This window comes from Capnocytophaga ochracea DSM 7271, from assembly GCF_000023285.1.
In the GTDB taxonomy this organism is placed as follows: Bacteria; Bacteroidota; Bacteroidia; order Flavobacteriales; family Flavobacteriaceae; genus Capnocytophaga; species Capnocytophaga ochracea.
The window spans coordinates 1,645,242-1,700,000 of sequence record NC_013162.1 but is presented as its reverse complement, the minus strand read 5'-3'; the positions used below and the strand labels follow the sequence as shown (position 1 = coordinate 1,700,000).

Genomic DNA, 54,759 nt, shown 5'->3' with positions numbered 1-54,759 from the left:
AAACTGTGCCTATACGAGACTATCACTCTCTATGGTGTGTCTTTCCAAACACTTCTAATCCAGCTTTACAACCTATATCTGGGTCCTACTACCCCCACTCTGCCGTAACAAAGTGGGTTTGGGCTAATCCCATTTCGCTCGCCACTACTTTGGGAATCACTTTTGTTTTCTTCTCCTCCGCCTACTTAGATGTTTCAGTTCAGCGGGTTTGCCCATCTTTACGATGTAGTACATCTTCAATGTACTGGGTTGCCCCATTCGGATATTTGCGTATCATATCGTATGTGCCAATACACGCAACTTTTCGCAGCTTATCACGTCCTTCTTCGCCTCTGAGAGCCTAGGCATCCCCCATACGCCCTTACATAACTTTTCGCGCTTGTAGTCCTAGTCAATTGACAATTAACAATTGATAATTGACAATTATCTAGGTACCTCTCGTTCTCTTTGATTCTTTTTATTTTTTTTCGTTAGATTATCAATAAATCCTTATTGATCTCTTATGCTCTTTATCCCAATATGTCAATGTACTGCTTCCTCCCCCTTCCCCTCCCAAGGAGGGGTGTTTGTGGGGGAACTGTTGTGGAGAATAAGGGATTCGAACCCTTGACCCCCTGCGTGCAAGGCAGGTGCTCTAGCCAGCTGAGCTAATTCCCCGTGCTTAATGACGAGTTACGAATTACGAATTACGTTTCACGATATTCGCCTCTCTTCAGCTCCTAGAATTTCCTTCTTTAGCTTGTAGTCCCAGGCAGACTCGAACTGCCGACCTCTACATTATCAGTGTAGCGCTCTAACCAGCTGAGCTATGAGACTTTGTTCTTTTAGGTAAGAGGTAAGAGATAAGAGATTTCTTCCTCTCTATCAATTACTCTGTACCTTATTTTTTGTTGTCCAGCAAGATTTAAAGAATCAAATATACCATTAGTCCATTAATCGTTAATAATTAACTATTAATAATTAAATCGGTCGTCTCTAGAAAGGAGGTGTTCCAGCCGCACCTTCCGGTACGGCTACCTTGTTACGACTTAGCCCCAGTCACTAGTTTTACCCTAAACAGTTCCTCGCGGTGACCGTCTTCAGGTACCCCCAGCTTCCATGGCTTGACGGGCGGTGTGTACAAGGCCCGGGAACGTATTCACCGGATCATGGCTGATATCCGATTACTAGCGATTCCAGCTTCACGGAGTCGAGTTGCAGACTCCGATCCGAACTGTGACCGTCTTTATAGATTCGCGCCTGCTCACGCAGTGGCTGCTCTCTGTAACGGCCATTGTAGCACGTGTGTAGCCCAAGATGTAAGGGCCGTGATGATTTGACGTCATCCCCACCTTCCTCACGGTTTGCACCGGCAGTCCCACTAGAGGGCTCGACTCGACTCGTTAGCAACTAATGGCAGGGGTTGCGCTCGTTATAGGACTTAACCTGACACCTCACGGCACGAGCTGACGACAACCATGCAGCACCTTGAAAACTGTCCGAAGAAGGGCATATCTCTACGCCTGTCAGTCTCCATTTAAACCTTGGTAAGGTTCCTCGCGTATCATCGAATTAAACCACATGCTCCACCGCTTGTGCGGGCCCCCGTCAATTCCTTTGAGTTTCATTCTTGCGAACGTACTCCCCAGGTGGGATACTTATCACTTTCGCTTAGCCACTCAGATTACTCCAAACAGCTAGTATCCATCGTTTACAGCGTGGACTACCAGGGTATCTAATCCTGTTCGCTCCCCACGCTTTCGTCCATCAGCGTCAATTAATTGTTAGTAATATGCCTTCGCTATCGGTGTTCTGTGTAATATCTAAGCATTTCACCGCTACACTACACATTCCAACTACTTCACAACCATTCAAGACCAACAGTTTCAAAGGCAGTTGCTCAGTTGAGCTGAGCGCTTTCACCTCTGACTTACCAGCCCGCCTACAGACCCTTTAAACCCAATGATTCCGGATAACGCTCGCATCCTCCGTATTACCGCGGCTGCTGGCACGGAGTTAGCCGATGCTTATTCATAAGGTACCGTCATCAAACTACACGTAGTCCTTATTCTTCCCTTACAAAAGCAGTTTACAACCCATAAGGCCGTCATCCTGCACGCGGCATGGCTGGATCAGTCTTCCGACCATTGTCCAATATTCCTCACTGCTGCCTCCCGTAGGAGTCTGGTCCGTATCTCAGTACCAGTGTGGGGGACATCCCTCTCAGAACCCCTATCTATCATCGCCTTGGGGAGCCGTTACCTCTCCAACTAGCTAATAGAACGCATACTCATCTTTCACCACCTAAGCTTTAATAGTTGTGTGATGCCACACTACTATACTATGGGGTATTAATCCAAATTTCTTCGGGCTATCCCCCAGTGAAAGGCAGATTGTATACGCGTTACGCACCCGTACGCCGGTCTCAGTTACCCGAAAGTAACTTCCCCCTCGACTTGCATGTGTTAGGCCTGCCGCTAGCGTTCATCCTGAGCCAGGATCAAACTCTTCATCGTTAAATTCTTTTATATCTTCTAACCGATCTTCAAGTTATTGACTTCAGGTTTCACTCAATCCTTTAAATCTTTCTTTGTGCTGTACAACATTATGTCAAGGTACGTGTTGTTTTTCCCACTCCAGAGGCTTTACCTTCCTCTTTTGCGGGTGCAAAGGTATAACCTTTTTATTTTCCTACAAAATTTTTATACATTTTTTTTGAAAAAAGTTTTATGTGTTTTGGTAAGTGGTTGATTTTTAATACTAATTTTGTAATCATTTTTGGGCTTCTTAGTGTTTTCTAACACGCTTTTCTTCTCTTACAACTAACTACCAACAGTCAAACATACACTCGCATTTTTATCTCTAACCTCTATAAGTAGTTTCCAAACTATCCTAATCATAATAATTTTAGTACTCAAGTGTGATATAATACATAATCTGCTAATTTACCAAAAGACATATATTTTTTTGCATATTAGAAAAATATTGTATTTTTGTTCTCATAAGAACATTAAAATGAAGACACCTTACTTACTAATAGCCTTCCGTTTTTTATTAGCCCCTACCATACTGATCTTTTCTTATTACACTGAAGAATCAATAGCAAGGCTATGGATTATAGTTTTCATCATCCTTGGCTTACTCTCCGATATTTTCGATGGGATTATCGCAAGGCAAATGGGTATTAGTACAGTAAAAATGCGACGAATGGATAGCCAAACAGATTTAGTATTCTGGCTCTCTATAGGAATAGCGTGTTATCATCTTAACCCTGAACTCATAAAGACGTATCGGTATGAAGTAATCGCTATTTTTATAATGGAAGGGTTATGTTATACTATTAGTTTTCTGAAGTTTGGCAAAGAAACCTGTACTCACGCTTTTCTCTCCAAGTTGTGGGGCTTGTGCTTACTTACAGCATTTATCTCCCTCATAGGCTTTGGTCACGGAGGATTTCCCTTGCAATTAGCTATTTATTGGGGGCTCTTCTCACAATTAGATGTGATTCTTATCTTGCTTTTGTTGCCTAAATGGCAAAACGATATCCCTAGTGCCTATCACGCCTACTTAATAAGAAGAGGCAAAAACTTTAAGAAGAGCAAATGGCTTAATAGCTAAATACTCTTCTTTAATAAAAAATAAAGTTACCCTACTGACACTAATTCTACATCAAAAATAAGAGGTGCATTAGGTGGTATTACGCCTCCCGCACCACGACTGCCATAGGCGAGTTCTGATGGGATTACCAATCGGGCTTTATCTCCTTCGTGAAGAAGTAATATTCCTTCATCCCAACCTGCAATCACTTGTCCAACACCTACAGTAAACTGTAGTGGTTCCTTCCTGCGATAAGAACTATCAAACACGGTCTTGTCAAGCAACATACCTGTATAGTGCACAGCTACTTTTTGCCCTGCTTCTGCTTTTTTACCATTACCCTTGTGGGTAATTTGGTAATATAAACCACTATTCGTTTTCTCAAAGCCCACTACTTCTTTGGTAAAGGCTTCTTCAGCTTTGCGTTTCTCTTCAGCCAAACGAACTGCTTTGGCTTCATTAAAATCATTAAAAGCTTTTAAGGCGTCCCATTTTTCTGCCTCCTCTCCAACTCTCACTATTTCTACTTTTTCAATCTTATCACCTTGTGCAATCGCATCTACTACTTCTTGTCCTTCCACGACTTCACCAAACACCGTGTGCTTGTTGTCTAGCCAAGGGGTGGCTACGTGCGTAATGAAAAACTGACTCCCATTCGTGCCTGGTCCTGCATTCGCCATCGAAATGACTCCTGGTTTATTGTGTTTGAGCTCTGGGTGAAATTCATCGTCAAAACGATAACCTGGGTCTCCTGTGCCAGTTCCTAACGGACAGCCTCCTTGTATCATAAAGTTAGGAATCACTCGGTGAAAAGTAAGTCCATCGTAATAAGGCGTACCAAGTGGTTTTTGTGAGTTCTTCATTTTCCCTTCTGCAAGAGCTACAAAATTCCCTACCGTAGCAGGTGTTTTTTCATAAGTAAGACGAAGTAAAATAACTCCTTTCGTGGTAGTTATCTTTGCATAAATACCATTTTGCATTTTTTATCTTTTAATGTATTAGAGTGCAAAATTACACCAAAATTCCTAAATCACCAAATCACTATTACATTGCGTTCCTAATTCTTTCTAATAGTTAGCCAATGAATTTTTCTCTAATACTCAATAAAAAACAAGAAAGTAGAGACAAAAGATTCGTCCCTACTTTATGAGATTGTTATAGAAAAGATTTTATTCTTCCTCTGAAATAATATTGATATATGGTTTGAAACCTTCTGCTTTTTTATACACCTCTGCTCTTCCTTTAGGTACATAAATATGTCCTTTTACAATAGGTTCATAAGCTTGCTTTACATAATTGAGCTCTGAGCCAAAAATAATTGATATTGTTGGAGGAGTTTGTCCTTTAAAAGTTACACTACTTAACTTTTCACAAGAATTAAAAGCTGCACTTGCAACATTCAGTACGTTCTTAGGAATAGTAACTGAAGCAATTACTTTGTTAGAATCAAATGCGTTTCTTCCAATGGCTTGTAAGCTTTCAGGAAAGTTGAGAACAGGAATTTGGCACTCAGAAAACGCTTTATCATCAATGGTAATAAGTCCTTCTGAAAACTGAACAGAAGTAAGTGAAGTTTCAGCAAAAGCGTAACTACCAATTACTTGGACTCCTTTAGGAATAACAATACTTTTGAGTTTAGTTTTATAGAAAGCTATGTTATCAATACCTGTCAGTCCCTTAGGTAGTGTGATACTTCCTAAGTTTTTGTGTTGATAAAAAGCACCCTTATCAATGGTTTTTACATTTCTAAGTACCGCATCAGCTTGCATATTGAGCACTGCTGTGTTCTCGTTTTTCCACTTTACTAAGGTGAGTCCATCTGCACTCAATTCATAATCAGAAGCAGGAATAGTAACAACTTCTTCATCATTACCTTTGTCCTTTTTACAAGCAAAGAGGGCAAAAACTGAAAGGAGTAATAAAAATTTTTTCATTGTATTATTAGTTTTTAATTATTGGTGGCAAAGATACAAAACATTTTACAATATAGCAAATATTAGTCTTTAGTTTTATATCGCTACTCATTTTCTCATTTGCTAATTTGCTAATTCCTGCAATTTCTTCAGCTCATCTCTGTACTGTGCAGCTTTTACAAAATCCAGCTCTTTGGCAGCTACCTCCATCAGTTTGCGGGTTTCTTTGATTTTCTTTTCCAACTCCTTAGCCGATAAATATACCGATTGCGCTTCGGCAGCTGTGCGCTCTTTAAACGACGGATCGTAGTGAAATTCGGTTATAGGGCTCTTGCTGAGGCTATTCTCTATCTTCTTGTGCAAAGGCTGAGGCGTGATGTTGTGTGCCTTGTTGTAGTTCATTTGCTTTTCACGACGATAATTAGTATCATCGATAGTGCGCTGCATACTGTCAGTAATCTTATCGGCGTACATTATTGCCTTACCATTCACGTTGCGAGCAGCCCGCCCTACGGTTTGAGTGAGCGAACGAGTGGAACGCAAAAAGCCTTCTTTGTCGGCATCGAGGATAGCGACGAGCGACACTTCGGGCAGGTCTAAGCCCTCACGGAGGAGGTTTACCCCTATGAGCACATCAAAGAGTCCTTTGCGCAGGTCTTGCATAATCTCCACGCGTTCCAATGTATCCACATCACTGTGAATGTAACGACACCTAATACCAATGCGAGTGAGGTATTTGGTAAGTTCCTCTGCCATTCGCTTGGTGAGGGTGGTTACTAATATACGCTCGTCTTTTTCGGTGCGCAGTTGTATTTCCTCCACAAGGTCATCTATTTGATTGGCACTCGGACGCACTTCTATTTCGGGGTCGAGCAATCCTGTGGGGCGTATCACCTGCTCTACGTACACGCCTTGCGTTTGCTGGAGCTCATAATCGGCTGGGGTAGCACTCACGTAAATCACTTGGTTTTGAAGTGCTTCAAACTCCTCGAATTTCAACGGACGGTTGTCCATTGCAGCGGGCAATCGGAAACCGTATTCCACGAGATTCTCCTTCCTACTGCGGTCGCCACCATACATCGCGTGTACTTGTGAGACGGTTACGTGACTCTCGTCGATAACCATCAAGAAATCATCGGGGAAGTAATCTATGAGGCAAAACGGACGTGTGCCTGGTTCTCTACCGTCCAAATAGCGAGAGTAGTTCTCAATACCCGAACAGTACCCTAATTCCCGTATCATCTCAAGGTCGAACTCGGTGCGTTCTTTCAGCCGTTTGGCTTCTAAGGGTTTGCCTAAAGCCTCAAAGAACTCTACTTGCTTCACCAAATCTTGTTGAATGTTCCATATCGCTTTTTGGAGAATATCAGGGGAAGTAACGAACATATTAGCGGGGTAGATATTAAGGCTCTGGTAGTGGTCTAACACGTGATTAGTAGTAGGGTCAAACTGTTCTATCTCTTCAATTTCATCACCAAAAAAGTGAATGCGAAAGGCGTTGTCGTCATAACCTGGGAAGACATCAAGCACATCGCCTTTGATACGGAAGTTGCCGTGCCTAAATTCGGCGGTCGTTCGGGCATAGAGACTTTGCACAAGGCGATGCATCAGCTTGGTACGAGGGAGTACGTCACCCTGTTTGAGGGTAATCACGTTCTTTTGAAATTCCACAGGGTTACCAATACCATACAAACACGACACAGATGCCACAACCAATACATCGCGCCTGCCCGACAGCAAAGCAGAGGTCGTACTGAGACGCAGTTTTTCAATTTCATCGTTAATAGAGAGGTCTTTTTCGATATAAGTACCTGTGGAAGGTATATAAGCTTCCGGCTGATAGTAGTCGTAGTAAGAGACGAAGTATTCCACCGCGTTATTGGGGAAGAAAGCCTTAAATTCAGAATACAACTGGGCTGCCAGCGTCTTATTATGTGCCAACACAAGAGTAGGACGCTGAATGCGTTCCACCACATTAGCGATAGTAAAAGTCTTTCCAGAGCCCGTAACACCTAATAGTACTTGGTACTTATCGTTGCGCTCTATACCTTTTACCAATTGGTCGATAGCCTGAGGTTGGTCGCCCGTAGGGGCAAAGTCAGAAACTATATTGAATTTCATTTGTTTTAACCATAAATAAGAGTGCAAAGATAGTGAAGAAAACTGAAAAGTAAAAATTATTTCACGCACATAGCTTAGAGACTCTAAATACTAAAATCTGAATTCAAAATTTTATAGTCTTTTCTCCCCCATTTATTCACTTCATCTTTGCTTTTCTTTCGATTTATTACCCTCAAAACTACTTCCCTCTATTAACTCTTAACCTCTCACTATTAACTCTTTACACACTCTTTCTATACCAATCGTCCAAGATTCGTATAAGCTTCCTATAAGCTCTCTATAAGCTAACCCCACCCAATTTACAGCTCATTTTTTACTTTTTACCTCAACACACCCTTCCGTTTCTCTCCGATATCTTCCGTCTTCTCTTAACAACCCTAATACATCGCTTTTGCAGTACACACTTTGCCAAAGTTAATTGCCCGTCGTGCTACGACCTTTGGCAAAGTTAATTGCTATTATTTATTGCTATTATCGGTATTATTGGCATTTCTGGTATTATTGGCATTTCTGGTATTATTGGCATTTCTGGCATTATTGGCATTATTGGCTTTTACCTCATTTTCTAATTTCCTCATTTTCTAATTTCCTCATTTTCTAATTTGCTAATTTCAGTACCCATATCGCTCGCCCCATAATTTTTTAAGATAGTCGCGCAGGGCATTCTCACGTGGATTATCAGAAGGTTCATAGAAGGTTTCACCTTGCAATTCATCAGGGAGATAGTCCTGAAAGGCAAAATTGCTCTCATAATCGTGAGCATATTGGTAGTCTTTGCCATAGCCGAGCTCTTTCATCAGTTTGGTAGGGGCATTGCGCAAGTGGATAGGTACACTCAGGTCGCCTGTTTGCTTTACTACTTGTTGGGATTTGTTAATTGCCTTATAAGAAGCGTTGCTCTTAGGAGAAGAAGCGAGATATATAGCACACTGACTGAGGATAATACGCGCCTCGGGGTAACCAATGGTGGTTACTGCCTGAAAGGTGTTGTTAGCCAAAATCATTGCAGTAGGGTTAGCATTGCCTATATCTTCGGAAGCGAGAATGAGCATACGACGTGCGATAAACTTCACATCTTCACCGCCTTCAATCATTCGTGCCAACCAATAGACTGCGCCATTAGGGTCACTGCCTCGTATCGATTTGATAAAAGCCGAAATGATATCGTAATGCTGTTCACCCGTTTTGTCGTAGAGTACGGTGTTTTTCTGCACCAATCTGAGGACGCTGTCGTTCGTAATCACTACTGGTTCACCTTCAGGAGTCGCATTGACGATGAGCTCAAAAGTGTTCAACAATTTGCGTCCGTCGCCACCTGAGAGTCGCAAAAGAGCTTCAGTTTCTTGCAGTTCAATAGTTTTAGTTTTAAGAATAGCATCTTGGGTAATGGCATTGTGAAGCAGTTGTTCTAAATCTTTGCGCTCAAAGGCGTTCAGTATGTACACTTGGCAACGAGAAAGCAAGGCGGGAATCACCTCAAAACTGGGGTTCTCGGTAGTTGCTCCAATGAGGGTAATCCAACCTTTTTCAACAGCCTGCAAAAGGGAATCTTGTTGGGTTTTGTTAAATCGATGAATTTCGTCGATGAAAACAATAGGGTTTTGGGTAGTGAAGAGTCCACCACTTTGTTTGCTTTGGTCAATTACTTCGCGCACTTCTTTAATCCCCGAACTAATGGCACTCAAGGTATAGAAAGCGCGATTGCTTTGGTGCGCAATGATATTAGCCAGCGTAGTTTTACCCGTACCTGGGGGACCCCAAAAGATAAGCGATGGCAAAAGACCGCGTTCTATCTGTTGGCGCAAAGCCCCTTGAGCTCCTACTAAGTGCTCTTGTCCCACATATTGCGCTAAGGAAGTGGGGCGCATACGTTCTGCTAAAGGAGAAGACATTGATATAATGATTAATGTTTAATGATTAATGAAATCAACTTTGCCAAAGTGTGAAACTTTGGTAAAGTGTAGCAATGTATAAAAGCCTGTCGTACTACGACCTATTTTGTGATATTGGTACTAGAAGCAGAGCCGATGCCTACCACCTCGTCGTAGAGAGCCCCAGGAGCGCGGTAGTACACGAGCACGAGGTAAGTGTTTTCAGTTTGTTGAAAATTACCACTTATTTCGTTGAAATCAACTGCGTTGCCTGCTTTGGTAGCAAACTTATAGTTGTAAAATCCCTGTTTAAGGAGTACTTTCCCCTTGAAAAGACCGTCTTTTTCGTCATAAGTGAGTTTGTATTCCTCACGGAGTTCGTAGTTGCTAAACTTGCCGTATACATAGACTTCTTTACCCCAAAAAGTAGATTTCCCTTCTAAGGCAAAATGCACTTGGGTGTAATCGGCTTCGTTGCTGGGATTCATTCCGTTGATAGTAGTTACCAAGAAATCACCATTGATATCGGGATAATAAGTATAGACATTGGTCGCACGGCTTACATTGGTAAACAAGTAACTATTTACCCATTTGTTTCTATCCAAACGATAGACTCCCGATGCAGGCACGTGTATATCCTTGCTATCGAAATAGAAGTATTCATTACCTCCCCAGAAAGCCGTTTCGCGGTCATAGCGATACACGAGGTCGTTACCCATCACGTACTGAGGTTTTACGCCCGTGATAGCCGTATCCCAACGGTAGTTTTGCAGTATGGCTACTTTCACCGCTACATTAGGATTATCAAGTCTAAAATCTTTCTGCTTAATAGTGAACTGTACCACTTGTTGGGTATCGAAATACTGCAAATCGCGAGCGCGTTTTACTTCGGTGAGTACATTCACTTGGGGTGTATAGAGCACAAATCGGCGTGAAAAGAGCTCTGTGCCATAACTATCGGTGATAGAGAGCATATAGTTACCGCTGAGACTAATTTTAGTGAGTTCATTAGGGAAAGTAAGGCGGTAATGTGAATAGCCTTGCAGGGTACCGTAGGAGTTACTCTCGGGCTGTACCGGTTGGTTATCAATGCCTTTAAGGTATTCGCTTTTCAGCAGAGAAGAGGCTGACCAATCGGCGTTGCAATGGGTGATTTTGTAGTAATAAGTCTCCTCATTACCCCCGAGATCGTCGAACTGCAAACTAAACGACTCATTACGGCGCACGATAGGGAATTGGTTTTTATCGTTGCCGTTAGCTTTGAAGATAATCGTTTTGATATAATCAGGTGGTGTTTTCTCCACTAGCGGTTGTGCTTGCATTGCCAAGGGAAGTAGGAGTAAAAAGAGAAGTTTTTTCATAATTAAATATTTATATTTGTCTTAGGTGTACTATTTTTTATTTAGTAAAATAAATATTCTCCACAAGAATAGAACTCACTTACCTCACTCCGTGCATCAGTTTCTTCACAAACGGATTGATGAGAATAATGAGTACCCCTGCTACGGCAGGCACAATGGTAAATATCAAAAAGAAAGTACTCAAACTGTACTCACGGGTGATATTCTCTATCTGTCCGCCCAGTACAGCTGCTAATTTATGACCAATAGCTACAGCAAGGTACCATACCCCAAACATAAATGCTATCATTCGTGCAGGTACAAGCTTCGAGACGTACGAAAGCCCCACAGGCGATAAACACAACTCACCCATAGTGTTAAACATATAAGCAAATACAAGCCATAACATACTCACCTTTACTCCGTGAGTTACCCCGTGAGAGCCTAAGGCGAGTAAACCAAACCCTACTGAGAGCATCAGCAGTCCGATGCCGTATTTCATCGCAGCAGGTGGATTATACTTGCTATCCCACCAACGTGAGAACAAGCTCGCTAAGGCAATAATGAAGAAAGAATTCAGAATAGAAAACCACGATACAGTCGTCTCTACCCAGTTATCGCGCTCTTCTTTCACTTGTGCAACTATCAGCCCGTTGTCAGTATTGAGCTCTGCTCCCCGCTGTTTTGCCCACTGTTCCTTTTCGGCATCTACATAGCCAAACGAAGTGTTTTTGTTGTTCTTGCTCAGCAATTTTATCTCTTGCCCTACTTTTAGGTGATAATCAGCTACTCCTATGATAGTAGTACGTTCTACGATTTTCAAATCAGGGCGAGCGACTCTGTTTTCTTCAGTAATAGGGATATAAGTAGTTCTGCCTTGTGTATCGGTTTGTTCATAGGCTTGATAACTCACACTGTAAGCTGTAGTTTTGAAGTCGCGTTGTAGCATCCACGAAGCAATGCCCCATACAAGACTAAAGCACACCAATAACACTACTACGGCAGGAAATATCTTTTTGTAGGTTTTCTTTATCAAAAGGAAAAGTACGTAGGTAATCAGTAATAGTGGAATCACGGTGAGTAGCGCATTGAAAATATTGTAAAGTACTGCCCAATTACCGTGTAGCTCACGCTCTATATTATCCCGTGCAAAAATCACCAAAGACGAAGCTCCTTGTTCAAACGACAACCAAAAGAACACCACAAAAAAGGCAAAGATGACCACAGTGAGCATACGGTCGCGCACTATCGTAGTATAACGCATTATGCGACTACCTATCAGGTAAAAGAAAGCTATTAAGCCTACAATCACCATCACATATTGCCCTTTAAGCCCTGAGGTAGCAGCCCACCCAAAGAGGTCGATATTCCATATTTTTGAGAGAGGGTCGTTTAGTGCATAGCCAATACCTATGATTGCCGAAAGCGCTACCAATATCTTATCTAGGGTAGTAAACGGATTGAGTTTTTCCTCTTCTTGTTTTGCATCATTTGTAGTCTCTTTTTTTTCTTGCTTGCGTGGCTCACATCCTATTGAACCAAATAAAGGTTTGGCAAACCAAAACTGTATAGTTCCCAAGAGCATAAACACTCCTGCTAAACCGAAACCCCAACTCCACCCAATGCGTTCTGCCAAGTAACCGCAGAGCATCATTCCAAAGAAAGCTCCAGAATTTACTCCCATATAGAAGATGGTATAAGCAGCATCTTTCTTCTCGGGTAGGTCTTTGTACATTTCCGATACAAATGACACCATATTAGGTTTGAAAAAGCCCGTTCCTATCACCAAGAGTGCAAGTCCCAAATAGAGCGAAACCTCAGTTTCAAAAGCCATCGATACGTGTCCTAAGGTGATAATAACCGCCCCAATAATTACTGCCCAGCGGTAGCCGGTAATCTTATCGGCTATTATACCTCCAAGTATAGGAGTGAGGTAAAGAAGCATAACATACGTACCAAAGAGTGCACCCGCGTTTTCAGTACTCCACGCCCATCCTGGGTTATACCCTATAAGCGTCATTGTAAGAAAGTTGATGAGCAGTACGCGCATTCCATAAAACGAAAAACGCTCCCACATTTCTGTAAAGAAGAGCACAAACAGCCCCGCTGGATGTCCTAATACTTGTGTATCGAAAATTGTCTTTTTAGTCATATAGATTTTATTCGTTATTTTTCTTGCTTTTCAACTCTTAACTCTTAACTAAAAATATCCCACTTAATTCCCAATCGAATAATAAAATCTCTATACGGCTGACGTGGTGCAGAATAATAGTTGTAAGGATTTCCTATTTTTAGCCAGTTGCTCACGGGCACTTGCCATTGTTCTAAAGAGAAGAAAATGCGCATCGTACGCACTTTGGCATTGAGAAAAAAGTCAAACATCGGAAAGTTACCCGTCTTCTCTGCCGTCTGTACAGCAAATTCTCCTAAAAGCGGATTGTACTGATTGGAGTAATATTTGGTGAAGTAATTAAACCCTATACCCGTTTGTAAGTACATTGCCTTATTGAACAAGTGTGATGCAAAGTAAAAACTATTGCGAGTCACGAAAGTAGGCACATTCAAAATATTGCTGTCTTGTACCACTTGTTGGTAAAGCATAGTGTTATCTAAGCCCCATTTACCAAATTTAAACTCTTTTTGTACTTTCAGTTGCAAATATTGTATATTGCTACTGTACTGCTCAGGACGCACTTTCCCTAAGGTTTCTTCTTGAAAATAAGTGTAGTTGTTAAGATTGGTAAGGCTGAGTGACGCATTCCCCCATTGGGTTTTCAAATCGCCATAGAGGGTCTGGGTATTCTGTTTGTTAAACGAAGTATAGTTATCCCAATTAAACTGCTTGTAATCGCTTTGATACAGCAAATAATTAAAATTAGGCATAGCCGAATGCAGTTCAGCTCCTGCGGTGATGCTGTTCTTATCGTCAAAAGCATAAGCAAGTTTCCCACTCAGTCTAGTTCCTGTCATCTTGCCTACAAATGTCTGTTCGCCCTCTGCCTCTATGCTGAATCCACCCACTTTCTTATGCCATTGCACACCTAAACTCAGGTCGGTATCCTTGATTTGTCGGCGTTGCAACACTCCTGATACGTAGTAAGCATTCTGAAAGTAATAATTGTAGAAATAAGCATTTCCAAAGAGGAAGGTTCTTCCCAGATAGGGCAATTCGAGCTCTACTCCCAAGCGGTTGATCATCTTCTTCAAGCGCGCCTTGTCGTGCAAATTTTGAGGTACATAGGCATCTCCAAAATAACTGTTGCTTTGGGTTTCGTCATAAGTATAATGTTCGGTTTCGTAGCTAAATAAATGGCGGAAGCGTATCTGCTTGTACGAAGCCAGCGAATCGCGGTTGCGCAAGAAAGCGTAGTCGTGTTGCAAAAAATAACGCTTGCTCTCCCGGATATTCTCAGCATTGAGTAATTGCACGTCTATTGTCGCACGATTTTTAAACTGTTTTTCACCTCCCTCAAACTGCTCGGGCGTTACTATACCTCCATTCTCCTGACTGGTGATATCGTGAGAAGCAAAGTGTGCAAAGGCAGTGTATTTCTTGTTAGGCGATACGTAGGAAAAGCCCGCTCTAAAATTGCCATTGCTCACTAATATACGTTGGTATTTACCCAAGGAACGCAAACCTTTGTAAGCGATAAAGATATTGAGGTTGGGCTGTAGATTGATTGAAAAAAGGGTGTTCAAAAACTGACCTTGTTCCATACCGCTCTTGTAAGTAAACTCAGTAAGTGGCGTAGGCAAATGGTAATAAGTTACCTCTTCGGGAGTAAGGTAGAGTTGCTTTTTAGCTTCTGCCCCCATCGAAGGCAGGTAATCCTGACGGCGGAAGTCGTAAGAGAGTGCATTATACGGTTGCCCCATATTCGAGAAAGGCATCTTGCCAAACATATCCTTTCCCCACTCGTTGTTTAGGTAATACTTCTGCATCGTAAGCGAAGTATCTACCGAGGTGGTATCGCGGGTATAAGTAATAATTTTGTAGTCGCGTGCGGTGAAAGTAATGCTGTCTTTCTTCTTTTTAGGACGCAACGACTTAAAGGTTACCCCTCCCTCCTGATTGTTGTTCGCACTATCGTCTTCTTGTGCCCAACTCAGCAAGGGAAATAGTAATCCTATAAGGAAATATATAGTTTTTTTCAGTGTCATTCGTTTCTATTTGGGGGCAAAGATAGAAATAATTTGTCAATTAGCCAATTTGTTAATTTTAGATATAAGTCAAACGTATCAATTTTATTTGCTAGTGCGAGTTTGCAATTTGTGTCTATCTTGTTATATCAATTACTGAGACTGCCCGAAAAGTCTTAAAATCGCATTTGCGTCGCTACACTTTGCCAAAGTTTCAGACTTTGGAAAAGTTGATTACCTTGATAATCAATTTCTTATAGTTATATTGTAGGGGCGATTTGCTAATCGCCCTCACAGAACAAAACTTTTGGGACAGACCCTTTTCTTATCAAGCTTTTATAATTAACCAATAAACTGCATAACTGACAAAACAACTATATTTTTAATCTTTTTTTGTAAATATTTTTGCTAATCAAAAAAATATCCTTACCTTTGCGTCATTAATTTTTAAATGATAAAGTTATGTTGCATTTTTTCAAATCCATCAGAAGATCAGTAAAACACTGGTACATTCACCTTATTTTAGGGATTTTGTTCATTCTTTGTGGTATAGGAGTAATTATATCACCACAAGCTTCTTATCTTACCCTTTCAGTACTCTTTAGTCTCTCATTCTTAATATCAGGGATAACTGAGTCCTTCTTTGCCTTACAGAATACTAAAAATCTCAATGGTTGGGGGTGGTATTTGGTAAGCGGACTCATTTCATTGATAATGGGTATCTTTTTACTTATGTATCCTGCCCTATCAATGTTTATATTACCATTGGTAGTAGGTTTTACGTTGCTATTCCGTTCGTTTCAGCTACTCGGTTTTGCCTTCGAAGAAAAAGAAGCAGGCGTACTGAATTGGGGGAACTTAGCCATAGTGAGCGTATTGAGTATTATCCTCTCGTTCATTTTGATTGCTAATCCTATCTTTACAGGTATCTCATTAGTAGTATTCACAGGTTTAGCATTTATCTTCACAGGTATTTCATCTGTAATACTTTCGTTCAATCTGAAAAAGTTAAAAAGTTCTGCTCAAAAGTTATCAGATGATTTAAAGAACCGTATAGAAGACCTCGAAAAAGAAGTGAGAGAAGCCTTAAAATAACAGCAGATTAGCAAAATACCACTGGCACGAGTCTATAGTTATACCTATGACTACAGAACTATAGTGCTTTTTTACAAAAAATACCTCCAAAGAATTAAATACTCTTTGGAGGTATTATGATTTTATAATTGACGCGCCTACACCCAATACCTAGCACTCTTTTTAAGAGTTATCTTTATCTTACCTTTTATCTTTTACCTTCAGTAATTGGCATTATTGGCATTATTGGCATTATTGGCATTGTGGTATTAAAAGAACACTCCATTGGTAAACCCATACCACCGCAATACCGTTTCGCCCCACAAGAGTATCATCAACCAACTGATAAACATCATCGTGATACCAAACTTGAAGGTGTCGCTCCAGCTGTATTGATTGGTAGTGTACAGCAGGGCAGCAGGTTTACTGTTAAAGGGCAGTACATACACGTGTCCCACGAGCATTGCTACGGGGAAAGCCAGACTCATAATCGGATACCCGTTTTTCTGAGCTACCCCTATGGCAATAGGAATGAATATGAGGGTAAGCATTGTTTTAGATTGGAATATAAGCGAGAAAAGCAAAATCCCTCCTGTGAGTATCATATACAATACCCAAAACGGAGTGGCTTGAGTAATCCCTAAACTACCAAAAAGTGCATCTATAAGCGTGCCAGGTAAACCCGTCGCGTCGAGTCCTGCCCCTAAGGTATAAGCGCCTGCCGAGAACAATAGCAAGTGCCAAGGAATGTCTACATCGTTCCATTTCACTACGCCTACACCCGGAAGCAAGGCTACTACCGCACCCATAAAAGCTACTGCTGTTTGGTTGATACCGTGTTGCTTATCAGTAGCCCACAAAATGAGTACACAAAGAAAAATAGCAATCGCTTTATATTCCTCAAACTTCATTTTGCCGAGCTTGTTAAGCTCTTCTCTAAGCCTTTCCATACCTCCTTCAATCTGTGGTACGCGCTCTTCTTTTTTCAGTGGAAAATATATTTTCGAGCCTACGAACCACGCGATGAGAATAAGTAACACGCTCATCGGAAAGGCTGCTTTAAACCAATCTTGATAACTAAAAGAGCCTATACCCATAGCTCCTGCTATAAGAGAGCCCGCTAAAAGGGCTGCCCCTGAGCCTGTCAAGAAGGCATTAGCTCCTAAATTGATTTGGAAAAGGTTCTGCAATATCAAATTCCTACCGAAGTTATTGCGGTGTTCTCCTCCCGTAGCTCCGTAGATAGCGGCTATTACCATAAAGATAGGCAACAGTATAGCAGCTTTGGCAGTAGTTGCCGAAATAAATGCCGATAGTACTAAGTTAATAATGATAAAACTCAGTATAATACCTCCCGAATTTCTGCCAAACTTCAACACAAACCACAAAGCAAATCGCTTCGCCACCTGCGTTTTTACTAACATACTCGCTAAGATAAACGAAAGAATATTGAGCCACATCACAGGGTGTCCTAATTGAGCATATGCCGTCTTGTCCGACGTGACTCCACAAAGTACAATGCCCAGTATTACCAGTAATGAAGTGAGGTAATTGGGGATTGCTTCGGTAATCCATAAAATAATAGCAGCTACAAAAATAGCCAGCATCGCGTAGTTGATGTGTATAAACTCGTTGTGTGTTGCCTGTTGTAGGGTTACTTTTTGCTCGTCCGAGAGTTTTTTTTCTCCCTTCATTGTAGCTGTTAGTTGTTTGGTTTTAGCCTTTTCTATTTGGGCATACCGAGCCATCGCCGATTCAGTAAGCGGTGTCGTCTTCTCATTGGTATCAATCCGGTTGATAAACGAAATATTGGCTACCCAGTAAATAAGCACAAAGGCGAGGATAGCAAGCGGTCCTCCAATGCGTTGGAGGAACCGCTCTACCCCTGTTTTTTGTACCTTTGGCAACTTTTCGATATGATAGTTATTCATATCCAAAGGGTCAAAGGGTGGCGTGTGGTCGGTATTGTTTGTCATTTCCAGTTTTTATAAGGGTTCTTCATTAACATTGAATTGTAATAACGCTTGTCGCCTGTTACTTCTTCTCCCAACCAATCAGGACGGGCAAAAGTAGCTTTCTCGTCAGGTAATTCAATCTCTGCCATTACAAGTCCTTCATTATCTCCATAGAACTCGTCAATCTCAAAACAATAGTCGCCGTTCTTTACCAAATAACGTGTCTTGTCTATAATACCTGGTTCACATAGCTTCAATAGCTCTTGCACTTCAGCTACGGGTATTTCTTTTTCCCATTCAAACCGGCTTGCGCCACTTTCATTACCGATGCCTTTTATGGTAATGAAACCTTTGTCCCCTTTTATGCGCACTCTCACGGTGCGTTCGGGAACGGAGCTTAAATAACCTTGGGTGATACGAGTCGCCTTAAACGATGCTGCTTTATAGGCATCGCTCTTCACCATAAATTTTCTTTCTATTTCTTGTGCCATAACTTAATTTGCTAAGGGTTTATGTATCATTCCAATCACGCGTTTAATCGCTTGCAAGTAGTTGATGTTCTCTACTCCTTCTAACCCGCAATCGGCAATGGTTTTCTTAATATCTTCTATCTCGGTAGACTCTGAGTTAATGGTTTTCACCAAAGCCCCATTGATATATACGTTACCGGTTTCGCAAATGGTATTGTTCACCATATAACCAAAACGCACCTTCTCAACGGTTACTGCTTGCAAGTCGGGGTGTGCTTCCACCATCTGTAAGAACTCTCCTAAGGTGTATTCTCCTTTGGTAAGCTCTGGCATTCCTTGCACTTTAAAAGCGGGGAATACTTCTTCTTTAAGCACTTTTGCCGAGATGGGAAACTCTCCTTTCATCAGTGGGTTCCATTGTTCTAAGCCATCTACCTTTTGTACAAAGGTTTTGATGTCCATCTTACCATCGCGAATTTTAGTGTTGTTCACATCGTTAGTCCTACTCACAATATAGGTTTCGGTACTGCGGCGTTCCCATACTTTTTCAGGAACAGGTACACTTAGGCGTGCCATACGCTCGGCTTGTTTAGCAAAGCAACGCCCAAAACTGCGAAACTCAAAACGCGGTTTAGAAATTTCGCCAATCTTTAATTCTTCTTTTGCCATAATTATGTTTTTATATCATTTATTGTTTAATCGCTTATTTTGTAATATTTCTCTACAATAACCGTCCTTACTCTCCTCCTCTCTCACTGCTTAACAGTCTCATCTTCTGTTCCTGTCGCAGGGTTCGCTTTTCCTTGAGTTGGGTCTGCTTGCATAAATTTACCTGTACCATCAGGACATCGGCTCCACGATTTCGTAACTGCCGCAAGACTCACTTTGCCCCAACCATCGCCTTTTTCACCTCGTTGGAAGGTGTTAAGCTTAGTTCCCTCAGGGCTATAAAGCTCTATAAGCACATTTTTCTTGCTCGAAAAACCCGAACTGAACCCTCTCGGGGTAGTACCTTTGGCGCCTACGATAGCAAAATGTGAGTGAGGGGCTACCACTTCACCCTCAATACCCGTCCACACAAGTTCTTCGTCTTTTTTAATGGTTACGTCTTTTAGTTTGATAGGAGTATCGCCGTTGTTGTAAAGTTCTATAAATTTTTCGGCATCGGCGCCTGCTCCGTAAAGCTCGTTGAGAACCAATTTAGTGTAGTCCGAAGGCTTATCGCCTACCACATAGCTACTTTCTTTTACGGTCGAAAATCCTGCGGTATTCACTACTGTTACTTTGTAGGTTACTTTTGTTTTATCGGCTTGTGCCGGAATAGTCCCTGTAAAAGTATTGTCCTTGCCCGTCATCGCTACGGTTTGGTTACCTGCTCCTGCGTTGTAAACCAAAGTTACTGTCGAAGGTGCTTGTAGTCCCGGAGCTATTACAGCGGTTACCACTACGTTGTCAGTCGAGGTAGGGGCTGCGGGAGTAAGCTTCACCGATTTGATAGTCGAAGCTCCCTCGTACACTGCATCTTTCACACAACCTGCTGTGATGACCAATATTAATAGAAGTATGTATCTTAAACTTTTCATTTTAGTAATGGTTTAAAAGGTGAATGTTTAGAAATTAATTTCAAAGCGCATAGCGAGCATATGGTAGCTCACACCGCCTTTGCCTTTGCCTTCCACCGCTTTTTTATAATCGGTAGTTGGGGCTCCTGTGGCATCGTGCCCAATAAACAGTTTACCTCTGCCGTTTGCATAACGGTCGTTGTTGGTATACTGATAGTTCAGAGCTATTTTCACGTTGTTATTCACATAAAAGTTCAACCCCGTAGTGAAGTTTGCACCTGAACCACCATACACGTCTTTGTCGTTCAAGCTGAGGTAATCACAGCGCATTGCCAACTCCACATCACCCCATTCCTTGCCTCGGGTAGGCTGAGTAAACTCGCCTTCCGATACGTTAAACTTCTGTTTACCACCAAAGAGCAAATACGCTGCTTGCACATACCAACCCGTGAAATTGTAATAGGTAGCTTCCGTAGTAACGTGGTTGCCTATCCACTCTCCTTGTACGCGGAAGCCTCCGTAGTAAGCAGCAGCTTCTACCCCGCGCAACCATTCGTGGTCTACATTGGGTATAACATCAGTGTCTAAGTACTTTTTGCGGTTAATCGAGGTAGAGTTGCGGGTACTGAAACGCGCTCCGCCGTAATCCTTAGGTGCTACATCAGTTTTAGGAGTGCGGTAAGAGCCCTTAACACCTAAATAGCAACCTTGCATACGGTCTTCGGTATAAGGCATCCAGCCCACTTTACTGGTGATTGAATACCCCTGGTTGCGTCCGTAATCCTTATTGTTGTCTTGCACATTGGTCACTTCCTCAACGCCAGCCACTCGTTGCAAAAACATACCAAGCGAAGCCCTAAAATGGTCGCGCAAGTACTCTCCTTGAATACCCAAATGTCGTGACGGCACTAAGGCTTTACACACCATAGGGCGTTCCATAAAGGTTAAGTAACGCGAACTGGTAGTTTGCTCCATCGAGAAATCTTCTTTGAAGTTTCCCACCTTCAAGGCTACGTTCTTAATTCCGTCGTATTCCACGATAGCATCTTTAAGTTCAAAAATACCATCGGCGAAATCAACGTCCACTTCACCGTACCAATCTTTGGTAACTTGTGCCTTTACGGCAAATCGAGCACGGCGAATAGAAGCACCGTTGCCTATCTTGTCGTAATCGCTCTTAGCGCCAAAAAACGTAGCAGCATCCACTTGCACACGGTTGTCAAACCAAAACTTATAGTTCTGATGTTTTGATTCAAAAACCAAGATGTTGTTACGTGCCTCTGAGCGAAGTTCTTTTCTATCGACTGCCACGCCATATTGGTTATAGCGAATGGTATCGAGCTCTTGGGCTATAGCTGTACTGAAGAAAGACAGCAATAGCCCCCAAATTAAAAAGGATAACTTTTTCATCGGTTAAAATAATGTTTGTTAATGGAGTTGGTAAATTATTATTATAATTCTTTTAACGCCACAAAGGTAAAAACTATTTTCCAATTAGCAATGAATTATTTTCTTTTTTTTTGATTTAAGCTGAAAAATCCTTAATTTTAACATAACACACCTTTATCTCATCTCTATCTTACTTTCGATTATTTTTCTATTTTCAATTTTTAACTATTCACTGTTAAGCTATCCACTGTTTAACCGTTCACTATCAACTCTTCCTATAATTTTATCCTACCATACTTCTATCTCTTCCCTTTTCCGTCATACTCTCTCCTATTACCTATGACCTAAGACCTCACACCTCCCCATTTTCTCATTTCCAAATTTGCTAATTCTCTAATTTATCTTCCCTTTTTCCGTCATACTTCCCCTAGCACCTATGACCTAAGGACTAGCACCTCTTCCTCTTTCTTTCGCCTCGAAACCCCATTTTTGGCATTTTTGGCATTGTTGTATTAAGCTATTAATCAATTTTTTACACACCCTTTCTATACCAATCGTCCAAGATTCGTATAAGCTTCCTATAAGCTCTCTATAAGCTAACCCCACCCATCTTACACCCTTTTTTCACCAAAACTTCTCTCAGCTCTCTTCCGTTCTTTTCCGTTTCCTTCCGCACGACTCAACCCTCCCCCATTTGCTAATTCTCTAATCTGCTAATTTTCTTTGCCCGTCGTGCTACGACTGCCTGTGCGGCTCGCACCTTTGGCAAAGTTGATTATCAGTATTTCTGTCATTATTTGGTATTATTGGCATTTCTGGTATTATTGCCATTATCAGCATTTTTGGTATTAAAAAATTTTTTCCTACCTTTGCACTTCATTGCATATTACACTGCTTTCATTGAAACATCTTAATTATGCGCATTCTTTTTTACATAACGCTGTTTTTATCCCTGCTCGCCTGCGATTCCAAAGAGAAGAAAGAGGAGGTAACACCCTTGCTCTTCCCCGATAATACGCAAATGCTTTTCCGCATCAACGATAAAGACAACTTCCTCAGTGCCATTGCTAACAATACCTTTTGGAAAACGCACAATCCTCATCAGTTGCGCCCACACGAGGTAAAACTCCTTAATAGCATTCCCACCGATGATAACTTGTGGGTAGCTTTTGATACCGAAGGTCATTTCTTTGCCATAACTCCCCGTATTAGTAACGATACTATTAGTTTTTGGCGCAATGCCGATACTCAAATCCAAAAACAAGCTCAGTTTGGTAAAGAATGGTTTTACACCATAGCCGATAACAACTTGGTTATAGGCGATTCCGAGACTGTTGCGGCTTATCAACAACTGAAACAAGAAACTAAAACACCACGGCAACAGTCTTTGGAACAACTCCAAAAAGTAGGTAATACCGAATGCGTTGCCACTCTTTTCTTCCAAAAAGACGAAGCAAATGCTTACTTCAAATCGTTTTTCGGAACTGAGATATTGCAAAATGTAAAAGATTGGGTCTCTCTCGACCTTTTCTTAGAAGAAAACAACATACGTTTTAGCGGTATGGCGCTCATTGCCAATGCCAATGCCGATATAATGGCACACACCCTACCCTATCAAAACAATGTGTTAAACGTACTTCCCGCGCGCTTGCGTTCACTCGTTTCTTACACTTTCGACGACGGCGATAAGCTCGCTCAAAACGATAGTACAGCTACCAATAATCCGTTTAAAACCTCTATCAATGGGGTAGCTTTCGCTCAAACCCCCGAAGGTCAATTTGCTGTCGCCTCTTCTTTTGATGTAGATGAGACCATCAAACAGTTGCCCGTACTCTCAGAAGACTTTCAGCACAACTTCTCTATGTACGAACTAAACCCCGACCTTCCAATGGATTTTTTCACGGCTTTTGTACCTCAGTTTGTCCCTAAATACGTCGGAGTGTATGAAAAGTTTCTCGTGTTTACTACCACCAAAGACCTTCTTACCTCAGTAATCAACGATATGCAACGAGGCAATGTGCTTTCAGCCAATAAATCTTACGATTGGTTAGAACAAAACAGCGCTTCCAACGTGAGTGTTACACGGCTCACAAATCTTTATGACAACACAGCTTTTAGCAGTAAATATCCTTATATAGCCGAAAACTATCGCTGGGCAGTATTCCAACAAACCCCTCAAAACGACTATTACGTGCTCAATTTCATCAGTCAAAAACAAACTGAAAGCACTCTTTCCGATGAAATGAAAGAACGTTTCCGCCTTACGTTAGACGACCAAATGGTTATTCCTCCTACCATTCTCTTAAACCACCGCACCAAACAACTCGAAATAGCCGTGCAAGACACCAATAACGATTTATATCTGATAGGTAACAACGGTTCTCTCTTGTGGAAAAAACGCTTAGACGGAAAGATACAAAGCCCTATTTACCAGGTCGATTTATTTAAAAACGGCTTCTTGCAAATGGCTTTCACTACCGAAAAGTCTATCTGGATTATTGACCGCAACGGCAATGTGGTAGAGCCTTTCCCTCTAAAATATCAAAACCCTATCACACCTTTGGAGGTGTTCGATTACGATAGCAATCGCGAATACCGCTTCCTCTTTGCCGAAAACAATATCTTGCACCTGTTAGACAGAAAAGGACAACAAGTGAAAGGCTTCTTACAGCGCACCAATGGAAAACCTTTGTTTACTCCTAAGCATTACCGTTTCAATGGCAAAGACTATCTTATCTACCCTTCCGATAATGGTATCTTTAATATCTTGCACCGCAACGGTGAAAACAGAATAACAGTAAAGGGTAACTATCGTTTCTCCAACAATCCTCCTTTGGTATTCAATAACTTGTTTATGTTCACCACTCAAGAAGGTAACCTTATTTCTATCGATGAGAAAGGAGGAATGAATCGCACAAATCCATCGCTGGTAGAACCCTTTTATTGGGAAGGTAATCGTTATGCTCTTACCTCTCTTTCAGCCAATATACTTACCATAGGCGGGCAACGCATTGAACTTCCCGAAGGTAAATATGCCCGTCCTAAACAGTTCCGTATTCGTGGCATCAACTACGTCTCAGTAAACGAACAGAACACCAAAAAAGCCTATTTATACGACGAAAAAGGAAAATTGTTAAAAGACTTTCCCGTAGAATCAGTATCCCCCATTGCAATAGATGTAGATTTAGATAAATCTATTTGGATAGTTACTGAAAAATCACCCACTGAATTGGTGCTATACACTATGAGACAATTAGCTAATTAATATCGAATTGAAAAAAGCAGTCATCATAGGCTTAGGTCTCATAGGAGGTTCCTTTGCTTTAGAATTAAAAAAACGTTTGGGCTATCACATTGCTGGTATCGACCTAAACCCTAATCATATAGAAAAAGCCTTAGCCTTAGGCATCATCGATGAAAGTACAGATTACAACCATCTCACCGATGCCGACCTCGTGCTCATAGCAGTACCCGTGAACCATATAGGCGAAGTGCTTATAGAGGTGCTCAATAAAGTAGGCGAGCACACGTTAGTAATGGACGCAGGTTCTGTAAAAGGTCACATCTGCGAGGTAGTAGCTACGCACCCCCATAGGCAAAATTTTGTAGCAGCGCACCCTATGGCAGGTACCGAGCATTCAGGACCTGAGGCAGCTCTTTACAACCTCTTCGATGGGAAAGTAATGGCACTTTGTGAAGTAGAAAAAAGCAATTGGCAACTGCTTGACCGTGCGTTGAGTATTGTAAAAGCCCTTAATATGCGCGTGAAGATGATGCAACCTTCTGACCACGACTTACATACTGCCTATGTATCACACCTCTCGCACGTAAGTTCGTTTATGCTGGGCAAAACCGTTTTAGAGATAGAAAAAGACGAAGCTCAAATCTTCGATTTAGCCAGCACAGGTTTCGCCTCTACGGTACGTTTGGCAAAAAGTGACGCTCAGATGTGGTGTCCTATCTTTTTGGAGAATAAGGACAATGTGCTAAAAGCCCTCAATGAATATATCAAGAATTTAGAAGCTTTCAGAACTCTCATCGAAACTGAACAATCCGAAGCCCTTACCCAAAGTATCCACGAAGCCAATTATATTAGGAAAATACTCAAATAGTATTCTAATACCAAACGGGTATATACGCGAGCTGTAACGTGTATATACCCGTTTAGTGATAGATATATACCGCTGACCCCACAGGTATATACTTTTCTAATAATAGGTATATACCGCATTAAAGTATTAATAAGTATTATTTTGTGCTCTCAATAAAAGTTTATACCTTTGTGCCAAATTTTACCTTTTACCTAATTATGAAGCCATTTCGCCTCTTTTTCACTAATCGTCGCAACCTCACTTTTGTGATATGCCTGTTGCTCTCGGTATTCATTTGGTCGCTGAAGAAACTCTCTAAAAATCTCATCAGAGAATTATCGGTACCAGTAACGGTTATCAATCTGCCAGCCGACAAGGTATTTTTACCCTCTGCTCCTAACTACGTGAGAATAACAGTAGAAGGCAATGGTTTTTCTCTTCTGAAATCCTACCGACAAAATGCTACCCTCACCGTAGATTTCTCCGATTTACAAGAAGTGGGCGAACACTTTTATACACTCTCTAAAAGCAGTAAGGACAAGCTCAGCAATACTTACCTATCGAATTTCAGAATACGCTCGGTAGTCTCCGATACTCTACAACTATATTTAGTACCCAAACACACCAAAAAAATACCCGTAGTAGTACACCTAAACGTGGAATTCCCTAAAGAATACCAACTTACAGAACTGCGCCTCTTACCCGATTCGGTAGTAGCTTCAGGTAGCCAAAAAGTAATAGATACGCTCACACAAGTAACTTTTCAATACCGACACAAACGTCCGCTAAAAGACAATTTCGGTGAAACTTATACGCTCAAAAGCACTCCTTGGGTACATTATAACGCTCATAAAATTGTGATGCAAGCCTTTGTCGATAAGGTGAGCGAGCAGGAATTGCGCGTACCTGTGAAGGTGATGGGCGTGCCGAAAGAGAGTCAAGTGAAAGTCTTCCCCGACGAAGTGAGTGTACTTTGTACAGGTGAATTGAGTATCTTAAAGACCCTTACTCCTAACGATATTGAAGTAACTGCTGATTTGTGCGAGGCAACCGACAACCATATACCACTACAACTCAATACTCATAAACGACGCATAAAGGTAGCTTTTATGAAAGAAACCTCCGTTGATTTTCTAATACGCAAAGAATGATGGTAGTAGGACTCACAGGAGGTATTGGTAGTGGCAAGAGCACTATAGCCAAAGAATTTGCTGCTTTAGGTATCGCAGTATTCAATTCAGATGAACAAGCTAAAGCGCTCATCGCTAACAATGCGCAGGTAAAGAAACGCATTATGGCTGCTTTTGGTGAGGAGGCTTACCAAAATGAAGAGTATAACCGCGCTTATATCGCCCAGATTGTGTTCAACAATTCTGAGAAATTGGCGATACTCAACGGCATTGTACATCCTGCCCTTGCAAAATATTTTAAACAGTGGACAAAGAAGCAAACTTCGCCCTATGTAGTGAAAGAAGCCGCTATCCTCTTTGAGAGTGGAAGCTATAAGGATTGTAATTATATCATCACGGTTACAGGACCTGAGGAGGTGCGCATTGCCCGTGTAATGGCACGCGACCATTGCACCGAAGCCCAAGTGCGAGCGCGTATGGCACAACAATGGAGTGATGCCCAGCGCATTGCCCTCTCAAATACGGTAATTGAGAACATCGATTTAGAAAGTGCCAAAGAACAAGTAAAGAGGATACATTTTCAACTTTGCCAAAGTTTGTAACGCAACGGCATTTGTCAATTGTCAATTATGAATTATCAATTGAAAAAGATTATCATTATATCAACCCTTATTATTGCCTTTTTGGGCATTACTTACGCTCTTTACGCCTTTCTGATGCAGATAGGGGTAGACGAGGGCTATGAACCTATACAACCTATTCACTTCTCTCACAAAATTCACGCGGGTGATAACCAAATCGATTGTAAATATTGCCATTCAGGGGCACGGACTTCAGCAGTAGCAGGTGTGCCCTCACTCAATGTATGTATGGGTTGCCATAATACCATTTCGGAATATGAGGGTGAGGAGGATCTCACCAATGGTTACACTAAGGAATTTTACACTAAAGAAATCAAGAAATTATACGAAGCAGTAGGCTGGGACGAGCAGAAGTTTCGCTATACGGGCACTTCTAAACCTGTGCAGTGGATACGCATTCACAAACTCCCCGACTTCACTTATTTCAATCACAGTCAGCACGTAGCTGTAGGTGGATTGGAATGTCAGAAATGTCACGGCGAAGTACAACAAATGGAGGTGGTACACCAGTACGCTCCTCTTACGATGGGGTGGTGTATAAACTGCCACCGCCAAATGCCTGTGAATGCTAACAATCCTTATTATCAGCACTATGAAGAAGTGCACAAGGCTTTGGCTAAAAAGTTAAATGTTAGCAAACTAACCGTTGCCCAAATGGGAGGCTTAGAATGTGCTAAATGTCACTACTAATAATTACGAATTACGAGTTACAAATGACTAAAGAGTCCATACATAACATACCAACATCACGGCGGGATTTCCTAAAATTCTTAGGTTTTTCTACAGCAGTGGCTGCCTTAGCAGGTTGCGAAGGGGCGGTACACAAAACAATTCCGTATGTGATACAGCCCGAAAGCATTGTAGCAGGTGAAGCCAATTACTACGCTACTTGCATCGCCGATGGTTTTGACTTTGCCAGCGTACTGGTGAAAACTCGCGAAGGGCGACCCATTGCTGTATTGCGCAACCCCGAAGCCAAAGCAGGAGGGGCAGTGAATGCAAGGATATTGGCATCGGTATTGAGTTTATACGATGAAAATAGGAAACCTCCCACCATTGCAGGGGAAGGTTTTTGGCAGAAAATTGAGACCGATACTCTTTCAGCCTTAGAGAAAGCAAAAGCTAAAGGAAAGCAAATTGTGATGCTCAGCCAAACACTCGCCAGTCCGTCGAGTTATGCTCTTGTAGAACTCCTAAAAGAAAAATACCCTACCTTTAAGCTCATAGAATACGATACCATCTCAGAAGAGGCTACTCTCAGAGCTTTTGAAAAACGTTGTGGACTGCGCGCGATGCCTGATTACGATTTCAGCAAGGCAAAGCTCATCGTTTCCTTTGATGCCGATTTTTTGGGAGATTGGAATGGCGGGGGCTATGAAGCAGGCTATGCGCAAGGGCGTATCCCCAGCAAAGCAAATGGAATGTCACGCCATATTCAGTTGGAAGCCAACCTCAGCCTTACAGGCGCTAATGCCGATGAACGTATCGACCTCACCCCTCAACAACTGAAAGTAGCTTTAGCACAATTCTATATTTTTTTAACAGAATATCAAACTTCTCATTCTGAAGATCTTCCTGCTGAAATTAATGAAAAACTCAAAGCAATAGCCGATGAAGTAAAAAAAGCGGGTAGCGATGCCGTAATCGTAACAGGTATTGATAAGGACAATGCCCAAGAACTCACCTTTGCGCTGAATAAAAGACTGAAAAGCAAGGCTTTTATACCTGAAACACCCGTACTCACGCGCAAAGGAGATATAGTGTGGAAATTCAAACCATTGCTCACCGATATGAACGAAGGCAAGGTAGGCGTTCTCTTTATCAACAATCTCAACCCTTTATACAGTTTGCCTAACGCCGAAGCATTTGCCACAGGCTTGAAAAAAGTACCTTTTTCGGTATCCTTTGCGATACGTGTTGATGAAACTGCCGTGCAAACGACCCTTTGGGCGCCTCAACCTCATTATTTAGAGTCGTGGGGCGATGTAGAATTTAAATACGGGCACTACGGACTGATGCAGCCTTGTATACGTCCGCTTTTCAACACCCGCCAATGGCAAGACTGTTTTTTGCAATGGATAGGACACAAGGAGAGCTATTACGATTTTATCAAAGCTCATTGGGAAGGCCATATCTTAAAAGGATTTTCTTGGGAACAAGCCCTACACGACGGCACTTTTGTAGATAAGGAAAAAAGATTTGATTTTGAACAACAAGAAGAGGAACGACTAAGTTTATTCCGCACCAAAGAATCTTTTACTGATATATCTATCTCTCAATTACTTATAAGCCAAACGGAATCGCCTTTTGAACTTTCTCTCTACACTAGCACCGCTTTGGGCGATGGGCAGCAGGCTAACAATCCTTGGCTACAAGAGCTCCCCGACCCTATCCACCGCACTACGTGGGATAACTTCCTCACGATGCACCCCAGCGATGCCCAGCGTCTGAGTATTGAAAATTGGCATACAGCTGATGGTGCTTTGGACGGGCATCAGGCGAAAGTGAGTGTTAACGGCAAAAGTATCATCGCTCCCGTACTCATCACTCCTGCACAAGCGCAAGGCAGTGTGGGGCTTGCCTTAGGTTATGGGCGCAAGTCAGGTATACAAACCGAAATGCAAATAGGCGTGAATGCCTTCCCTCTTTATAAAGACCATTGTAAAAACCAAGGCGTACAGATAGAAAAAGCAGACGGCACTCACCAATTTGCCTGCTTGCAACTGCAAAATGAATTGGTGGGGCGTAAAAATATTCTTAAAGAAATCAGTTTAGATACTTTCTTAAACTCCTCTGCCGAAGTGTGGAACCCTCAACCCCCTAAAACAAAGAAAGACTCTACCAGCCCACATCACTTTAAACTCTCTATCGACCTGAATGCTTGCACGGGTTGTGCGGCTTGTGTGATCGCTTGCCACGCCGAGAACAATGTGCCCGTAGTAGGCAAAGAAGAAGTGCGTCGCTCGCGCGATATGCACTGGTTGCGCATCGATCGTTATGAATCAAGAGAAAACGAACAAAGGTGCGTAGGCTTTCAGCCCGTGATGTGTCAGCATTGTAATAATGCCCCTTGTGAGACTGTTTGTCCCGTAATCGCTACGGCTCACGGACAGCAAGGACAAAACCAAATGGCTTACAACCGCTGTGTAGGTACGCGCTACTGTGCCAACAACTGCCCCTATAAAGTGCGTAGGTTCAACTGGTTTCAGTATAGTAAAAATAAGCAGTTCAACTACAATATGAACAACGAAATAGGACGTATGGTGCTCAACCCCGATGTAACGGTTCGTTCGCGAGGGGTAATGGAAAAGTGTTCCCTCTGTATCCAGAACACCCAAGCGGTAATACTGAAAGCCAAAAGAGAAGGTCGTGCGGTCGCCCCAGGAGAGTTTAATAATATAGTAGCTTGTGCAGCTGCTTGTAATACAGGGGCTATGGTATTTGGCGATGCTAACGAAGAAGGAAGCAAAATCGCCCAACTCAGTGCCAGCGATCGTATGTATCAGCTTTTAGCTGAGCTGGGGACAGACCCTAATGTGGTGTATCAAGTGAAAGTTAGAAATTAGAATTTATGAAGTTTTACATATTTTTGATATACTTTTGGTGTGTTTCTCCTTGTGTGTTGTATGCAGGGATAGACCACTTATTGCCTGCACCGCAACAAGTCATCGCTAATGGACAACGCTACAAGGTAGCCTCAGCAGAAACACACCCTCTCATTATTGTAGAAAGAGTAGCCGATTTGCCCGAAATTCCTATCAATAAAGAAGAAGGGTATCTATTGGAAGTTACCAAAAATTATATCCTCATTAGGGCGATCAGTGGGAGAGGCGTGTTTTGGGCAAAACAAACCCTAAAACAACTTTTGGTTATTAAAGGCAATAAAGCCTATTACGAAGGGTGCAAAATCATCGATTATCCTGCTTTTAGAGTACGAGGTTTTATGCAAGATGTAGGACGCACCTTTATGAGTTTGGAGGAGTTGAAAAGAGAAATAGTACTACTTTCGCAGTATAAAATCAATGTATTTCATTGGCATCTCACTGAAAACCAAGGGTGGCGTTTGCAGAGTTTGCGCTATCCTGAACTCAATGCTCCTTCTAGCTATGAGCGTATGCCTGCCCAATACTATACCCTCCAAGAAGCCAAAGAGTTAGTTGCTTTCTGCAAAAAACACAATGTATTGCTCATCCCCGAAATTGATATGCCTGGACACAGTCGTGCTTTTGAAAAGGCTTTTGGGGTAGATATGCAATCGGAAAAAGGAATGGCAATTCTCAAAGAACTATTGGATGAGGTAGTCGAAAATCTTGATGTTCCTTATATTCATATAGGCACTGATGAAGTAGTTTTTAGCAATCCGCAATTTGTACCCGAAATGGTGGCTTACCTGCGCCATAAAGGCAAAAAGGTGATTTCGTGGAATCCTGGGTGGCAATATAAAGCAGGTGAAATAGATATGACCCAATTGTGGAGTTATCGCGGTAAAGCACAAAAAGGCATCCCTGCTATCGATAGCAAATTTCACTACATCAATCATTTCGATACTTTTGGCGATTTGGTTGCTCTCTACAACAGTAGGATTTTAAATGTAGCCCAAGGCGATGAAGACCACGCGGGAGCTATTATAGGGTTGTGGAATGATCGCTATATCAGAGGAGAGCGAAATATTCTCATTCAAAACAATTTCTATCCTGCGATGCTCGCCTTAGCTGAGCGCTCTTGGAAAGGAGGAGGTAGCGAATATTTCGACGGCAAAGGCACTATGCTTCCCACAGATACCAACGACCCCATATTCAAGCAGTTTGCCGATTTTGAAAGACGTATGTATTGGCATAAAACCCATCATTTTACAACCGAACCCTTTGCCTACGTACCTCAAACCAACGTAGTTTGGCGTATTACCGATGCTTTCCCTAACAATGGCAACCTTGCTCAATCCTTTCCACCTGAGAAAGCTTTAAAAGAAAGCTACTCTTATGAAGGAAAAACTTATCATACCCATAAAGCCATAGGGGCTGGCATTTATTTGCGACATACTTGGGGGAAACTTGTTCCTGCTTTTTATAAAAACCCTCAGCCCAACCACACTGCTTATGTGTACACTTATGTATATTCACCCGAAGAACAGCAGGTTGGTTTATGGGTAAGTTTTCAAGATTACAGTCGGTCGGAAAAAGATCTTCCCCCGCCACAAGGCAAATGGGATTACAAGGAGAGCAAAATTTGGCTAAACGATACTGAACTCTCTCCTCCTATATGGGAATCAACTCACAGAGAACTCTCTAACGAAATACCTCTTACTAACGAAAATTTCCAAGTGCGTCCTCCTTTGCAAGTTACCCTCAACAAGGGATGGAATAAAGTGTTACTCAAGCTCCCCGTGGGTGCTTTCTCTACCCCCGAAGTGCGATTGGTGAAATGGCAATTCACTTGTGTGTTTGTAACTCCCGACGGCAAGGACGCTGTAAAAAATCTTATTTATGCAGATACTCAACGATAAATCCTATCATACCATCAGTGAAGATATAGCGCGCCCCATTGAAGGTCGTGCTTCGCGTGCGTGGTGGATTGCCTTTGGTATTACCCTCCTTGCAACCCTCTGGGGAGTGTGGGCAATATGGGTAACCTTGCGCGACGGCATAGGCGCGTGGGGGCTCAACAAAAGCGTAGGTTGGGCGTGGGACATCACCAACTTTGTGTGGTGGATAGGTATCGGGCACGCGGGAACGCTCATCTCGGCGGTATTGTTGCTCTTTCGCCAACAGTGGCGGGTGGCAATTAATCGCTCAGCTGAAGCTATGACTATATTCGCGGTGCTTCAAGCGAGTATCTTCCCGATACTGCATTTGGGCAGACCGTGGTTATTGCATTTCAACTTGCCTATTCCTAACCAATACGGCTCGTTGTGGGACAATTTCAACTCGCCTTTGCTATGGGATGTGTTTGCTATTGCTACCTACTTTTCAGTATCCTTAGTATTTTGGTGGGTAGGCTTACTCCCCGATTTTGCTATGTTGCGCGACCGTGCTCTCAAGCCTTTTCAGAAGAAGATTTACAGCTTGCTGAGTTTTGGGTGGAGTGGTCGCGCCAAAGATTGGCAACGTATGGAAGAAACAATGTTGCTCTTGGCAGGTATTGCCACTCCGTTAGTCATTTCGGTGCATACTATTGTCTCTTTTGATTTTGCTACTTCGGTGGTCTCTGGCTGGCACACTACTATCTTCCCGCCCTACTTTGTAGCAGGAGCTATCTTTTCGGGTTTTGCAATGGTGAGTTTGCTACTGATTATCTTGCGCAAAGTATGTAAATTAGAAGCCTATATCACCCTCAAACACATCGATCTGATGAACACTGTAATGTTAGTTGCGGGTAGTATTGTAGCGGTTGCTTACCTGACCGAGTTTTTTATGGCAATGCGCTCTCACTCGGAGTTTGAAAAATACGTCTTCATAAATCGTGCTACAGGTGATTATGCGTGGGCATTCTGGACGATGATTATTTGCAATATTGTCCTTCCTCAATTGCTATGGTTCAAAAAGTTACGCCGTAGCATTGCCTTTTCAGTATGCGTTGCTTTGGTAGTATGTGTGGGGATGTGGTTTGAGCGTTTTGTAATTATCGTTACCTCACTGCATCGCGGTTATCTGCCGTCGTCGTGGACGATGTTTAGTCCTACGTGGGTGGATATAGGGATATTTGTAGGCACTTTGGGATTTTTCTTTTTGTTGTTCTTATTATATGCAAGGAGCTTCCCAATGATTGCACAAGCAGAAGTGAAAGGTGTCAGCGGACAGGTGTCAGGTCTTAGGTATCAGGGGACAGATGTTAGGGAGCAGGTATCTCTTAACTCTTATCTCTTAACTCTTACCTCTCCTGAAGAACTTTTGGTTACTGTCAAACAACTGAAGCAAGAAGGCAAGGAGATTCAAGAAGTATATACGCCTTTTTATGTACACGGTTTAGACGAAGCCTTAGGACTCAAGCGTACTCGCTTAGGCAAAGCTACTTTTCTATACGGACTCATAGGCTTGTTTTTCGGGTGTTGGCTTACCTATTTCACAATGATAAAAGACTGGCCAATGGATATTGGTGGAAAGCCTAATGCCACTTTCTGGCAAAACCTCCCCGCTTTTATACCCATAATATTCGAGTTGGTTGTATATTTTGCAGCGCATCTATTGGTGATTAGTTTCTTTATCAGAAGTAGGTTATATCCATTCAAAAAAGCTGAAAATCCTATAAAGAAAAGTAGTGATGATAAATTTGTAATTCAGGTAAGAGATAAGAAGTAAGAAGTAAGAAGTAAGAGGTAAGAAATGAAACATTTTAATAATTATATAAAGTATTTATTGCTAATATTATTGGTAGTTGGTTGTAGGAACAAACAAGAGCGCAACATTGAGTTTATGCCCGATATGTACCAGAGTCCTGCTTATAAAACTTATGAAGTCGCACCGCTCTCCCCTCCTGAGCACACTGTAAAAAGAGGTGAGTTGCCCTACCGCTACCCTAATACCATTGAGGGTTATGAGCAAGCCAAAGCACAATTGCACAACCCCTTAGCAACTGATACTCTACAACAAATTCAAAATCTAACCGATGGCAAAAAACTTTACGGTATCTATTGCGCGCTCTGTCACGGTGAGAAAGGTGACGGCAAAGGAGTTTTAGTGCAAAGGGAGAAGATTTTAGGCGTTCCCAACTACAAGAGCAGAGAGCTCACCGAAGGTAGCATTTACCACGTGCTCTACTATGGACGCAATACAATGCCCGCTTTTGCTAATCAGCTGAGTGAGAAAGAACGCTGGCAAGTAGCAATGTACGTTGAACAGCTAAGAGATAAGAGGTAAGAAGTATGAACATATTGTTTTTAACATATTCAATTCTGTTGTTTGTAGCGCTTACGTTGGTAGGGGTATTGGTATTCTATGCTATCAACAAAGTAACTCACGCGGAATGGGTAACCGATTTATACCCTATAATGAAGCGTATCACAACATCTTTATGGTTAGTGTTATTAGTTTTGTTGGGAGTGCTGTATATAGTGCATAACGAACCTTATTTTCTGTTGCGTGCTGTGGGCTATATGGCAGTATGGGTGGAGTATCGCTATACTTTAAAAAAGTTTAAGAGTTTAACGCCTCACGTACTATTTTTAGTTATTTTCTTTCTTACCGAAACTCCAATGGCGTGGGATTGGCTTTTAAGCCTTACTCCCGAATGGCACAGCACCCTCTTTGCGTGGCAATTGCTCAGCAGTTTTCTGCTCTCAGGTATTGCCCTCATTACCTTATTTAGCAAGCCAGAACACTATTCTGATTTAGGCAAATACCTCTTTGGATTCTCTATTTTCTGGGCGTATTTGTGGTTCTCACAATATATGCTGATATGGTACGCCAATATCCCTGAAGAAACTGTTTATTACCAAACTCTTCTCAGCAAAGGCTACGGAGAGGCTATTGTAGCAATGCTCATTCTCAGTTTTGTACTACCTTTTCTCATCTTGCTTTCCTCACGAGCCAAACAAAAAAAGTTGCTCCTTTTTGGAACAGCTATCCTTATATTATTAGGGCAATATATCAGTTTCTATTTAATGGTAATGCCTTTTGTAAAATAGAACTTTACTCTTCGGCTTGTTTTTTAGCTTTCTTACTTCCTTCGTACATCTTATATTGTAACAATCGGCTTTCTAATTTACCATTAAAGAGCTTTATTTTTCGTGAAGGACGCAATCCTACATATTTTATACCTTCTAAATTAGAAGTGATAAACCACGCATCGGTATTGGGGTAATGATGTTTAAGAGTGTTGCCTATCGATGAGTAAAGCTGTTCTACATCGGTTTGTAGGCGCTCATTGTAAGGAGGATTGAACACCATATGTAATGGTTGCTGTTTATCTTCTTTTTCAGTAGCAAAAAAGTCTTTTTGGAATACTTGAATGTACTCAGATAGGTCGGCGTTTTTTAAGTTATCTTTGGCTTTGGCTACTGCTGACGGTGCTTTATCATATCCTATAATTTGGTGGTGAAACTCTCGTATTTTTTTAATACAACTGCCAAAGATAAGATTAAAGAGGTCTTCATCAAAATCGTTCCAACGTTCAAAAGCGAACTCTTTACGGTGTACATTGGCTGGAATATTACAAGCTATCATAGCTGCTTCTATCAAAAAAGTACCACTACCACACATAGGATCTAAGAAATCACACTGCCCTTGCCAACCGCTGAGTAGTAGGATACCAGCAGCGAGCACCTCGTTGATAGGAGCTATATTGGTAGCTGTACGATACCCGCGCTGATGCAGGGAATTGCCCGAACTATCGAGTGACACAATTACTTCGTTGCGCTGAATATGAATATGTATCTCCAAATCGGGGTGTAGTACATCTACATTGGGACGACGACCTGTGGCATTGCGAAAAGCATCAGCAATGGCATCTTTGGCTTTTAAAGCCACGTATTGAGAGTGATTAAAAAGTTCGGTTTGTAAGGTGGCTGTAACAGCGAAGGTCTGGTCTACTCTTAGGTAGGTTTGCCAATTGAAGTCATAGAGTTTTTGGTAATATTCTTTCTCACTACGCACATAAAAAGAAGCAATAGGTTTCAGTATTTTTAAAGCGGTACGCAAGCAGAGGTTCGCCTTATACATAAAGCCTTTATCACCTTCGAACTGTACACTGCGAACGCCTTTGGTTATGTGCATAGCCCCTAAATTGCGCAATTCATCAGCTAAAATATCTTCAAAGCCAAAGAAAGTTTTGGCTACCATTTTATAATTATTTTCCATTAGTATACAAAAATATGGCAAATATACATTATTTTTGCCATTTGAGAAAATAAATAGCTAAAAAATGAACTTGCTACATACTGCCGATTGGCACTTAGGACAAACGTTTTACCAATACGACCGCTATAACGAACATCAATATTTCTTAGATAATCTTTTGCAAATTATTGAAGAACAACATACTGATGTTTTACTTATCAGTGGTGATGTGTTTGATACTGCTAACCCTGCAGTGGCATCGGTAAAGCAGTTTTATCATTTTCTTCATCAAGCAACTGAGCGTTTCCCCCAACTGCAAATTATAGCTATTGCGGGTAATCACGATTCGCCTGTACGCCTTGAAATGCCCCAACCACTCTTGGAAGATACACAAGTGCATTTGGTGGGATATGTGAAAAGAAATGAACAGAGAGAGATAGATTACAAACGTCTTATTATTCCGCTTTACGAAAGAGGGGAAGTAATGGCTTACTGCCTTGCTGTGCCTTTTCTCCGCTTAGGGGATACTCCTAAAAATGAAGATACTAACCCCGATTATACTCAAGGGGTGGAGGCTTTCTACCGCGAAATTACGGAAAAGGCTTTAGCCATTGCCAAAGGAAAACCGCTGATTGCTATGGGACATCTGCACGCTTTGGGAGCAGAACTCAGCGATGAGGACACGGCTGAGCGTCCTATTATTGGGGGAATGGAAGGCTTCAAACCAACGAGCTTTCCTAACGTGTTACAATACATTGCTTTGGGACATATTCACAAAGCTCAAACCTTAGGTGGTAAAGCTCATATACGCTACTCGGGAAGTCCTATACCCTTATCATTTTCAGAAAAGGATTATCAGCATCAAGTGGTGGCTTTTTCATTAGAAGAAGGACGTGTACAGGATATTAAAACGGTGCCTATTCCGTTGCATACTCCTATGTTAAGCGTGCCTGAACGACCACTACCGGTTAAAGAAGTACTGAATGCTTTGGCTTCTTTGCCTAAGGGAACTACTCATACTCCTGCTCCTTATTTAGAAGTAAAAGTATTACTAAACGAACCTGCTCCTGAACTCAAAAACAGCATACTGAAAGCTATCGCTCATAAACACGTACGCTTGGCGCGTATAGATGTGCGCTACCAACAGCAACAAAACACTAAAAAGGAAACTTTGCAAAAGGAAATTACTTTAAACGACCTGCAACCTTATGAGGTACTACAAAGGGTTTACCAAAATAAATTCCAAAAAGAACTGCCTGAATTCTATAAACCTTTGTTTGATGAAGCAATGGAGAAAGCGACTGATTAATGGTTAGTGGTTAATTGATGTGAGTTCGATGTAAGAAAAGTGTAGCTTACGCTACAGAAATCTCTCAAATCTTAAAAAAAATCAAACAAATAAACAGCTTTGCTGTTTTAAATGTCTCGCACAGATTACACGGATTTTAGCAACGAGTTGCTTAAATTTCACTGATTATAACGTAAATACAACCGTAAATCAGTGTTATATATATCAAACTGATGCTAATTAGTAAGATAATTCTTTTTGGATTTCTGCAAAAGCAAGTTTAATACGAGTTACTAATTTTTATTGACTAACTTTTGAATCTTCTCTCGTTCTTCACTATACGGTATTTCGCATTGGAGGGCTTTTTGGAAGAGTTGGTGTGCGGTTTCTTTGTTACCTTGTGTTTGATAAGCTCGCCCTAATAAATAATAGGCTTTCCAATAATGCGGGTTGAGACTTGTTATGGGCTTTACTTCGTCTATTACAATAGGGGTATGTTCGCGCAAATGTGTTTCTATCTGTTGCTCTAATACCCTATACGCTTCGTAATCCTTAAACGCTTGGGTGTACATAAAAGGGTCGGGCGGAATATTTAAGGAAGTTTGAGGATAAGGGCTATGCGACGGGTAAGCTTTGGTAGCAAATATCTGCTTCAAATCATAGGCTACAAAAGTGCCCAACTGATAAGGAGCTGTCGATACCCATACCAAGCGTTCTTGAGGTTTAAAAATTACTGCGTGATGTGCCAATAGCTGGTTGAGCGCTTTCTCATTGCCATAGCCTATGGAGTCGGCGTGTAAGCCTTCGGTACTGCGGAGGAGTGTAGCTATTTTAGAAGGGGTCAGCTTAGGTTCTTCTGTTAGGAACTCCTGCATTTTGGCATATCTATACGCTGAATGCGAAGTGCGTATCTGTTTGAGATTCTTCTTATCTTTCTTGTACACTTCACTTTGGAAATGATTGGCGCAAAGCACTGCATTAGGAGCTTCGTACACCCCAAACTTTTTGGGTGATACCTCGATGATTACTGCTTTGCCGTCGGTAGCACTCCCCACCATTATAGCTTCGGACACGAATACCTTTCGCTTTTTAGCAATGGCAATCGCCTCATCGATATTTTTGGCATACTGCAAGATTTCACGGCAGAGGAGCGAAATAGGGGTGCGAGCTTTCAGCGGAATAGACGACTTTCCCGCATTGATAGTAACCGTAAGACCTTCGAGGTTCATACCCGAGAGCACACCTATCATTCCGCCCCAAGCGTAACTCATAAAAGGAATACCTTCCTCAGGGCGCACAAATCGCACTATTTTTTCAGTAGCAAAGTCATCGGAGAGATAAAAATCGAAATTGCGTCCTATGAGGAGTTGACCATCTTCGGTTTTATCGCCCCAAACCGCTAACGAAGAACAGCCTACGAGCATCAAATCTTGCAAAGCGTGCCCTAAATCGTGAGCCGAATGCAGGTAAAGGGTACGCTGATAAACAGGGGCTATGTAGTTGAAAATCGTATCGGAGTACTGCGCTTGTCCCCAGAGTTCTTGCCGGAAGGGGGGTATCACACAATTATTGATATCTCGATTGAACCACTTGACGAACTTGCGCAAAAAACGCTGTTTGCGTTGTGAAGGCACAAACTGATTGAGTTTGACAAAGAGCAGACTGTCCTGACGGTGGTACAAAGGCTCAGTAAGTGCGCCCGAATTGAGCCCTAACTGATACGGATTTCCTGAAAGGTAGAGCTCCCACAAGCCTTGTTGATTTTTCGCAATATAGTTATCCTGAAAATACCGCAACGTATCATTTAGTACGGTAATTTGAGGTTTCTGGTACGGATAGGTTACCTCAGGCGGAGTGATTTTCTTGTAGAAAATACCGCAAGAGGTGAGCAGGAGGTAAAAAGTAAGAAGTAAGAGTTTTTTCATTTTGCCGACTCTTCGAACTGCTGATTAAGGTGCAAAAATAGGGATAATTTTTTAATACCCAAAATGTCAATAATGCCAATAATACCAGAAATGCGAAAATTGTAGTTTTCTGAGCTTCTAGTAAAAATTCGTACGGATTCGGAGAATATCGGAGATAGTCGAAGGTAGCGGGAGAGTGTACTTAGCTTATAGAAAGCTTATAGGAAGCTTATACGAATGTTGGACGATTGGTATAGAAAGGGTATATAAAAAGTTGATTATTAATGATTAAAAGCTAAAAGTGAATTGTTAAAAAGAGTTAAATAATCCAAAGTAAGACAGTAGTAAAAAGAAAGTAAGACAGAGCAAAAGTAGTTTAAAAATTGGTAATTGGTATTTTTTTACTACTTTTGCAGTCAGAATAGAAATTGGCAAATTAGCACATATGACAGAACCCAAAAAATACAACCCTACTGATTTAGAAGAAAAATGGTATGCCTATTGGCTTGCCCACAACTATTTTCACTCAACCCCCGATGAGCGTACACCCTATACCATTGTGATTCCACCCCCTAACGTTACAGGGGTGCTCCATATGGGGCATATGCTCAACAACACCATTCAAGATGTACTTATTCGTCGTGCACGCCTCAAAGGCTTCAACGCTTGCTGGGTACCAGGTACTGACCACGCTTCGATTGCAACAGAAGCCAAAGTGGTGGCAAAACTCAAAGAACAAGGCATTAAGAAATCCGACCTCACTCGCGAAGAGTTCCTTGTACACGCGTGGGAATGGACACACCAATACGGTGGGGTGATTCTCGAACAACTCAAAAAATTGGGTTGCTCTTGCGACTGGGAACGCACTAAATTCACTATGGACGAGGAACTTTCGGCTTCGGTTATCAAAGTGTTTGTGGATTTGTACAACAAAGGACAAATATACCGCGGTCACCGTATGGTGAACTGGGATCCAGAGGCGAAAACCACCCTTTCTGACGAGGAGGTGATTTATGAAGAACGTCAAGGATTTTTATATTATTTGAAATATCAAATTGAAGGCACTAATGAGTACCTTATAATCGCTACAACGCGCCCTGAAACCATTTTTGGCGATACGGCTATCTGCATCAACCCTAACGATGAGCGTTGGCAACACCTCAAGGGCAAAAAAGCGATTGTGCCTATCTGCAACCGCGTGATTCCGATTATCGAAGATGAGTACGTAGATGTAGAGTTTGGTACAGGTTGCCTGAAAGTAACCCCTGCACACGACCCTAACGACAAGGTTTTGGGCGACAAACATCAGTTGGAAGTAATTGATATTTTCAATGATGATGCAACTCTTAATCACTATGGTTTGCACTATGCGGGCAAAGACCGCTTTGTAGTGCGCAAAGAGATAGTAGCCGAATTAGAAGAAAAAAACTTACTCGCTAAAAAAGAGACCTATACTAACAAAGTGGGGACATCTGAGCGTACCAAAGCCGTGATAGAACCCCGCCTTTCTGACCAGTGGTTCCTAAAAATGGACACCCTTATCCAGCCAGCTATCAAGGCGGTATTGGAAGACGAAAGCATCAAACTATATCCTAAGAAATTCGAAAATACTTATCGCCATTGGGTAGAGAATGTACGCGATTGGAATATCTCACGCCAATTGTGGTGGGGACAACAAATTCCTGCTTACTACTACGGCGAGGGTAAAGACCAATTTGTAGTAGCCAAAACTAAGGCAGAAGCCCTCGCTTTGGCTAAAGAAAAGAGCGGCAATGCACATCTTACTGAAGCCGATTTGCGACAAGATGAAGATGCTCTCGATACTTGGTTCTCGTCTTGGTTATGGCCAATGAGTGTTTTCAACGGTATTTTAGAGCCTAATAATCCTGAAATCGAGTATTATTACCCAACCAACGATTTGGTAACAGGACCTGATATCCTTTTCTTCTGGGTAACCCGAATGATAGTAGCAGGTTATGAGTACAAAGGTGAGCGTCCGTTTAGCAATGTGTATCTTACCGGATTGGTACGCGACAAGCAACGTCGCAAGATGTCTAAATCCTTAGGTAACTCGCCCGATGCGCTCAAACTCATCTCCGATTACGGTGCTGATGGCGTGCGCGTGGGGCTCTTGCTCTCATCGGCAGCAGGTAATGACTTACTGTTTGATGAAGCCCTTTGTCAACAAGGAAAAGGATTTGGCAACAAATTGTGGAATGCCTTCCAATTGGTAAAAGGCTGGCAAGTGGATAGCTCGGTAGCACAACCTACAGCTGCTCAGCTCGCTTTGCAATGGTTTGAAGCGAAGTTCAACGCGGTACTCACCGAAGTAGAAGACCATTTTGAGAAATATCGCATCTCCGATGCTCTAATGGCAATCTATAAACTCGCCTGGGACGACTTCTGCGCGTGGCTTTTGGAAATGGTAAAACCTGAATACGGCAAACCAATGGACAAAGCAACTTACGAGGGAGTGGTAGCAGCTTTTGAGAATTTACTAAAACTCCTCCACCCCTTTATGCCTTTCCTCACCGAAGAAATATGGCAAAGTTTAGCCCCTCGTACCCCTGAACAAGCCCTTATCGTGGCTACCTACCCTACCGTACAGCCGTACGACGAAAAACTATTGGCAGAATTTGATTTTGCTGCCGAAGTGATAGCAGGTATCCGCACGGTGCGCAAAGAGAAGAATATACCTTTCAAAACACCGCTTAGCCTTTCAGTATTAAACAAAGAGCAAATGAGCAATCGTTTTGATGTGGTACTTAGCAAAATGGGCGGACTTGAGGCTATTACCGAAGTAAGTACAGCCATAGAAGGCGCAATGTCTTTCCGCGTAAAAGCTAATGAATACTTTATTCCAATGGAAGGCGCGGTGAATGTAGAAGAGGAACTCAAAAAACTACAAGAGGAACTCACCTATACACAAGGCTTTTTAGCATCGGTACGCAAGAAACTTTCTAATGAGAAATTCGTAAATTCAGCGCCTGCCCAAGTAGTAGACAACGAGCGCAAAAAAGAAGCTGATGCGTTAGCAAAAATTGAAACACTTGAAAAAGCAATAAAAGCAATTAACAATTGATAATTAGATAAATGGAACACTTAAAACAAATGATAGATGAGGCGTGGGAGAATCGCTCTCTGCTTCGTGAGGAAATTGTACAGCAAACCATTAGAGAGGTGATTCACCTCTTGGATTTAGGTAAATTGCGAGTGGCAGAGCCTACTGCCGATGGCTGGAAAGTAAACGAATGGGTGAAAAAAGCTGTTGTGCTTTACTTCCCTATCCAAAATATGAAACCCGTAGAGGTAGGTATCTTTGAGTTTCACGATAAGATTCCGCTCAAACACAACTACGATGAGAAAGGGGTGCGCGTAGTACCTCCTGCTGTAGCACGCCGTGGCGCTTTTATTGCTAAAGGCGCTATACTGATGCCCAGCTATGTGAATATAGGGGCGTATGTAGATGAAGGTACAATGGTAGATACGTGGGCTACTGTGGGTAGTTGCGCTCAAATAGGCAAGCACGTGCACCTGAGTGGTGGCGTAGGTGTAGGAGGTGTATTAGAACCCTTGCAAGCAGCTCCCGTGATAGTAGAAGACGGAGCTTTCATCGGGTCGCGTTGTATCTTGGTAGAAGGAGTACGCGTAGGCAAAGAAGCGGTACTTGGTGCTAATGTAGTGCTTACAGCCTCTACTAAAATCATTGATGTAACGGGCAATGAACCTAAAGAACTGAAAGGCTATGTACCTGAACGTTCGGTAGTGATTCCTGGTAGTTACACCAAGCACTTCCCAGCAGGTGATTACCAAGTGCCTTGTGCCCTTATCATCGGGCAGCGTAAAGCCTCAACCGACAAGAAAACTTCACTAAACGATGCCCTTAGAGAATATGGAGTTTCTGTATAAGAAAAGTGATGAGGATATAAAATAGAAAAGGCTACCTTTTGGGTAGCCTTTTAATAGATAATGATTTAGAATTTATATCCTATCTTAATACCAAAGTTAGGTTCGATAGCCCAGAACTTCTTATTTTCATTAACTTGTTTACCAAAGTTTCGTGCAATATTTGCAAAAGGAGCGATGATAAAGGTATCGTCGAGATTCCATTGGTAACCTGCCCCTACACCTAAGATAAAACTATCCAAACGAGTTTTTACTCCATCTTCAGAGAATGTTCCAAAGCGTTGTTTGATAAAAGGATTTACATAGAGCCCTGTACCTCCGTCTTCTTCAAAATAATAGTTATATCCTATTTGAATACTAGTAGCTCTGTACTTCTCTCCTTCTTTTCTAGGGAATACAGAAAAGCGGTCGTTAAAGAAAATAGTTCCTTCAATAGACTGATTAGGAGCTATGTAATGTTCATAACCTAACTCTACAGAAGCTAACCATATAACATTCAAGATATTCAAGTTTACTTGATGTTGAGGAAAATCACTTTGGGCAAATGTTTTTGCTGAGAAAAACATAAGCATTACAGCTACAATAATTTTTTTCATCGGTTTTCTTAGTTTAAAAATAATGGCAAAGATACTACTTTTATGCTAATACACAAAAATAATGCTGTAAAATCAAAAAAAGTCCAGTGTGTAGCACACTGGACTTTTATATGTAAAACTAACTAATTCACTTGTGAAGAAAAGGTAACAACTATTAAAAACACTAAAAAAGAATACAGACTTCACAAGGAATCGCAAACGAAATATAAAGACTTTACTACTATTATATTCCTTTACTAATAGTGGGGCAAAGGTATATATTATTTTGAATATATCCAAATAAATAGTAGAATAATTTTAAATAACATACGTTTAATACTGATAATCAATACGTAGCATATTGTCTATTTTTCTATCCAACTTGCATATTTAGGATAGTTTAGGGCAGTTCGCTCGATGAGAGTCCTCTGTTCATCGGTAATATTTTTGAGTTTTTTAGCAGGAACGCCAGCATAGAGGCTCCCTTTTTCTATATGGGTATTAGGAGGTACTACGGCTCCAGCAGCTACAATGCTATGGCTTTCTACCACACATCCGTCCATTACGATGCTTCCCATACCTATAAGCACATCATCTTCGATAGTACAGCCGTGTACGATAGCGTTATGCCCTATGGAGACGCGATTGCCAATGGTTGTGGGGTGTGTTTGATAGGTAGCGTGAATCACTACACCATCTTGGATATTGGTGTCATCACCTATGCAAATAGTGTTTACATCGCCACGAATAACCGCATTATACCACACGGTACAGTGGTCGCCTAAGTGCACATCACCGGTAAGGGTAGCATTTTCAGCAAAAAAGCAACCTTCCCCAAAGGTAGGTTGCTTTCCGTTAACTTTCTTGACTAACATATTCTTTTAGTTTATCTATTATCTCTTGTAGACCATTAGTTTTTATCTCGAAAGTAGTAGCCAATAACATTCCTAATTTTCCTTTGGGAAATCCTTGGGTGCTAAACCACTCGAGGTAATAGGAAGGTAAATCAGCAATCATAGTACCCTTGTACTTGCCATAAGGCATAGGAGTAGTGATGATTTCTTTGAGAATTTCGGAGTTCATAGAGAAAATTAGGGAATTAGATAATTAGAAAATTTGTGAATTAATTAGGTGATTTAGAACAAAGGTTTCTGTTTAGAACTTCTAAAATGGCGTATTTCTATTATATTTTTTTCTTTATCAACTTTGTAATAAACAAGAAATTTTCCTTTTAGAATAGTTCGCCTATAAATATTTAGGTCTTTGTTATAATACGATAATGCATACGGATCTATTGAAATCTCCTTTTCTAAATCTATCAAAGCCTTAGTAATTTTATCGGAATAAGAAAAACTACCATTTCTTTCGTCCCAATAATCAAGTGTATCGTTATAATTTCTTTCAGCTTCTTGAGTCCACTTTACTTTCATAACGTTGTCTTCTTCGTTCTGTAGCCCTTCTGTGTACTTCAGAACTATCCACTAACATTCCTAATCTTGATTGTTCTTCTGAAAGAGCTAAACTTCTAAGGTCTTCTTCAGTAAGCTCACTAAAATCATCTGCTCTTTCTACAACTGTTGTTTTTAGTTTAAACTTATCAAACAATGGTTGAAATATGGATAATTCTGTGGGATTAAAAGTTATTTTTAATGTGGTTGTATCCATAGTTTAACAATTAAAAGTTGTCTATTTCTTTGTAAATTAACAAATCTGTGAATTAATTAGGCGATTTTTCAACTTCGTCAAAGATAAGAGCCACACTGGCAAGAAACTTTGGCAAAGTGTAGGGCGTAAATTCGCAAAGCAATTGTGATATTAGTGTGTAGCTCGTACTCTTTTTCCTTCGTTGCGCTCTATTTTATGGTTAGGGCGCGTCCATTTAGGGTTTTCACCTAAGGAGTGATATTGAGAATCTTCTGCTTCTACCGTTTGAGGCTGTGGATGCGTTTCAAAAGGTTTCTGAATACGCATACCAAGTACACCGAGCATTTGCATATCCTCATTGATATCGGGGTTAGGAGTGGTGAGGAGCTTATCGCCTGCGAAGATAGAGTTGGCTCCCGCAAAGAAACAGAGAGCTTGTCCTTCTTGGCTCATTTGGGTACGACCTGCGGAAAGGCGCACTTGCGATTGTGGCATCACGATACGCGCGGTGGCTACCATACGCACCATCTCGAAGATATCTACGGGCTCACAGTCTTCCAAAGGTGTTCCTTCTACGGGCACTAAGGCATTGATAGGCACTGACTCGGGTTGTGGATTGAGCGTTGAGAGCGCTACGAGCATTCCGGCGCGGTCTTCGAGTGATTCACCCATACCAATAATCCCTCCACTGCACACAGTGATATTGGTTTTGCGCACGTTGTCAATCGTTTTGAGGCGGTCGTCATAACTACGGGTAGAAATGATTTCTTTGTAGTATTCTTCTGACGTATCGAGGTTGTGATTGTAAGCGTACAAGCCTGCTTCCGCCAAACGTTGGGCTTGGTTTTCGGTAAGCATACCGAGTGTACAGCACACTTCCATATCCAGCTTATTGATAGTACGCACCATTTCGAGCACCTGTTCAAATTCGGGACCATCTTTTACGTTACGCCACGCTGCCCCCATACACACACGTGAAGCTCCTGCTGATTTAGCACGAAGGGCTTGGGCTTTTACGTGAGTAACACTCATCATATCGGCGTTTTCTATTTTTACTTCGGTTTCGTAACGCGCCGATTGCGGACAGTAAGCACAGTCTTCGGAGCAACCTCCGGTTTTAATAGAGAGTAGTGTAGAGACTTGTACCGAGTTAGGGTCGTGATATTTACGGTGCACGGTAGCGGCTTCGTAGAGCAACTCCATTAGGGGCTTATTGTAAATAGCCATTATTTCTTCTTTCGTCCAATTATGACGGGTTTCGGCATTGCTACAGCCACACGTATGTTGATTTTCGCACATAGTTCTTTTCTTTATTTCGGGGGCAAAGATACAAAACAATTGACAATTGACAATTAACAATTGACAAATACTAAGATTTTTTGCACTTGTTCCTCTATAGTAAGAAAAAATACAAAGCGATTGACAATTAACAATTAACAAATGCTAAGATTTTTTGTACTTGTTCCTCTATCGTAAGATTGGTATTATCGATAACTATGGCATCATCAGCTTTTTTGAGAGGTGACTCTTTGCGGGTAGTATCGATATGGTCGCGGTGCTGGATATTGGCAAGCACTTCGTCGAACGATGCTTTATCGCCTTTGGCTTGTAACTCTTTATAACGGCGCTGGGCGCGCACTTGTTCGCTAGCGGTCATAAATATTTTAAGTTCAGCATTCGGGAATACCGTTGTACCGATATCGCGTCCGTCCATTACAATACCTTTGTCTTTACCCATTTTGCGTTGAAGGTCTACTAGGTAAGTGCGCACTTCGGGTTGTTTGGCAACTTCGCTCACCCAATTGGCTATTTCAATACCGCGTATTTCGTTTTCGATATTCTTACCGTCCAAATAAATTTCAGAAAATCCCAACTCAGGGTTGTATACGAACTTTATTTCCGACTTTCGCAGGGCTTTCATCAGCGGTTTTACTTCGATGCCCGAGGTAGAAACATAACCTTTTTCTAAGGCTAAATAAGTAACGGCGCGGTACATCGCACCTGTATCGATATAGACGTAGCCTAACGCTTTGGCTACGGCTTTGGCAGTAGTACTCTTTCCTGTTGAGGAATAGCCATCAATGGCAATGATAATATTCATTAGTGTTTAGTTATTAGTTTTTAATCGTTAGTTATTTGTAGAGTGATGGGGCTATTTCTATTTCGGTTACAACTTTTTTGTTTTTATCGTAGTAATAATAGTACAGTGTTATATTGTTATCAATGAAAAAACGCATCTTCCCGCGATTGGTTCTTAGGTTTTGTACAATGGCTTCCTTAGCTGCTGATGCGTCGAACTCTACTCCTTCGGAATCGAAATTAAAAAGGGTTGCATAATACCCCATAGTTTTTTCCCCTTTTAGGGCAACACTATCTAAGCGCACCCCCTCTTCTATTATTTGTGGTAATTGCCGGTTTATTTCGGCTACTTGATTCTTCATCTCATCGGTAACTAAATCGTTTTTAGCTTTTGAAAAGAAGGAGCTTGTGAGATAGCGCGTCGTAAAGAATGCTGCTAAAAATACCACAATAAAAGACACCACACCCACTATTACTGCAACAATATTTTTAGTGCGATTGTTCTTTCGGGATTCCTGAGCGTTAAGAAAATCGTTCATTTTTGTCTCTTTTTAACGCTACAAAGATATAAAACAAAAAGCAAACTGCAATGCCCTGATGCGTTTTTATCTTAAAAAAATACAACTATCTAATGATAAATACTTAAAAACAATGAGATAAGAGAATTTGGAAATGAGAGAATGAGGAAATGAGAGAATGAGGAAATGAGGAAATGAGAAAATGAGGAAATGAGAAAATGGGGTACGAGCTACAAGAAAAGTGCTAGCGGAGGGATTGTCAGTTTATTCAACTTTGCCAAAGGTCGTAGCACGACGGGCAATTAACTTTGGCAAAGTGTGTACTGCAAAGATGATGTGTTGGGACTATTAAGAGAATCCGAAGGATATCGGAAGAGTTCGGAAGAGGTGATTCAGATGAAAAGTAAAAAATGAGCTGTAATTTGGGTGGGGTTAGCTTATAGAGAGCTTATAGGAAGCTTATACGAATCTTGGACGATTGGTATAGAAAAGGTATATAAATAATTGATTAATAATACTATACAACAGCGCTAAAAATGTTAAAAAAAGGGTTTCGAGGCGAAAGAAAAGGGAATGAGTAATGGATAAGGATAGGAACTCGGTGCTTACTCAAAAGTCGGTGAGCTATTGTAGAACACTATGCGAGATTAGAAATTAGTTTTACGTATACCTAAAAGATGTTATATTATATCGAATAGAAATTATTTAATAGAAATTCATATAAACTGATAAACAGCAAGATAAGAGGTAGTTAGCCATAAAGTTTTGAGAAAAAGTGTAAGAATATTTGTGTAGGTCAAAAAAAAATCGTAAAATTGCACCCGCAAAAAGTAGTGTCTACAAAACACTTAAATAACTGATTTATAAGGTAAATATATAATAGAAAGAAAAATAATATGGGTTTTTTTGATTTCTTGACAGAAGAAATAGCCATTGATTTGGGTACTGCGAACACCCTCATTATTCACAATGACAGGGTAGTGATTGATAGTCCATCGATTGTAGCAATAGATAGGACAACCAGAAGAATTATAGCCGTAGGTAGAGAAGCACGGCTAATGCAAGGGAAAACACACCCTAATATCACCACTGTTCGTCCGCTAAAAGACGGGGTAATTGCCGACTTTGACGCTTCGGAACAGATGATAGGAATGCTCATTAAGAGTATACCTGCGTTGCGCAAACGCTTTTTCTCGCCTTCGTTGCGTATGGTAGTTTGTATTCCCTCAGGAATTACCGAGGTGGAAACGCGTGCGGTACGCGAGTCGTGCGAACGTGTGAACGGTAAGGATATTTACCTCGTACACGAACCGATGGCAGCAGCTATTGGTATAGGGCTTGACATTATGCAACCTAAGGGTAATATGATTATCGACATAGGTGGGGGTACTACCGAGATTGCGGTGATTGCCTTAGGGGGTATTGTATGCGACAAGTCGGTAAAAATTGCAGGGGATATTTTCAACTCGGATATTGTGCACTATATGCGTACGCAACACAACCTTTACGTAGGGGAAAGTACTGCCGAAAACATCAAGATGACCGTAGGAGCTGCTACCGAAGACCTTGATGCCCCACCAGATGATATTATGGTACAAGGGCGTGACCTGCTTACCGGTAAACCTAAGCAAGTGCAAGTATCCTACCGCGAAATGGTGAAAGCACTGGATAAATCTATTCTTCGTATAGAAGATGCTATAATGGAGACACTTTCGCAAACACCTCCTGAATTGGCTGCCGATATCTATAATACAGGTATCTATATGGCAGGTGGTGGGTCGATGTTGCGGGGGTTAGACAAACGTATTTCTATGAAAACCGACTTACCTGTATACGTAGCCGAAGACCCTTTGCGTGCCGTAGTACGTGGAACAGGTATCACTCTAAAAAACATTAACAAATTCAGAAGTATTTTATTAAAGTAAAAATAGATAGAGGTAAGAGATAAGAAACAAGAGGTATGAACCAAATCATTCAATTCTTTATGAGGTCGAGGGATTTTTTTGTGTTCCTCGCACTGTTCTTATGCGCTATTGGTTTGGTTTTTAACAGCAATTATTATCCTCAGAGTGCTTATATAAACTCAGCGAATGCAGTGTCGGGTAGGCTTTACAGTTTCACAGACTATTGGGCACAATATTTTAGCTTACGCGGTCAGAACGAAACCCTTACTGAGGAGAATAGAGCTCTGCGCTCACAACTGTTACGGATGGAACAACAAATCCGCAATATATCTCTTGTAGATTCGGTGTCATTTCCCACTACCGATTCACTGAAATACAAGGTACTTAAAGCAAATGTGATAAAAAATAGTTTCCGTTTAAAAAACAACTACCTCACTATCGACAAAGGTACGAAAGACGGTGTAAAGCAAGATATGGGAGTACTTTCGCCACAAGGAGTTGTAGGAATAATAGAGAATACTTCGGAGAGGTTTGCTACTGTACAAAGCGTACTGAATACTAGGTCGGCACTGAATGCAATGGTGAAGCGCACACAACACTTTGGTTCATTGCGTTGGGATACCAGAGAAGTGAATAAAGTACAGCTGTTAGAAGTACCTAATATAGCCCCTATACAGAATGGAGATACGATTGTAACAGGGGGTATGTCGAACATATTCCCTAAGGGAATTCCTATTGGCAGGATAGTTCATTTTGAAAAGAGCAAAAAGGATAATACGTATATCATTGATGTAAAACTATTTGCTGATATGTCGAACCTTGAATATGTATATATTATTGAAGATAGAGATAGAGCAGCCGTTTCTGAATTAGAAAAACAGAACCCAAAATGAGTCACCCAGTAGTAAGAAATGTATATTTATTTGTATTCTTAGTGTTGTTGCAGGTACTCATCTTCAACAATGTGGAGTATTGGGGCTATGTAAACCCAATGGTTTACATAGTGTTTATACTGCTATTGCCCTATCGTGAAAACAGGACACCTTCATTGGTAGCGGCATTCTTAATAGGGTTGTGTATAGACATTTTTTCTAATACGGGAGGGTTGCACGCTGCTAGTAGTGTACTCATAGCTTATTTGCGTAATCCGATACTACTAACGGTATTTGGCAAGAATTTTGAGTATCAAGAATTGGATTTGCTCGCTTATCCGTTTTCCAAGATTTTTAGCTATACAACCTTGATGGTGGTAGTGCATCACACACTGTTTTATTTCTTAGAAGTCTTTAACTTCAATCACTTGTTTCTTACATTAGCAAAGATTGTAGGAGCATCTATCTTCACTATCATCGTTTGTTTGCTATTCATCTATCTGTTTAGTAAAAATAAGAAATGAGAAAATATCTGTTGCCCATTATCATTCTTTTTGTGGCAGTGGTGTTCTTAGTACGGTTATTCTTCTTACAAGTAATATTTCACGAGGAAAATACAGGAATTGACAACATTGCTATTGAAACGGTATACGATTACCCCGAACGCGGGTATATTTACGACCGTAATGGAGAACTATTGGTATCGAACCAACCTGCCTATGACGTGATGGTTGTGCCCAGTGAGGTGAAAACACTCGATACCTTAGAGCTTTGTGGACTCCTTGAAATCAGTAAAGAAGAGTTTAGGGAACGGCTCATAAAAGCAAGAGATTACTCACGCAAAAAACCTTCAGTAATCGTGCACCAGCTCTCCAAAGACGATTATGCTGTACTACAAGAAAAGTTGCGCAAGTTTCAAGGATTTTATATACAGAAACGAATGCTCCGCAGTTACCTCACCCACAATGCGGGGAATGTATTGGGATATATCAGCGAGGTAAATGAATGGGAACTAAAAAAGAACCCTTATTACTTAGCTGGTGAACTGATAGGGCGCAGTGGGGTAGAAAAGCAATACGAGGAATTCTTACGAGGTAAAAAAGGTGTACAATTCTTCCAAAAGGACAAACACAACGCAGCCATTGAGCGCTATAAAAATGGTGCAATGGATACTTTGCCTATCACTGGGCAACCCTTGCAACTAACCATAGACATCAACTTGCAAGCCTATGGGGAAATGCTGATGCAACACAAACACGGCGGAATTGTAGCTATAGAACCTAAAACAGGTGAGATTCTCGCGTTAATATCGGCACCTACTTTTGACCCAGCTCTATTGGTAGGACGTGAACGCTCTAAGAACTACACAGCCCTTTATAACGATTCGATTGCTAAACCTCTTTATGACCGCACACTATTAGCAGAATACCCACCAGGTTCGCCATTTAAAGTAATAAACGCACTGATAGGCTTACAGGAAGGTGTGATAACACCAGGTAGTGTGTTCAGCTGTGGAGGAGGTTATCGTTTTGGAGGGCGTATAATGCGTTGCCACTGCGGACGCAGTTCTAATGACCTATTACACGGGATAGCTTTTTCTTGTAACTCTTATTTTGCAAATACCTATAAGCGTGCTATTGATATGAAAACCACTTCGGCAGTGGGTATGGACAAGTGGAATGCTCACGTACGGAGTTTTGGGTTAGGAGGCTTTTTAGGTGCTGACCTACCGACAGGACGTGCAGGGAAAGTGCCTAATACTGCTTTGTATGACAAACAATATGGTAAAGGTCGGTGGAATGGTACAACCAATATCTCTAACGCTATTGGGCAAGGAGAATTGCTGACCACTCCTATACAGCTTGCTAATGTGATGGCAGCTATCGCTAATAGAGGTTATTACTATACCCCTCATATCGTAAAAAAAATAGATAATAAAATTACTCCATTTCAAGAGTATACCGTTGCTAAACACACTACGATAGCCCCTAAGAACTTTGAACCTGTGATTAGAGGTATGAATATGGCATATGAGCAAGGTACCGCACGCCGTACCCAAATTGAAGGTATTAATATCGCTGCTAAAACAGGTACCGCCGAAAACTTTATAAAAGTGAATGGCAAGCGTATGCAACTTACTGACCACTCTATATTCGTAGCTTTTGCTCCCATAGAAGACCCTAAGATTGCTATTGCCGTATTTGTGGAAAACGGGTATTACGGAGCACGAGTAGCTGCTCCCATCGCCTCACTAATGATTGAAAAATACCTAAAAGGGGAAGTATACCGCTGTGACCTCGAAAAGCAAATGCTCGAAAAGAGTCTTGAAGACGAATATATGAAGCCTTATAGCGGATTGCCTTTTACCATCAACCGATAATGAAAAAGATTATATTAGCATCAGGTTCACCGCGCCGTCAGCAGTTCCTGAAAGAATTAGATATCCCTTATGAGGTAGTCCTCAAACCCATAGACGAAACCTACCCTAAACACTTAAAACGAGAGCAAATCACCGACTATCTCGCCCAGCTGAAAGCTACGCCCTTTACGGGTGAAATACCTACGGATTGTGTACTTCTCACCTCTGATACTATCGTGTGGCACGAAGGTAAAGCCCTTGGTAAACCCAAAGATGCTACCGAAGCCTTCACAATGTTGCGTTCGCTCTCGGGGAAGACTCACGAGGTAATTACCTCTATATGCTTTACTACTAATGAAAAGCAAATAACGGAGTACTGTATTACGAAAGTAACCTTTAAAGAGCTTTCCGATGACGAAATAACCTATTACATAAGTCACTATCAACCTTTCGATAAAGCAGGAGCTTACGGTATACAGGAGTGGATAGGACATATAGGAGTTACCACTATTGAAGGCTCTTATAACAACGTAATGGGACTGCCTACGCATTTAATTAAAGAACAAATATAAAAAGAAGTAAACTCTGGTAATTCTTGAATTTTACCAGAGTTTTTTCTTATATACTAATTAGCTTAAACTATTAAGAAACAATTTATTAAGAAAAA

General features: G+C 41.5%; 42 protein-coding genes, 2 tRNA genes and 2 rRNA genes (1 of these 46 cut by a window edge). 20 read left to right on the top strand and 26 right to left on the bottom strand.

Features of this window, described 5'->3' with window-relative positions:
- From COCH_RS07245 to COCH_RS07230, 4 genes are all read right to left on the bottom strand, one after another.
- A 23S ribosomal RNA gene (locus COCH_RS07245) occupies positions 1 to 376 on the bottom strand (it extends 2,467 nt beyond the left edge of the window).
- Positions 377 to 583: 207 nt separating this feature from the next.
- Positions 584 to 657 (bottom strand) — tRNA-Ala (locus tag COCH_RS07240).
- A gap of 85 nt (positions 658 to 742) precedes the next feature.
- Positions 743 to 816, bottom strand: a tRNA-Ile gene (locus COCH_RS07235).
- Positions 817 to 979: 163 nt separating this feature from the next.
- Positions 980 to 2,495: ribosomal RNA gene (locus COCH_RS07230) — 16S ribosomal RNA — on the bottom strand.
- The 16S and 23S rRNA genes sit together here with 2 tRNA genes alongside, the layout of an rRNA operon.
- 499 nt (positions 2,496 to 2,994) lie before the next feature.
- Here COCH_RS07230 and COCH_RS07225 point away from each other — a divergent pair.
- Entirely contained in the window at positions 2,995 to 3,597 is a 603-nt protein-coding gene (locus tag COCH_RS07225) for a CDP-alcohol phosphatidyltransferase family protein (RefSeq protein WP_015782566.1), read from the top strand.
- 26 nt (positions 3,598 to 3,623) lie between these two features.
- Here the strand turns inward: COCH_RS07225 and COCH_RS07220 are convergent, their stop codons facing one another.
- The 7 genes from COCH_RS07220 to COCH_RS07190 all read right to left on the bottom strand — a co-directional run bounded on the left by COCH_RS07220 (position 3,624) and on the right by COCH_RS07190 (position 14,982).
- On the bottom strand, positions 3,624 to 4,556 hold the full coding sequence (locus COCH_RS07220; RefSeq protein ID WP_015782565.1) for a peptidylprolyl isomerase: 933 nt from the start codon (positions 4,554 to 4,556) through the stop codon (positions 3,624 to 3,626).
- Positions 4,557 to 4,745: 189 nt separating this feature from the next.
- Positions 4,746 to 5,510 (bottom strand): leucine-rich repeat domain-containing protein, encoded by a 765-nt coding sequence (locus COCH_RS07215; protein WP_015782564.1) that lies wholly within the window; start codon positions 5,508 to 5,510, stop codon positions 4,746 to 4,748.
- A 102-nt stretch (positions 5,511 to 5,612) separates the two neighbouring features.
- The gene (gene uvrB, locus COCH_RS07210; protein ID WP_015782563.1) at positions 5,613 to 7,610 is read right to left on the bottom strand and encodes an excinuclease ABC subunit UvrB; all 1,998 of its coding nucleotides are present in this window, start codon (positions 7,608 to 7,610) and stop codon (positions 5,613 to 5,615) included.
- A gap of 611 nt (positions 7,611 to 8,221) precedes the next feature.
- Positions 8,222 to 9,502 (bottom strand): replication-associated recombination protein A, encoded by a 1,281-nt coding sequence (locus tag COCH_RS07205; RefSeq protein WP_015782561.1) that lies wholly within the window; start codon positions 9,500 to 9,502, stop codon positions 8,222 to 8,224.
- Between the two features lie 101 nt (positions 9,503 to 9,603).
- Complete coding sequence (locus COCH_RS07200) at positions 9,604 to 10,842, bottom strand: type IX secretion system plug protein (protein WP_015782560.1); 1,239 nt, start codon at positions 10,840 to 10,842, stop codon at positions 9,604 to 9,606.
- Between the two features lie 79 nt (positions 10,843 to 10,921).
- A complete protein-coding gene (locus tag COCH_RS07195) occupies positions 10,922 to 12,973 on the bottom strand; it encodes a peptide MFS transporter (protein WP_015782559.1) in 2,052 nt (683 codons plus the stop codon).
- Between the two features lie 44 nt (positions 12,974 to 13,017).
- Entirely contained in the window at positions 13,018 to 14,982 is a 1,965-nt protein-coding gene (locus tag COCH_RS07190) for a putative porin (RefSeq protein WP_015782558.1), read from the bottom strand.
- A 441-nt stretch (positions 14,983 to 15,423) separates the two neighbouring features.
- Here COCH_RS07190 and COCH_RS07185 point away from each other — a divergent pair, with 441 nt between their 5' ends.
- A complete protein-coding gene (locus COCH_RS07185; RefSeq protein WP_015782557.1) occupies positions 15,424 to 16,056 on the top strand; it encodes an HdeD family acid-resistance protein in 633 nt (210 codons plus the stop codon).
- Positions 16,057 to 16,304: 248 nt separating this feature from the next.
- Here COCH_RS07185 and COCH_RS07180 read toward each other — a convergent pair whose 3' ends face one another.
- The 5 genes from COCH_RS07180 to COCH_RS07160 form a co-directional block, all read right to left on the bottom strand.
- A complete protein-coding gene (locus tag COCH_RS07180; protein ID WP_015782556.1) occupies positions 16,305 to 18,011 on the bottom strand; it encodes an SLC13 family permease in 1,707 nt (568 codons plus the stop codon).
- On the bottom strand, positions 18,008 to 18,481 hold the full coding sequence (locus COCH_RS07175; protein WP_009417413.1) for a CYTH domain-containing protein: 474 nt from the start codon (positions 18,479 to 18,481) through the stop codon (positions 18,008 to 18,010). Before COCH_RS07175 ends, COCH_RS07180 begins: the two co-directional genes overlap by 4 nt.
- Before the next feature lie 3 nt (positions 18,482 to 18,484).
- Positions 18,485 to 19,129 carry a hypothetical protein gene (locus tag COCH_RS07170; protein ID WP_002675535.1) on the bottom strand — a complete coding sequence of 215 codons (645 nt, stop codon included), beginning with the start codon at positions 19,127 to 19,129 and terminating at the stop codon, positions 18,485 to 18,487.
- A gap of 83 nt (positions 19,130 to 19,212) precedes the next feature.
- Complete coding sequence (locus COCH_RS07165) at positions 19,213 to 20,043, bottom strand: lamin tail domain-containing protein (protein ID WP_009411329.1); 831 nt, start codon at positions 20,041 to 20,043, stop codon at positions 19,213 to 19,215.
- A gap of 27 nt (positions 20,044 to 20,070) precedes the next feature.
- Positions 20,071 to 21,432, bottom strand: coding sequence for an OprO/OprP family phosphate-selective porin (locus tag COCH_RS07160; protein ID WP_015782555.1), 1,362 nt, complete (start codon positions 21,430 to 21,432; stop codon positions 20,071 to 20,073).
- Between the two features lie 895 nt (positions 21,433 to 22,327).
- Between COCH_RS07160 and COCH_RS07155 the strand changes: the two genes are divergently transcribed.
- The 10 genes from COCH_RS07155 to COCH_RS07110 all read left to right on the top strand — a co-directional run bounded on the left by COCH_RS07155 (position 22,328) and on the right by COCH_RS07110 (position 35,893).
- Positions 22,328 to 24,676, top strand: a complete 2,349-nt coding sequence (locus tag COCH_RS07155; RefSeq protein WP_015782554.1) for a hypothetical protein — start codon at positions 22,328 to 22,330, stop codon at positions 24,674 to 24,676.
- 7 nt (positions 24,677 to 24,683) lie between these two features.
- The gene (locus COCH_RS07150; protein WP_002675505.1) at positions 24,684 to 25,523 is read left to right on the top strand and encodes a prephenate dehydrogenase; all 840 of its coding nucleotides are present in this window, start codon (positions 24,684 to 24,686) and stop codon (positions 25,521 to 25,523) included.
- A 197-nt stretch (positions 25,524 to 25,720) separates the two neighbouring features.
- Complete coding sequence (locus COCH_RS07145; RefSeq protein ID WP_009416999.1) at positions 25,721 to 26,653, top strand: YbbR-like domain-containing protein; 933 nt, start codon at positions 25,721 to 25,723, stop codon at positions 26,651 to 26,653.
- Positions 26,650 to 27,234, top strand: a complete 585-nt coding sequence (gene coaE, locus COCH_RS07140) for a dephospho-CoA kinase (protein ID WP_015782553.1) — start codon at positions 26,650 to 26,652, stop codon at positions 27,232 to 27,234. Before COCH_RS07145 ends, coaE begins: the two co-directional genes overlap by 4 nt.
- 27 nt (positions 27,235 to 27,261) lie before the next feature.
- Positions 27,262 to 27,963: a cytochrome c3 family protein gene (locus COCH_RS07135; protein WP_015782552.1), complete on the top strand. Its 702-nt coding sequence runs from the start codon at positions 27,262 to 27,264 to the stop codon at positions 27,961 to 27,963.
- 23 nt (positions 27,964 to 27,986) lie between these two features.
- Positions 27,987 to 30,839 (top strand): 4Fe-4S dicluster domain-containing protein, encoded by a 2,853-nt coding sequence (locus COCH_RS07130; protein WP_041546945.1) that lies wholly within the window; start codon positions 27,987 to 27,989, stop codon positions 30,837 to 30,839.
- Positions 30,840 to 30,844: 5 nt separating this feature from the next.
- Positions 30,845 to 32,776 (top strand): family 20 glycosylhydrolase, encoded by a 1,932-nt coding sequence (locus COCH_RS07125; RefSeq protein WP_015782550.1) that lies wholly within the window; start codon positions 30,845 to 30,847, stop codon positions 32,774 to 32,776.
- Entirely contained in the window at positions 32,757 to 34,568 is a 1,812-nt protein-coding gene (locus tag COCH_RS07120) for a quinol:electron acceptor oxidoreductase subunit ActD (protein ID WP_015782549.1), read from the top strand. Before COCH_RS07125 ends, COCH_RS07120 begins: the two co-directional genes overlap by 20 nt.
- A gap of 24 nt (positions 34,569 to 34,592) precedes the next feature.
- Positions 34,593 to 35,126 carry a c-type cytochrome gene (locus COCH_RS07115; RefSeq protein ID WP_015782548.1) on the top strand — a complete coding sequence of 178 codons (534 nt, stop codon included), beginning with the start codon at positions 34,593 to 34,595 and terminating at the stop codon, positions 35,124 to 35,126.
- Between the two features lie 5 nt (positions 35,127 to 35,131).
- Positions 35,132 to 35,893 (top strand): hypothetical protein, encoded by a 762-nt coding sequence (locus COCH_RS07110; RefSeq protein WP_015782547.1) that lies wholly within the window; start codon positions 35,132 to 35,134, stop codon positions 35,891 to 35,893.
- A 4-nt stretch (positions 35,894 to 35,897) separates the two neighbouring features.
- Here COCH_RS07110 and COCH_RS07105 read toward each other — a convergent pair whose 3' ends face one another.
- Positions 35,898 to 37,064, bottom strand: coding sequence for a THUMP domain-containing class I SAM-dependent RNA methyltransferase (locus COCH_RS07105; protein ID WP_015782546.1), 1,167 nt, complete (start codon positions 37,062 to 37,064; stop codon positions 35,898 to 35,900).
- Between the two features lie 64 nt (positions 37,065 to 37,128).
- Here COCH_RS07105 and COCH_RS07100 point away from each other — a divergent pair, with 64 nt between their 5' ends.
- Positions 37,129 to 38,352, top strand: coding sequence for an exonuclease SbcCD subunit D (locus COCH_RS07100; protein WP_015782545.1), 1,224 nt, complete (start codon positions 37,129 to 37,131; stop codon positions 38,350 to 38,352).
- 272 nt (positions 38,353 to 38,624) lie between these two features.
- Here the strand turns inward: COCH_RS07100 and COCH_RS07095 are convergent, their stop codons facing one another.
- Complete coding sequence (locus COCH_RS07095; protein WP_015782544.1) at positions 38,625 to 40,256, bottom strand: acyl-CoA--6-aminopenicillanic acid acyl-transferase; 1,632 nt, start codon at positions 40,254 to 40,256, stop codon at positions 38,625 to 38,627.
- Between the two features lie 424 nt (positions 40,257 to 40,680).
- Here COCH_RS07095 and COCH_RS07090 point away from each other — a divergent pair, with 424 nt between their 5' ends.
- Together COCH_RS07090 and COCH_RS07085 are read left to right on the top strand one after the other, a co-directional pair.
- A complete protein-coding gene (locus COCH_RS07090; RefSeq protein ID WP_015782543.1) occupies positions 40,681 to 43,317 on the top strand; it encodes a valine--tRNA ligase in 2,637 nt (878 codons plus the stop codon).
- Between the two features lie 11 nt (positions 43,318 to 43,328).
- A complete protein-coding gene (locus tag COCH_RS07085) occupies positions 43,329 to 44,144 on the top strand; it encodes a 2,3,4,5-tetrahydropyridine-2,6-dicarboxylate N-succinyltransferase (RefSeq protein WP_002675498.1) in 816 nt (271 codons plus the stop codon).
- 65 nt (positions 44,145 to 44,209) lie between these two features.
- On the opposite strand, the gene COCH_RS07080 is transcribed toward COCH_RS07085, so the two are convergent.
- The 8 genes from COCH_RS07080 to COCH_RS07050 form a co-directional block, all read right to left on the bottom strand.
- A complete protein-coding gene (locus tag COCH_RS07080) occupies positions 44,210 to 44,737 on the bottom strand; it encodes a porin family protein (RefSeq protein ID WP_015782542.1) in 528 nt (175 codons plus the stop codon).
- Positions 44,738 to 45,081: 344 nt separating this feature from the next.
- Positions 45,082 to 45,591: a gamma carbonic anhydrase family protein gene (locus tag COCH_RS07075; protein WP_015782541.1), complete on the bottom strand. Its 510-nt coding sequence runs from the start codon at positions 45,589 to 45,591 to the stop codon at positions 45,082 to 45,084.
- Positions 45,572 to 45,799: a DUF3820 family protein gene (locus COCH_RS07070; RefSeq protein WP_002675489.1), complete on the bottom strand. Its 228-nt coding sequence runs from the start codon at positions 45,797 to 45,799 to the stop codon at positions 45,572 to 45,574. The genes COCH_RS07075 and COCH_RS07070 overlap by 20 nt, the downstream gene beginning before the upstream one ends.
- A 53-nt stretch (positions 45,800 to 45,852) precedes the next feature.
- Entirely contained in the window at positions 45,853 to 46,146 is a 294-nt protein-coding gene (locus COCH_RS11545; protein WP_002675487.1) for a type II toxin-antitoxin system RelE/ParE family toxin, read from the bottom strand.
- Positions 46,118 to 46,381 (bottom strand): hypothetical protein, encoded by a 264-nt coding sequence (locus COCH_RS07065; RefSeq protein WP_002675485.1) that lies wholly within the window; start codon positions 46,379 to 46,381, stop codon positions 46,118 to 46,120. The genes COCH_RS11545 and COCH_RS07065 overlap by 29 nt, the downstream gene beginning before the upstream one ends.
- 150 nt (positions 46,382 to 46,531) lie before the next feature.
- Entirely contained in the window at positions 46,532 to 47,659 is a 1,128-nt protein-coding gene (bioB, locus tag COCH_RS07060; protein WP_015782540.1) for a biotin synthase BioB, read from the bottom strand.
- A 127-nt stretch (positions 47,660 to 47,786) separates the two neighbouring features.
- Entirely contained in the window at positions 47,787 to 48,461 is a 675-nt protein-coding gene (gene cmk / locus COCH_RS07055; protein WP_009422545.1) for a (d)CMP kinase, read from the bottom strand.
- 31 nt (positions 48,462 to 48,492) lie between these two features.
- A complete protein-coding gene (locus COCH_RS07050; RefSeq protein WP_009422597.1) occupies positions 48,493 to 48,978 on the bottom strand; it encodes a hypothetical protein in 486 nt (161 codons plus the stop codon).
- Between the two features lie 875 nt (positions 48,979 to 49,853).
- Between COCH_RS07050 and COCH_RS07045 the strand changes: the two genes are divergently transcribed.
- Genes COCH_RS07045 through COCH_RS07025 form a run of 5 tightly spaced genes read left to right on the top strand, consistent with a single transcriptional unit; the run spans position 49,854 to position 54,664 of the window.
- Positions 49,854 to 50,882: a rod shape-determining protein gene (locus COCH_RS07045; RefSeq protein ID WP_002675473.1), complete on the top strand. Its 1,029-nt coding sequence runs from the start codon at positions 49,854 to 49,856 to the stop codon at positions 50,880 to 50,882.
- Between the two features lie 35 nt (positions 50,883 to 50,917).
- A complete protein-coding gene (gene mreC / locus COCH_RS07040; protein ID WP_015782539.1) occupies positions 50,918 to 51,754 on the top strand; it encodes a rod shape-determining protein MreC in 837 nt (278 codons plus the stop codon).
- Positions 51,751 to 52,257, top strand: coding sequence for a rod shape-determining protein MreD (gene mreD, locus COCH_RS07035; protein ID WP_015782538.1), 507 nt, complete (start codon positions 51,751 to 51,753; stop codon positions 52,255 to 52,257). The genes mreC and mreD overlap by 4 nt, the downstream gene beginning before the upstream one ends.
- Positions 52,254 to 54,113 carry a penicillin-binding protein 2 gene (gene mrdA, locus COCH_RS07030; RefSeq protein ID WP_015782537.1) on the top strand — a complete coding sequence of 620 codons (1,860 nt, stop codon included), beginning with the start codon at positions 52,254 to 52,256 and terminating at the stop codon, positions 54,111 to 54,113. The genes mreD and mrdA overlap by 4 nt, the downstream gene beginning before the upstream one ends.
- Positions 54,113 to 54,664 (top strand): Maf-like protein, encoded by a 552-nt coding sequence (locus COCH_RS07025; RefSeq protein WP_015782536.1) that lies wholly within the window; start codon positions 54,113 to 54,115, stop codon positions 54,662 to 54,664. The genes mrdA and COCH_RS07025 overlap by 1 nt, the downstream gene beginning before the upstream one ends.
- Positions 54,665 to 54,759 lie beyond the last annotated feature (95 nt).

Bases quoted from the DNA above. Each gene is read 5' to 3' on its own strand.
- COCH_RS07225 (WP_015782566.1), top strand. From the start codon at position 2,995: ATGAAGACACCTTACTTACTAATAGCCTTCCGTTTTTTATTAGCCCCT.
- COCH_RS07220 (WP_015782565.1), bottom strand. From the start codon at position 4,556: ATGCAAAATGGTATTTATGCAAAGATAACTACCACGAAAGGAGTTATT.
- COCH_RS07215 (WP_015782564.1), bottom strand. From the start codon at position 5,510: ATGAAAAAATTTTTATTACTCCTTTCAGTTTTTGCCCTCTTTGCTTGT.
- uvrB (WP_015782563.1), bottom strand. From the start codon at position 7,610: ATGAAATTCAATATAGTTTCTGACTTTGCCCCTACGGGCGACCAACCT.
- COCH_RS07205 (WP_015782561.1), bottom strand. From the start codon at position 9,502: ATGTCTTCTCCTTTAGCAGAACGTATGCGCCCCACTTCCTTAGCGCAA.
- COCH_RS07200 (WP_015782560.1), bottom strand. From the start codon at position 10,842: ATGAAAAAACTTCTCTTTTTACTCCTACTTCCCTTGGCAATGCAAGCA.
- COCH_RS07195 (WP_015782559.1), bottom strand. From the start codon at position 12,973: ATGACTAAAAAGACAATTTTCGATACACAAGTATTAGGACATCCAGCG.
- COCH_RS07190 (WP_015782558.1), bottom strand. From the start codon at position 14,982: ATGACACTGAAAAAAACTATATATTTCCTTATAGGATTACTATTTCCC.
- COCH_RS07185 (WP_015782557.1), top strand. From the start codon at position 15,424: ATGTTGCATTTTTTCAAATCCATCAGAAGATCAGTAAAACACTGGTAC.
- COCH_RS07180 (WP_015782556.1), bottom strand. From the start codon at position 18,011: ATGACAAACAATACCGACCACACGCCACCCTTTGACCCTTTGGATATG.
- COCH_RS07175 (WP_009417413.1), bottom strand. From the start codon at position 18,481: ATGGCACAAGAAATAGAAAGAAAATTTATGGTGAAGAGCGATGCCTAT.
- COCH_RS07170 (WP_002675535.1), bottom strand. From the start codon at position 19,129: ATGGCAAAAGAAGAATTAAAGATTGGCGAAATTTCTAAACCGCGTTTT.
- COCH_RS07165 (WP_009411329.1), bottom strand. From the start codon at position 20,043: ATGAAAAGTTTAAGATACATACTTCTATTAATATTGGTCATCACAGCA.
- COCH_RS07160 (WP_015782555.1), bottom strand. From the start codon at position 21,432: ATGAAAAAGTTATCCTTTTTAATTTGGGGGCTATTGCTGTCTTTCTTC.
- COCH_RS07155 (WP_015782554.1), top strand. From the start codon at position 22,328: ATGCGCATTCTTTTTTACATAACGCTGTTTTTATCCCTGCTCGCCTGC.
- COCH_RS07145 (WP_009416999.1), top strand. From the start codon at position 25,721: ATGAAGCCATTTCGCCTCTTTTTCACTAATCGTCGCAACCTCACTTTT.
- coaE (WP_015782553.1), top strand. From the start codon at position 26,650: ATGATGGTAGTAGGACTCACAGGAGGTATTGGTAGTGGCAAGAGCACT.
- COCH_RS07135 (WP_015782552.1), top strand. From the start codon at position 27,262: ATGAATTATCAATTGAAAAAGATTATCATTATATCAACCCTTATTATT.
- COCH_RS07130 (WP_041546945.1), top strand. From the start codon at position 27,987: ATGACTAAAGAGTCCATACATAACATACCAACATCACGGCGGGATTTC.
- COCH_RS07125 (WP_015782550.1), top strand. From the start codon at position 30,845: ATGAAGTTTTACATATTTTTGATATACTTTTGGTGTGTTTCTCCTTGT.
- COCH_RS07120 (WP_015782549.1), top strand. From the start codon at position 32,757: ATGCAGATACTCAACGATAAATCCTATCATACCATCAGTGAAGATATA.
- COCH_RS07115 (WP_015782548.1), top strand. From the start codon at position 34,593: ATGAAACATTTTAATAATTATATAAAGTATTTATTGCTAATATTATTG.
- COCH_RS07110 (WP_015782547.1), top strand. From the start codon at position 35,132: ATGAACATATTGTTTTTAACATATTCAATTCTGTTGTTTGTAGCGCTT.
- COCH_RS07105 (WP_015782546.1), bottom strand. From the start codon at position 37,064: ATGGAAAATAATTATAAAATGGTAGCCAAAACTTTCTTTGGCTTTGAA.
- COCH_RS07100 (WP_015782545.1), top strand. From the start codon at position 37,129: ATGAACTTGCTACATACTGCCGATTGGCACTTAGGACAAACGTTTTAC.
- COCH_RS07095 (WP_015782544.1), bottom strand. From the start codon at position 40,256: ATGAAAAAACTCTTACTTCTTACTTTTTACCTCCTGCTCACCTCTTGC.
- COCH_RS07090 (WP_015782543.1), top strand. From the start codon at position 40,681: ATGACAGAACCCAAAAAATACAACCCTACTGATTTAGAAGAAAAATGG.
- COCH_RS07085 (WP_002675498.1), top strand. From the start codon at position 43,329: ATGGAACACTTAAAACAAATGATAGATGAGGCGTGGGAGAATCGCTCT.
- COCH_RS07080 (WP_015782542.1), bottom strand. From the start codon at position 44,737: ATGAAAAAAATTATTGTAGCTGTAATGCTTATGTTTTTCTCAGCAAAA.
- COCH_RS07075 (WP_015782541.1), bottom strand. From the start codon at position 45,591: ATGTTAGTCAAGAAAGTTAACGGAAAGCAACCTACCTTTGGGGAAGGT.
- COCH_RS07070 (WP_002675489.1), bottom strand. From the start codon at position 45,799: ATGAACTCCGAAATTCTCAAAGAAATCATCACTACTCCTATGCCTTAT.
- COCH_RS11545 (WP_002675487.1), bottom strand. From the start codon at position 46,146: ATGAAAGTAAAGTGGACTCAAGAAGCTGAAAGAAATTATAACGATACA.
- COCH_RS07065 (WP_002675485.1), bottom strand. From the start codon at position 46,381: ATGGATACAACCACATTAAAAATAACTTTTAATCCCACAGAATTATCC.
- bioB (WP_015782540.1), bottom strand. From the start codon at position 47,659: ATGTGCGAAAATCAACATACGTGTGGCTGTAGCAATGCCGAAACCCGT.
- cmk (WP_009422545.1), bottom strand. From the start codon at position 48,461: ATGAATATTATCATTGCCATTGATGGCTATTCCTCAACAGGAAAGAGT.
- COCH_RS07050 (WP_009422597.1), bottom strand. From the start codon at position 48,978: ATGAACGATTTTCTTAACGCTCAGGAATCCCGAAAGAACAATCGCACT.
- COCH_RS07045 (WP_002675473.1), top strand. From the start codon at position 49,854: ATGGGTTTTTTTGATTTCTTGACAGAAGAAATAGCCATTGATTTGGGT.
- mreC (WP_015782539.1), top strand. From the start codon at position 50,918: ATGAACCAAATCATTCAATTCTTTATGAGGTCGAGGGATTTTTTTGTG.
- mreD (WP_015782538.1), top strand. From the start codon at position 51,751: ATGAGTCACCCAGTAGTAAGAAATGTATATTTATTTGTATTCTTAGTG.
- mrdA (WP_015782537.1), top strand. From the start codon at position 52,254: ATGAGAAAATATCTGTTGCCCATTATCATTCTTTTTGTGGCAGTGGTG.
- COCH_RS07025 (WP_015782536.1), top strand. From the start codon at position 54,113: ATGAAAAAGATTATATTAGCATCAGGTTCACCGCGCCGTCAGCAGTTC.